General features: G+C 67.8%; 50 protein-coding genes and 1 pseudogene (1 of these 51 only partly in view). 21 read left to right on the top strand and 30 right to left on the bottom strand.

Annotated features, from left to right (window positions below; translation table 11 throughout):
• Positions 1-995 carry the 3' portion of a HAMP domain-containing sensor histidine kinase gene (locus NO978_RS06345; RefSeq protein ID WP_257298705.1) on the top strand. It extends 136 nt beyond the left edge of the window, so the window shows 995 of its 1,131 coding nt (coding positions 137-1,131); the start codon falls outside the window, past its left edge; the stop codon is at positions 993-995.
• 75 nt (positions 996-1,070) lie between these two features.
• Positions 1,071-2,519, top strand: coding sequence for an RtcB family protein (locus NO978_RS06340; protein ID WP_257298704.1), 1,449 nt, complete (start codon positions 1,071-1,073; stop codon positions 2,517-2,519).
• Between the two features lie 24 nt (positions 2,520-2,543).
• On the opposite strand, the gene gatB is transcribed toward NO978_RS06340, so the two are convergent.
• A complete protein-coding gene (gatB, locus tag NO978_RS06335; protein WP_257298703.1) occupies positions 2,544-4,028 on the bottom strand; it encodes an Asp-tRNA(Asn)/Glu-tRNA(Gln) amidotransferase subunit GatB in 1,485 nt (494 codons plus the stop codon).
• Positions 4,029-4,777: 749 nt separating this feature from the next.
• On the opposite strand from gatB, the gene NO978_RS06330 reads away from it, so the two are divergent.
• The 3 genes from NO978_RS06330 to NO978_RS06320 are packed head-to-tail and all read left to right on the top strand — an operon-like array spanning position 4,778 to position 8,380.
• Positions 4,778-5,785, top strand: coding sequence for a 1,4-dihydroxy-2-naphthoate polyprenyltransferase (locus NO978_RS06330; protein ID WP_257298702.1), 1,008 nt, complete (start codon positions 4,778-4,780; stop codon positions 5,783-5,785).
• Entirely contained in the window at positions 5,785-6,825 is a 1,041-nt protein-coding gene (locus NO978_RS06325; RefSeq protein ID WP_257298701.1) for a mandelate racemase/muconate lactonizing enzyme family protein, read from the top strand. Before NO978_RS06330 ends, NO978_RS06325 begins: the two co-directional genes overlap by 1 nt.
• A gap of 31 nt (positions 6,826-6,856) precedes the next feature.
• Positions 6,857-8,380 (top strand): class I adenylate-forming enzyme family protein, encoded by a 1,524-nt coding sequence (locus NO978_RS06320; RefSeq protein ID WP_257298700.1) that lies wholly within the window; start codon positions 6,857-6,859, stop codon positions 8,378-8,380.
• Positions 8,381-8,395: 15 nt separating this feature from the next.
• On the opposite strand, the gene NO978_RS06315 is transcribed toward NO978_RS06320, so the two are convergent.
• Both NO978_RS06315 and NO978_RS06310 read right to left on the bottom strand, forming a co-directional pair.
• Positions 8,396-8,605: a hypothetical protein gene (locus NO978_RS06315; protein ID WP_257298699.1), complete on the bottom strand. Its 210-nt coding sequence runs from the start codon at positions 8,603-8,605 to the stop codon at positions 8,396-8,398.
• Between the two features lie 77 nt (positions 8,606-8,682).
• Positions 8,683-9,147 carry a pantetheine-phosphate adenylyltransferase gene (locus NO978_RS06310; protein WP_257298698.1) on the bottom strand — a complete coding sequence of 155 codons (465 nt, stop codon included), beginning with the start codon at positions 9,145-9,147 and terminating at the stop codon, positions 8,683-8,685.
• 72 nt (positions 9,148-9,219) lie between these two features.
• Between NO978_RS06310 and NO978_RS06305 the strand changes: the two genes are divergently transcribed.
• Positions 9,220-9,966 carry an NRDE family protein gene (locus NO978_RS06305; RefSeq protein ID WP_257298697.1) on the top strand — a complete coding sequence of 249 codons (747 nt, stop codon included), beginning with the start codon at positions 9,220-9,222 and terminating at the stop codon, positions 9,964-9,966.
• A 60-nt stretch (positions 9,967-10,026) separates the two neighbouring features.
• Positions 10,027-10,380, top strand: a complete 354-nt coding sequence (locus tag NO978_RS06300) for a MarR family transcriptional regulator (protein WP_089731249.1) — start codon at positions 10,027-10,029, stop codon at positions 10,378-10,380.
• A gap of 43 nt (positions 10,381-10,423) precedes the next feature.
• Here the strand turns inward: NO978_RS06300 and NO978_RS06295 are convergent, their stop codons facing one another.
• The 3 genes from NO978_RS06295 to gatC all read right to left on the bottom strand — a co-directional run bounded on the left by NO978_RS06295 (position 10,424) and on the right by gatC (position 12,546).
• Positions 10,424-10,837: a hypothetical protein gene (locus tag NO978_RS06295; RefSeq protein WP_257298696.1), complete on the bottom strand. Its 414-nt coding sequence runs from the start codon at positions 10,835-10,837 to the stop codon at positions 10,424-10,426.
• A 171-nt stretch (positions 10,838-11,008) separates the two neighbouring features.
• The gene (gene gatA / locus NO978_RS06290; protein ID WP_257298695.1) at positions 11,009-12,271 is read right to left on the bottom strand and encodes an Asp-tRNA(Asn)/Glu-tRNA(Gln) amidotransferase subunit GatA; all 1,263 of its coding nucleotides are present in this window, start codon (positions 12,269-12,271) and stop codon (positions 11,009-11,011) included.
• Positions 12,268-12,546: an Asp-tRNA(Asn)/Glu-tRNA(Gln) amidotransferase subunit GatC gene (gene gatC, locus NO978_RS06285; RefSeq protein WP_257298694.1), complete on the bottom strand. Its 279-nt coding sequence runs from the start codon at positions 12,544-12,546 to the stop codon at positions 12,268-12,270. Before gatC ends, gatA begins: the two co-directional genes overlap by 4 nt.
• Before the next feature lie 244 nt (positions 12,547-12,790).
• On the opposite strand from gatC, the gene NO978_RS06280 reads away from it, so the two are divergent.
• A complete protein-coding gene (locus NO978_RS06280; RefSeq protein WP_257298693.1) occupies positions 12,791-13,762 on the top strand; it encodes a transcription initiation factor IIB family protein in 972 nt (323 codons plus the stop codon).
• A gap of 4 nt (positions 13,763-13,766) precedes the next feature.
• On the opposite strand, the gene NO978_RS06275 is transcribed toward NO978_RS06280, so the two are convergent.
• The 5 genes and pseudogenes from NO978_RS06275 to NO978_RS06255 form a co-directional block, all read right to left on the bottom strand.
• A complete protein-coding gene (locus NO978_RS06275; protein ID WP_257298692.1) occupies positions 13,767-14,273 on the bottom strand; it encodes a hypothetical protein in 507 nt (168 codons plus the stop codon).
• A 714-nt stretch (positions 14,274-14,987) separates the two neighbouring features.
• On the bottom strand, positions 14,988-15,341 hold the full coding sequence (locus NO978_RS06270; RefSeq protein ID WP_257298691.1) for a hypothetical protein: 354 nt from the start codon (positions 15,339-15,341) through the stop codon (positions 14,988-14,990).
• A gap of 253 nt (positions 15,342-15,594) precedes the next feature.
• Positions 15,595-15,744: pseudogene (locus NO978_RS06265) on the bottom strand (IS5/IS1182 family transposase); the annotation flags it as partial.
• Between the two features lie 361 nt (positions 15,745-16,105).
• Positions 16,106-17,221 (bottom strand): asparagine synthase-related protein, encoded by a 1,116-nt coding sequence (locus NO978_RS06260; RefSeq protein ID WP_257298690.1) that lies wholly within the window; start codon positions 17,219-17,221, stop codon positions 16,106-16,108.
• Positions 17,218-17,904 carry a PHP domain-containing protein gene (locus NO978_RS06255; protein WP_257298689.1) on the bottom strand — a complete coding sequence of 229 codons (687 nt, stop codon included), beginning with the start codon at positions 17,902-17,904 and terminating at the stop codon, positions 17,218-17,220. Before NO978_RS06255 ends, NO978_RS06260 begins: the two co-directional genes overlap by 4 nt.
• Before the next feature lie 178 nt (positions 17,905-18,082).
• Between NO978_RS06255 and purL the strand changes: the two genes are divergently transcribed.
• Both purL and NO978_RS19930 read left to right on the top strand, forming a co-directional pair.
• Complete coding sequence (purL, locus tag NO978_RS06250) at positions 18,083-20,296, top strand: phosphoribosylformylglycinamidine synthase subunit PurL (RefSeq protein WP_257298688.1); 2,214 nt, start codon at positions 18,083-18,085, stop codon at positions 20,294-20,296.
• A gap of 146 nt (positions 20,297-20,442) precedes the next feature.
• Positions 20,443-21,015 carry a HalX domain-containing protein gene (locus tag NO978_RS19930; RefSeq protein WP_257298687.1) on the top strand — a complete coding sequence of 191 codons (573 nt, stop codon included), beginning with the start codon at positions 20,443-20,445 and terminating at the stop codon, positions 21,013-21,015.
• 20 nt (positions 21,016-21,035) lie between these two features.
• Here the strand turns inward: NO978_RS19930 and NO978_RS19925 are convergent, their stop codons facing one another.
• Positions 21,036-22,895 (bottom strand): PAS domain-containing protein, encoded by a 1,860-nt coding sequence (locus NO978_RS19925; RefSeq protein ID WP_257298686.1) that lies wholly within the window; start codon positions 22,893-22,895, stop codon positions 21,036-21,038.
• Between the two features lie 419 nt (positions 22,896-23,314).
• On the opposite strand from NO978_RS19925, the gene NO978_RS06235 reads away from it, so the two are divergent.
• A complete protein-coding gene (locus NO978_RS06235; RefSeq protein ID WP_257298685.1) occupies positions 23,315-24,466 on the top strand; it encodes an FAD-binding oxidoreductase in 1,152 nt (383 codons plus the stop codon).
• Here the strand turns inward: NO978_RS06235 and eis are convergent.
• The 5 genes from eis to NO978_RS06210 all read right to left on the bottom strand — a co-directional run bounded on the left by eis (position 24,463) and on the right by NO978_RS06210 (position 28,900).
• Positions 24,463-25,689: an enhanced intracellular survival protein Eis gene (eis, locus tag NO978_RS06230; RefSeq protein ID WP_257298684.1), complete on the bottom strand. Its 1,227-nt coding sequence runs from the start codon at positions 25,687-25,689 to the stop codon at positions 24,463-24,465. The two genes, NO978_RS06235 and eis, sit on opposite strands and share 4 nt — an antisense overlap.
• A 74-nt stretch (positions 25,690-25,763) precedes the next feature.
• Positions 25,764-26,915, bottom strand: coding sequence for a pyridoxal phosphate-dependent aminotransferase (locus NO978_RS06225; protein ID WP_257298683.1), 1,152 nt, complete (start codon positions 26,913-26,915; stop codon positions 25,764-25,766).
• Positions 26,916-26,917: 2 nt separating this feature from the next.
• The gene (locus tag NO978_RS06220; protein WP_257298682.1) at positions 26,918-27,406 is read right to left on the bottom strand and encodes an Lrp/AsnC family transcriptional regulator; all 489 of its coding nucleotides are present in this window, start codon (positions 27,404-27,406) and stop codon (positions 26,918-26,920) included.
• A gap of 75 nt (positions 27,407-27,481) precedes the next feature.
• Positions 27,482-28,306 (bottom strand): DUF6159 family protein, encoded by an 825-nt coding sequence (locus NO978_RS06215; RefSeq protein ID WP_257298681.1) that lies wholly within the window; start codon positions 28,304-28,306, stop codon positions 27,482-27,484.
• A 51-nt stretch (positions 28,307-28,357) separates the two neighbouring features.
• Positions 28,358-28,900 (bottom strand): hypothetical protein, encoded by a 543-nt coding sequence (locus NO978_RS06210; protein WP_257298680.1) that lies wholly within the window; start codon positions 28,898-28,900, stop codon positions 28,358-28,360.
• Between the two features lie 133 nt (positions 28,901-29,033).
• Between NO978_RS06210 and NO978_RS06205 the strand changes: the two genes are divergently transcribed.
• On the top strand, positions 29,034-29,597 hold the full coding sequence (locus NO978_RS06205; protein WP_257298679.1) for a thioredoxin family protein: 564 nt from the start codon (positions 29,034-29,036) through the stop codon (positions 29,595-29,597).
• Here the strand turns inward: NO978_RS06205 and NO978_RS06200 are convergent, their stop codons facing one another.
• On the bottom strand, positions 29,598-30,680 hold the full coding sequence (locus NO978_RS06200) for an NADH:flavin oxidoreductase/NADH oxidase (protein ID WP_257298678.1): 1,083 nt from the start codon (positions 30,678-30,680) through the stop codon (positions 29,598-29,600).
• 136 nt (positions 30,681-30,816) lie between these two features.
• On the opposite strand from NO978_RS06200, the gene NO978_RS06195 reads away from it, so the two are divergent.
• Positions 30,817-31,626 (top strand): BtpA/SgcQ family protein, encoded by an 810-nt coding sequence (locus NO978_RS06195; protein WP_257298677.1) that lies wholly within the window; start codon positions 30,817-30,819, stop codon positions 31,624-31,626.
• Between the two features lie 42 nt (positions 31,627-31,668).
• Here the strand turns inward: NO978_RS06195 and NO978_RS06190 are convergent, their stop codons facing one another.
• A complete protein-coding gene (locus NO978_RS06190; RefSeq protein ID WP_257298676.1) occupies positions 31,669-32,157 on the bottom strand; it encodes a dCTP deaminase in 489 nt (162 codons plus the stop codon).
• Between the two features lie 117 nt (positions 32,158-32,274).
• Here NO978_RS06190 and NO978_RS06185 point away from each other — a divergent pair, with 117 nt between their 5' ends.
• Complete coding sequence (locus NO978_RS06185; RefSeq protein WP_257298675.1) at positions 32,275-33,222, top strand: mechanosensitive ion channel family protein; 948 nt, start codon at positions 32,275-32,277, stop codon at positions 33,220-33,222.
• A 38-nt stretch (positions 33,223-33,260) separates the two neighbouring features.
• A complete protein-coding gene (solA, locus tag NO978_RS06180; RefSeq protein ID WP_257298674.1) occupies positions 33,261-34,406 on the top strand; it encodes an N-methyl-L-tryptophan oxidase in 1,146 nt (381 codons plus the stop codon).
• A 9-nt stretch (positions 34,407-34,415) separates the two neighbouring features.
• On the opposite strand, the gene NO978_RS06175 is transcribed toward solA, so the two are convergent.
• Positions 34,416-36,716 carry a methyl-accepting chemotaxis protein gene (locus NO978_RS06175; RefSeq protein ID WP_257298673.1) on the bottom strand — a complete coding sequence of 767 codons (2,301 nt, stop codon included), beginning with the start codon at positions 36,714-36,716 and terminating at the stop codon, positions 34,416-34,418.
• Between the two features lie 257 nt (positions 36,717-36,973).
• Between NO978_RS06175 and NO978_RS06170 the strand changes: the two genes are divergently transcribed.
• Positions 36,974-37,639, top strand: a complete 666-nt coding sequence (locus NO978_RS06170) for an O-methyltransferase (RefSeq protein WP_257298671.1) — start codon at positions 36,974-36,976, stop codon at positions 37,637-37,639.
• A gap of 1 nt (position 37,640) precedes the next feature.
• On the opposite strand, the gene NO978_RS06165 is transcribed toward NO978_RS06170, so the two are convergent.
• The 5 genes from NO978_RS06165 to NO978_RS06145 all read right to left on the bottom strand — a co-directional run bounded on the left by NO978_RS06165 (position 37,641) and on the right by NO978_RS06145 (position 43,736).
• The gene (locus NO978_RS06165; protein WP_257298669.1) at positions 37,641-39,293 is read right to left on the bottom strand and encodes a DUF1508 domain-containing protein; all 1,653 of its coding nucleotides are present in this window, start codon (positions 39,291-39,293) and stop codon (positions 37,641-37,643) included.
• A 281-nt stretch (positions 39,294-39,574) separates the two neighbouring features.
• Complete coding sequence (locus NO978_RS06160; protein ID WP_257298667.1) at positions 39,575-40,666, bottom strand: aminopeptidase; 1,092 nt, start codon at positions 40,664-40,666, stop codon at positions 39,575-39,577.
• Between the two features lie 114 nt (positions 40,667-40,780).
• On the bottom strand, positions 40,781-41,575 hold the full coding sequence (locus tag NO978_RS06155) for a creatininase family protein (protein WP_257298666.1): 795 nt from the start codon (positions 41,573-41,575) through the stop codon (positions 40,781-40,783).
• A gap of 76 nt (positions 41,576-41,651) precedes the next feature.
• Positions 41,652-42,311, bottom strand: coding sequence for a hypothetical protein (locus tag NO978_RS06150; RefSeq protein WP_257298665.1), 660 nt, complete (start codon positions 42,309-42,311; stop codon positions 41,652-41,654).
• Between the two features lie 165 nt (positions 42,312-42,476).
• Complete coding sequence (locus NO978_RS06145) at positions 42,477-43,736, bottom strand: zinc-ribbon domain-containing protein (protein ID WP_257298664.1); 1,260 nt, start codon at positions 43,734-43,736, stop codon at positions 42,477-42,479.
• Between the two features lie 96 nt (positions 43,737-43,832).
• On the opposite strand from NO978_RS06145, the gene NO978_RS06140 reads away from it, so the two are divergent.
• From NO978_RS06140 to NO978_RS06130, 3 genes are all read left to right on the top strand, one after another.
• Complete coding sequence (locus tag NO978_RS06140; protein ID WP_257298663.1) at positions 43,833-45,329, top strand: hypothetical protein; 1,497 nt, start codon at positions 43,833-43,835, stop codon at positions 45,327-45,329.
• Between the two features lie 93 nt (positions 45,330-45,422).
• The gene (locus NO978_RS06135) at positions 45,423-46,571 is read left to right on the top strand and encodes an acyl-CoA dehydrogenase family protein (protein WP_257298662.1); all 1,149 of its coding nucleotides are present in this window, start codon (positions 45,423-45,425) and stop codon (positions 46,569-46,571) included.
• A gap of 141 nt (positions 46,572-46,712) precedes the next feature.
• Positions 46,713-48,746 carry a PAS domain S-box protein gene (locus tag NO978_RS06130; protein ID WP_257298661.1) on the top strand — a complete coding sequence of 678 codons (2,034 nt, stop codon included), beginning with the start codon at positions 46,713-46,715 and terminating at the stop codon, positions 48,744-48,746.
• A 5-nt stretch (positions 48,747-48,751) separates the two neighbouring features.
• On the opposite strand, the gene NO978_RS06125 is transcribed toward NO978_RS06130, so the two are convergent.
• From NO978_RS06125 to NO978_RS06110, 4 genes are all read right to left on the bottom strand, one after another.
• Positions 48,752-49,357 (bottom strand): HalX domain-containing protein, encoded by a 606-nt coding sequence (locus NO978_RS06125; RefSeq protein ID WP_257298660.1) that lies wholly within the window; start codon positions 49,355-49,357, stop codon positions 48,752-48,754.
• 133 nt (positions 49,358-49,490) lie between these two features.
• A complete protein-coding gene (locus tag NO978_RS06120) occupies positions 49,491-50,219 on the bottom strand; it encodes a DICT sensory domain-containing protein (protein WP_257298659.1) in 729 nt (242 codons plus the stop codon).
• Positions 50,220-50,297: 78 nt separating this feature from the next.
• Positions 50,298-50,714: a hypothetical protein gene (locus tag NO978_RS06115; protein WP_257298657.1), complete on the bottom strand. Its 417-nt coding sequence runs from the start codon at positions 50,712-50,714 to the stop codon at positions 50,298-50,300.
• 68 nt (positions 50,715-50,782) lie between these two features.
• Positions 50,783-52,768 carry a 3-hydroxyacyl-CoA dehydrogenase/enoyl-CoA hydratase family protein gene (locus NO978_RS06110; protein WP_257298656.1) on the bottom strand — a complete coding sequence of 662 codons (1,986 nt, stop codon included), beginning with the start codon at positions 52,766-52,768 and terminating at the stop codon, positions 50,783-50,785.
• Positions 52,769-52,884: 116 nt separating this feature from the next.
• Between NO978_RS06110 and NO978_RS06105 the strand changes: the two genes are divergently transcribed.
• Positions 52,885-54,036, top strand: a complete 1,152-nt coding sequence (locus NO978_RS06105) for an acyl-CoA dehydrogenase family protein (protein ID WP_257298655.1) — start codon at positions 52,885-52,887, stop codon at positions 54,034-54,036.
• A 216-nt stretch (positions 54,037-54,252) separates the two neighbouring features.
• On the opposite strand, the gene NO978_RS06100 is transcribed toward NO978_RS06105, so the two are convergent.
• The gene (locus tag NO978_RS06100) at positions 54,253-54,957 is read right to left on the bottom strand and encodes a trans-aconitate 2-methyltransferase (protein WP_257298654.1); all 705 of its coding nucleotides are present in this window, start codon (positions 54,955-54,957) and stop codon (positions 54,253-54,255) included.
• Between the two features lie 239 nt (positions 54,958-55,196).
• On the opposite strand from NO978_RS06100, the gene NO978_RS06095 reads away from it, so the two are divergent.
• Positions 55,197-55,604, top strand: coding sequence for a DNA-3-methyladenine glycosylase (locus NO978_RS06095; RefSeq protein WP_257298653.1), 408 nt, complete (start codon positions 55,197-55,199; stop codon positions 55,602-55,604).
• Positions 55,605-57,210: the final 1,606 nt, after the last annotated feature.

Below are 57,210 nucleotides of genomic sequence, written 5' to 3'. Positions count from 1 at the left end.
TCACCAGCATCGACGCGAGCGACGACTACTGGCGCGCGGCCGTGAGCACGGACCCCGCGGACGGACCGTTCGCCGCCGGGACGGTGATCGACCTCGCCCAGACCTACTGCCGGCTGGCAGTGGACACCGACGAGCAGCTCGTGCTCTCGGCGGCGAGCGAACAGGGAATGGCCGACGACCCCGCGTACCGGGAGCACGAGCTCGAGTGCTACCTCGGGACGCCGGTCAGGGTAGACGGGTCGACGGTCGGCACCGTCTGTTTCGTGTCACACGAGCGGCACGAGGCGTTCGACGCCGTCGAGACGATGTTCGCCGAACTGCTCGCACGGACGATAGAGCGAGAGCTGGAGCATCAGCACGCGGAGGACCGGATGGCACGGCTCGACGAGTTCGCCGGCGTGCTGAGCCACGATCTCCGGAACCCGCTGAACGTCGCTCAGGGGTGTCTCGAGTCGGTGAAGGAGACCGGTGACCCGGACGACTTCGAGGGCGTCGCGGCGGCGCTCGACCGGATGGAGGCGCTCATCACCGACGCCCTGACAGTCGCCAGAGAGGGTCGCCCGGTCACCGACTACGAGGCCGTGCCCCTCGACACCGTCGTCCGTGACTGCTGGCGGATGGTCGACACCGCCGACGCGACGCTGGTCATGGAGTCGCGACGGACCGTCCGTGCGGACGCGAGTCGACTCCAGCGGCTGCTGGAGAACCTCGTCCGGAACGCGCTCCAGCACGGCGGGAGCGAGGTGACTGTGGTCGTCGGCGACCTCCCCGAGGGGTTCTACGTCGCCGACGACGGTCCGGGTATCCCACCGGACAGACGGGCCGAGGTGCGCGAGTCGGGGTTCACGACAGCCGAGGACGGTACCGGCTTCGGGCTGAGCATCGTCCAGTCCATCGCGGAGGCTCACGGCTGGTCGGTCGAGATAACGGAGAGCGAGGAGGGCGGTGCCCGGTTCGAGTTCCACGGCGTGGACACGGTCGAGGCGGCGGAGTGAGTCGGGGGCCGGCGGGCCGGGACAGGGAGACACACGTCCGAGTCCTTAAATGCGGGCGAGGGAGTAGGGTGGGGTGTGACGATCGAACTGGACGGCGCGCACACCACCGCCCGCGTCATGGTCGAGGACGAGTCGCTGGTCGAGGCGAACTGTCTGGACCAGATCCGGACGCTGGTCGACCACCCCGCGTTCACCGAGCCGGTTCGGGTCATGCCCGACACCCACTGGGGCGCGGGCGCACCCATCGGCTTCACGATGCCACTCGGTGAGCGCGTGGTCCCGAACATCGTCGGCGTCGACGTCGGCTGCGGGATGGCGGCGACGAACCTCGGACGCGAGCTGCCCTGCGACGACGAAGAGCGCGAGCGCCGCGTCCGCGAGGCGATTCCCATGGGCCGCGACGTCCACGACTACGACGACGCGGTCCACCTCGTCGACGAGTTCCCGTTCGACCGCGCGAACGACGTGTTCGAGCGGTTCGACGCGGCCTACCGCGAGCGCTTCGGCGAGTCGGTCGACCCCCTCGAGTTCGAGTTCGACGGCTACGACGGCGAGTACTTCGAGGGGCTCTGCGACCGCGTGCTCTCCCGGAAACGCCAGGGGATGGGCTACGTCATCCGCGGGGCCGGCACTCTCGGCGGCGGGAACCACTTCGTCGAGTTCGCCCGCGGCCGCGAGTCGGGCGACTACTGGCTCGTCGTCCACTCCGGGTCGCGCTACCTGGGGCTCTCCGTCGCGGAGTACTGGCAGGAGCGCGCCTCCGACCTCCGCGACGCGGCCCACATGCGCGGCCAGATCGACGAGGGTGACCGGCAGTACCTGAAGTTCGACCCCGACGAGGTCACGCCCTCCGAGCTGTTCGCCTGGGTCACCGGCGGGATGGGCGAGTCCCACGTCGACGCCGACGCGGTCCGCGCGGAGTTCGACGGGAAGGAGATAGAGCGCACGTTCGACCGCCTGAACGCGATGGACCCCACCGGCACCGACCGCAACGAGGAGCTCGACTGGCTCGAAGGTCGCGAGGCCCACGGCTACCTCGTCGACATGCTGTTCGCCCAGCAGTACGCCCGCTGGAACCGCGAGCTGATGAGCGACGCGATCTGTGACTCGCTCGGCGTCGACCCAGTCGACCGCTTCCAGTCCATCCACAACTACATCGACTTCCACGACCTGACCATCCGGAAGGGAGCGACCCCCGCCCGCGACGGCCAGCGCCTCGTCGTCCCGTTCAACATGGCCGACGGCTCCGTTATCGCCCGCGGGAAGGGCAACGAGGAGTGGCACCGGACCGCCCCCCACGGCGCGGGCCGAGTGATGGGCCGCCGCGAGGCCCACGAGACGTTCTCGGTGGAGGAGTTCGCCGACGCGATGGACGGCGTCTATTCGGAGTCGATCGAGGAGAGCGTCATCGACGAGGCCCCGATGGCGTACAAGTCCTCGGAGGCGATTACCGAAGCGCTGGAGCCGACCGCTGAGGTCGTCGAGCGGCTGGACGTGCTGCACAACCTGAAGGCGAAGGAGTGACCCCGACGAAGAGAAGCAGTCCTCTTACTCGTCCAGCTCCTCGCGCAGCAGCCCGTTCACCGTCCCGGGGTCGGCGCTCCCGCCGGTCTTCCCCATCACCTGTCCGACGAGGAAGTTGATCGCCCCGTCGTCGCCGTCCTCGTAGTCGGAGACGGCGTCGGGGTTCTCCGCGATGGCCTCGCCGACCGCCTGGGCGACCTCGTCCTCGCCGGTCTTGCCGAGCCCCTCGCTCTCGACGATGGCGTCGGGTCCTTCGCCCTCGTCGAGCATCCGCCGGAGGACGATCTCCTCGGCGTTCTTCGTGGTGATCTCGTCCTCGGCGACGAGTTCGACGAGGCGGGTGAACTCGTCGAGACGAGCCTCGATATCGGTGATCTGCATGTCGCGGTAGTTCAGCTCGCCGAGGAGGTTGTCCGCGACCCAGGTCGCCGCGAGGTCCGGGTCGAACGACTCCGCCACGTCCTCGTAGAAGTCCGCGACCTGCTTCGTGTTGGTGAGCTTCGACGCGGACTCGTCGTCGAGGCCGTACTCCGCTTCGAACCGCTCACGCCGGGCGTCCGGCAGCTCGGGAATGGCGATGCGCTCCTTCCAGTCCGACACCTGCAGCGGCGGGAGGTCGGCCTCCTCGAAGTACCGGTAGTCCTTCTCCTCCTCCTTCGAGCGCATCGAGACGGTGGAGCCGTGCGTCTCGTTGAAGTGACGGGTCTCCTGCTGGACGCCCTTCCCACGCCGGATGAGGTTCTTCTGTCGAGTCTCCTCGTAGGCGAGTGCGGTCTCCGCACCCTTGTGGCTGGAGATGTTCTTCACCTCCGTGCGGTTCGCGTCCTCGAGCGTCTCCTCGGAGATGGCTCCCTCGTCGTCGATCTCGTCCTCGGGGATGATGGAGAGGTTCGCGTCGACGCGCAGGCTGCCGTCGCGCTGGCTGTCGAACACGCCCAGGTACTCCAGCACCTCCTCCAGCTTCGCGAGGAACGCCCGGGCCTCGGCGGGCCGCCGGAAGTCGGGCTTCGTGACGATCTCCATCAGCGGCGTGCCGGCGCGGTTGTAGTTCACCCGCGTGTGCGTCGCCGTGTCGATGCCGCCCCCGACGTGCTGCAGGCTCCCCGGGTCCTCCTCCAGATGTGCCCGGCGGATGCGGACCGTGCGGCGCTCGCCCTCCACCGACACCTCCAGTTCCCCGTCACGACAGATGGGCTCGTCGTACTGGGTGATCTGGAAGTTCTTCGGCAGGTCGGGGTAGTAGTAGTTCTTCCGGTGGAACCGCGTCTCCTCGGGTATCTCCGCGTCGATGGCCTTGCCCACCTTCACCGCGGCCTCGACCGCGCCCTCGTTCAGCACCGGCAGCGCGCCGGGCAGTCCGAGACAGACCGGACAGACGTTCGTGTTCGGTTCCTCCGTCGGCTCCGTCGAGCAGCCACAGAAGATCTTCGTCTCCGTCTCCAGTTGGACGTGGACCTCGAGCCCGATGACCGCCGCGAGGTCGCCCTCCTGGGCAGCCTGCGTACTCATTGGAACTGGATTCGGTGTGTGATGGTTAAAGCGTGACGGGTTTCGCGTCTGAATGCTGTTTTCTGTGTCGTTCTTGCTACCGTCACGGAAGTCTGGAGCAGTTCATACGACGACATTCCGGGTCACGAGAACAGCCAGAAAGCCCCGAGCGTTTCGACTCGGGGGACTCGCTTCGCTCCTCGCTCCGCTCCGGTGCCTGAGCGCGACGCGCTCAGACTCGCGAGAGCTCCGCTCTCGCGTCGCTTGCTTCGTCCGCCGTCGCCGAAACGCTCGCCCCTTTCAGTCCCACCCCGCAACCACACCGCACCTCACGCCTCCCCAGCCTCCTGCGCTTCTCGCTTTGCTGCGATGCTCGTCCCTCGCACGTGCATGGCGAGCGGCCTCCGGCACGCTCGCCAGCGCGCGCCGTGCCGGTTGGTTCGACGATTCCGTCACCAGCCACACGGCCAAGACACCCCGCGCCGGCAGGCGCGTGGGTGTCGAGGGGGAGGGCTGGCGCGGTGCGGTCGCGGGGTGGGACTGAAAGGGGCGGCGGGCTACGCGACCCCCGGCGAAGTAAGGACCGCAGCGGAGCGGGGACCGCAGCGAGTCGCGGGAGCGTAGCCCGCCGGGGCTTTCTGGCTGTTCGAGGACCGCACGGTTCCGGCGACAGATGATGAAAGTGGTCCGCTCTCGTTGGACCGAAACAGGTTGTACGAGACTAATCGCAGACAGAACGTTCACACGGGAGGGGGCCCAAGACGGGAGAGATGACCGAAACGGCGGACGTCTCGAAGACGCGGGCGTGGGTGATGGCGGCGCGGCCACAGACGCTGCCGGCGGCGGCGTCGCCGGTCCTGGTGGGGACCGCGGTCGCGTACTACGGTGGGGTGTTCGAGCCGGTTGCGGCGCTCTTTGCGTTCATCGGCGCGGCGCTCATCCAGGTCGGGACGAACTTCGCGAACGACTACTACGACGCGGTGCAGGGCGCGGACACCGAGAATCGGGAGGGGTTCACCCGCGTGACGGCGGGCGGCCTCATCGAGCCGGCCGCGGTCAAGCGTGCGATGGTACTGACGTTCGGGCTGGCCATCGTCTCCGGGGCCTATCTCGTCTACGTCGCGGGCGTCCCCATCCTCGTCGTCGGCCTCGTGAGCGTCGCCTGCGGCGTGGCGTACACGGGCGGGCCGTACCCGCTGGGGTACCACGGCCTGGGCGACGTGTTCGTGTTCATCTTCTTCGGGCTGGTCGCCGTGACCGGCACCTACTACGTGCAGGCGGCGGCGCTGCTCGGCGAGCCGCTTTCGACCGGGCTCGTCGACGCGCCGGAGCTCGCCCTCGCGTTCGTCGCGAGCCTCCCGATGGCGGCCATCTCGACGAACATCCTCGTGGTGAACAACGTCCGCGACCGCGGGGAGGACAGAGAGACGGGTAAGGAGACGCTGGTCGTGAAGTTCGGCTACGGCTTCGGCCGCGCGGAGTTCGTGTCGATGCTGGTGCTGGCGTACCTCACCCCCGTCGCGCTCGTCGTGGGCTACGGGGTGCCCGCGACGGTGCTCCTCTCGTGGCTCTCCCTGCCGCTCGCGTGGACCGTCACGACGACCGTGCTGAACCGGACCGACGGCGCGGCGCTGAACCCGGCGCTGGAACGGGTCGGCCAGCTGCTCGCGCTGTACGCGCTGCTGTTCTCGGTCGGCTTCGTCGCCCCGGAGACCGCCCTCGGGGGCGCGCTGGCCGTCGGAGCACCCGCCATGCCGACCCCGACGGAGGTGGCCTGATGCGGGTAGAGACGCGCGACTTCGCCGTCTCGCTCGCCACGCCGCTGGCGACGGCGCGTGGCGAGATCACCGAGCGCGAGGGCGTCCTCGTCAGGGTCGCTGACGGCGGCGAGAGCGGGGTCGGCGAGGCGACTCCGCTCTCCTCGTGGACCGAGTCGCTGGGCGACTGCCGGACGGCACTCGACGACGCTGCGGACCGACTGAACGCGGGCGAGGCGACACCCGGCGAGGTGCTGGGCGACCTCGTCGACACGCCGGCGGCCCGGCACGGCCTCTCGCTCGCACTGGCCGACCTCCGGGCGGGCCGCAGGGGGGAGCCACTCTACCGCTTCCTCGGCCGCGAGAGCGAGCGCGAGGCCGTGCCCGTCAACGCGACGGTCGGCGACGGCGACCGCGCGGAGACCGTCGACGCGGCCGAGGCGGCCGTCGACGCGGGCTACGGCGTGGTGAAGCTCAAGGCCGGTACCCGCCCGGTCGGCGACGACGTGGCCCGCGTGCAGGCCGTCCGGGACGCGGTCGGACCGGACGTGGAACTCCGCGTCGATGCCAACGGCGCGTGGGACCGCGAACAAGCGGCCGAGGCGTTCGACGCCTTCGCCGACGCCCGGGTGCGCTACGTCGAGCAACCCCTCCCTCCGGACGACCTCGCCGGTCACGCCGCGCTCCGCGGCGGTCGGGTCGGGGTCGCACTGGACGAGTCGCTGGCGAGTCACCCCGTCGAGGCGGTGCTGGAGGCCGGCGCGGCCGACCTGCTCGTCCTGAAACCGATGGCCGTCGGCGGCGTCCAGCGCGCCAAGCGTGCCATCTTGCAGGCCCGCGAGGAGCAGGTCGCGTCGGTCGTCACGACGACGGTCGACGCGGCGGTCGCACGCACCGCGGCGGTCCACCTCGCCGCCTCGGTGCCCGGTATCTCGGCCTGCGGGCTGGCGACGGCGGACTGGCTCTCGACCGACGTGGGGCCGGACCCCTGCCCGGTCGACGACGGCGTCATCGAGGTCCCCCAGGAGCCGGGGCTCGGTGTGGAGGGGGTCTGGGAGTGACCAGGGTGCAGGCTCCGCAGGTGGTGCGACGGTGAGACCGCCGACGGAGTGGCCGTCGGCCGACCTGCTCGCCGAACGGGCGAGCCGGACGCCGGAGCGCGAGGCGCTCGTCGCCGCCGACACAGGGGCGGCGTGGACCTACCGCGAACTCCACGCTGCCGTCGCCGACCTCGCGGACCGCCTCGACCCCCCCCTCGGGGATGGTCGCCTCGGCGTGCTCTCGCCGACCCGACCCGCCGTCGCGCAGCTGCTGTTCGCCGCGCTCCGCCTCCGCGCGCCGCTCGTCCCGCTGAACGTCCGGAACGCGACCGAGGACCTCGCGGACCAGGCTGCCCGCGCCGACCTCGACGCGCTGGTCTGTACGACAGGCACGCGAGCCATGGCCGAGGGGATCGCCCCAGACGGCTGCACGGCCGTCAGTGTCGACGACGAGGACGGCCCGGCGTGGGTCGACGAGTCCGGCGGGAGCGACGAGAGTGACGCGCTGCCGGCCTCACCCACGCTCGGTGACGCCCCAGACCCCGACGCCGAGGCGCTCCTCGTCTTCACCTCCGGGACGACGGGCCGGCCGAAGGGCGTGCGGCTGACGACACGGAACCTCGTCGCCAGCGCCACCGCCTCCGCGTTCCGTCTCGGCGTCGACCGCGACGACCGCTGGCTCGTCCCGCTCCCGACCTACCACGTCGGTGGGCTGGCACCCCTCGTCCGGTCGACGCTGTACGGCACGATCACGGTCCTCGGTCCCGGTGGCGGCTTCGACGCCGAGACGACGGCGGAGCACCTCGGCGACCATCGGTGCACCTGCGTCTCGCTCGTCCCCACGATGCTCGACCGACTGCTCGGGTTCGGGTGGCGTCCGGACGACCGGCTCCGGGTCGTCCTGCTCGGCGGCGCACCGGCGAGCCAGGACCTCCTCGACCGATGCGCCGAGCGTGGGGTGCCCGCGTGGCCCACCTACGGCATGAGCGAGGCGTCCTCACAGGTGACGACCGCGCCACCCGAGACGGCCCGCGAGCACCCCGGCACGGTCGGCCAGCCGCTCGTGAACGTCACCCTCCGGGTCCTCGACGCCGACGGCGAGCCCTGCGACCCCGGCGAGCGCGGCGAACTCGTCGCCGACGGACCCCAGGTGACACACGGGTACCTCGACGAGGAACACACCGACGCCGCCTTCTCCGAGCTCGGGCTGCACACCGGCGACGTGGGCTATCGCGACGCGGACGGCCGGCTCTGGGTGACCGGGCGAGTCGACGACCTGCTCGTCTCGGGCGGGGAGAACGTCGACCCGAACCGGGTCGCGCGGGTGCTCCGGGAGTGCCCTGGCGTGACGGACGTCGCCGTCGTCGGCCTCGACGACCCCGAGTGGGGCGACCGGGTCGCCGCGCTCGTCGTCGGTGAGTGCTCGCCGGCCACGTTCGACGACTACGCCCGCGAGCACCTCGCTGACCACGAGCGCCCGCGGACGGTCGCGTTCGCCGACGCGCTGCCACGGACTGCCTCGGGGACCGTCGACCGTGACGCGGTCCGCGCTCGACTCCGGGGCCCCCGCGAGTGAGTTCGGCGGTTCGGCTCAGATAGTCCGAATCTCGTAGCCCTCGTCCGCGAGCCGGGCGACCGCAGGGGCGTGCTCGTCGCTGTCGCTGAGAAGCGTCACCCCCCGACGCCCTGCAGGCCCCGCTGCTCGACGAGCGTCCAGTTCCGACTGAACGGCCGGTCCGTCGTCTGTCGTGGTGTCGTCGGTCGTCCTCTCACCGCCGAACAGCGAGTCGAGTAGTCCCATTTCGGGTTTCGCTTGGGAACCGGCTACGAAACCGCTTCCTGGGTCGGGCGTGACAGCTGGACAATCGTTTGCCCCGGTCAGTCGGAGCCGTGTCGTCCGTGCTCGTCCACCTCGCCGGCGACCACGCGGGTCGAGGAGATGCGCTCTCCGTCCTCGGCACGCACGAGCGGGACGACGACGGCGACCAGCGGTTCGAGTCCGTTCGCCCGTCGCTCGTCGTTCAGGCCCGGCACCTCGTCGGCGGTCTCGCGGGAGACGACGACCGCTTCGAGGCTCCCGTCGCTCGCGGCGAAGTCGTGCTCGCTGGCTATCTCACGGAGCTCGATGTCGCGGTTCCAGCGGTCGAGCGCGTCGAGCTCCCGCCGGAGCGCCTCGGCGCGGTCGGTGAACGCGGGCACCTCGCGCTCGCGGCTGCTGCCCGCGAACCGGTCGCTCGTCAGTCCGACGACGACGCCGTCGGCACCGACCTCCAGAGCGGTCTCGAGCAGGGACCGGTGGCCGTCGTGTACCGGCCCGAACGTCCCGGCGACGGCGACTCGCATGGCACGGTCTTGGCGTCCCGGGGGCTTAGTCCACGGGGGCGATTTATGCCTGTCCGCGCCGTACGGCAGGGCGTGTGCACGCTCACCCTCGCCTGGCGTGTCTTCGACGAGCCCGTCGTGGTCGCCGCGAACCGCGACGAACTGCTGCAGCGGCCCTCGGTCGACCCCGCCGTCGTCGAGACGGACCCGGTCGTCGTCGCACCCCGTGACGAGGAGGCCGGCGGGACCTGGATCGGCTACAACGAACACGGTGTGTTCGTGGGACTGACGAACCGCTGGCTCGAATCGACCCTGGCCGGCGAACGCTCGCGCGGCCTGCTCGTCCGCGATGCCCTCCGCCAGCCGTCCGCGGCCGCGGCCGCCGAACTGGTCGCGGGGGCGGTAGCCGACCACGAGTACCAGGGGTTCAACCTCGTGGTCGCCGACGCCGACGACGCCACCCTGCTCTCCTGGGACGGCGAGCTGACCGTCACCGAGTTCGACCCCGGGGTCCACGTCGTCGTCAACGTCGGCGCGGACGACACGTTCGACGTGCCCGACGGCCGGCGCGGGCCCGGCGAGCGACAGGTCGAGGCCGTCGGCCGGATTCGCACGGCTCTCGACCCGCGTGACGACGAGACCGCCCGCGAGTGGCGCGACCGAGCGGCAGCCGTCCTCGGCGACCACGAGTTCGGCGTCTGTGTGCACGACCCCGAGGGCCGGTTCGGCACGCGCTCGTCCTCGCTGGTCGTGCTCGGCGACGAGCCCGAGTACCACTTCGCCGACGGCCCACCCTGTGAGACGACGCACGAGCCGGTGGTCCTCGAAGGGCAGGTTTAAGCGGGACGACCGACGTACTACGGACGTGATAGCCATGCCTGTCGCACCGACGACACGGGGGTGGTCGGCGTGAGCGTCGCTGAAGAGGACCTGTCGGCGGACGAGCTCGCCGGTCTGGAACTCGTCAGAGAGACCGGTGGCATCCACCAGAGCGACTTCTGGAAGGAGCTCGACGTCTCCTCGCGCAAGGGCTCGCGCATCGCCGAGTCCCTCGTCGAGAAGGAACTCGTCGACCGGGAGGAGACGGTGTACGAGGGCCACAACACGTACCTCATCACGCCAATCGCCCGCGACCTGAACTTCTCGCTGCTGATGGCCGGCGACATGCTCTCGCCGTACATCGGCGAGGAGGAGGCGGACCCGCAGTCCGACGCCTTCACGCAGTGGATAATGAACCTCGCGTACGAGGAGTAACTACTCGCAGCGCCGTCGAGACGCAGTACAGTTCTTCGCCCGACTACGCCGTCGGGTACCGTCGTTCGATCAGCACGAACGGGTCGCGCTCCCTGTTGTAGTAGCCCACGTCACCGTCGATGGCTTCGATGATGCGGCGGTGGACCTCACGTGCGGCCCGTCCCTCGTCCGGCGAGAGGTTGTGCTGTCGCCGGAGCCGTGCCCAGAACGTGTCGTCCAGCCAGAACAACGTCTCGTCGTTGGACTGGTAGACCAGCTCGCCCTCCTCGCGCAGTTCTTCGGGACCGAGCCCACGCCCCGAGAGCTGGGCCCGCGCCAGCACGGCGACGAGCTGGCGTCGTGAGATCGGTGCGTGCAGTGCTACGTCGTCGATCAGGTCGTCGAAGTATCTCTCGACGAGGTCGCAGGCTCGCGAGAACTCGTCGAACTCGACGTCTGTCTCCTCTGTGATTCGCATCTTTGCTCACCCCCCGAACGCCGCCCCCGCGGCGGTCGGTTTCAACCACACGTACCACGAACCGGAATATAACTATTGTGGACGACTCACCTCTCGATACGCAGGACGGTGGCGGGGTCGAACCAGCGGGTGGCCGGAACGTTCAAGCGACGTCCCGGACCGGGGTGCGCGTCAGTCGAGCGCGCTGGCGGCGCGGATGATGGTCTCCTCGCCGAAGGCCGGGCCGACGAGCTGCAGGCCGACGGGGAGCCCGTCGGTCTCGCCTGCTGGCACCGAGATGGCGGGGAGGTCCGCGAGGTTCACCGGCACGGTGTTGGCGTCGGCGAGGTACATCTTGAGCGGGTCCGAGAGGCTCTCGCCGAGCTCCATCGGTGGGACCGGCATCGTCGGCGACGCGAGCACGTCCGCCTCCGAGAGCGCCTCGTCGAAGTCCTGCTTGACCCAGGCACGGGCGTCCTGTGCCTGCTTGTAGTACTTGTCGTGGTAGCCGGCCGAGAGGGCGTACGTCCCGAGCAGGACGCGGCGCTTGACCTCGGCACCGAAGCCCTCCTCGCGGGCCGTGCCGAACACCTCGTTCCAGTTCCCGTCGTAGCCGCCCGACTGGCCGTACCGCACGCCGTCGAACCGCGCGAGGTTCGAAGACGCCTCGGACATCGCGATGACGTAGTACGCTTGCACCGCGTACTCGACCGATTCGAGGCTGACCTCGTGGGTGGTCGCGCCCTGCGATTCGAGCTCGTCGAGCGCGTCGTAGAACGTCTCCACGACGCCCTCGTCGGCACCCTCGACCAGTTCGGTCGGGACGCCGATGGAGAGACCGTCGACATCGCCGTCGGCGGCGGCGGCGTAGTTCGAGTCCGCACCTTCCTCGCGGGTCGTCGCGTCGTGCTCGTCCGGACCGGCGATGACGTCGAGCAGCGCCGCGGTCTCCTCGACGGTCGCGCCGAAGGGCCCGATCTGCTCCAGGGAGTTCGCGTACGCGACGAGCCCGTAGCGCGAGACCAGCCCGTACGTCGGCTTGATGCCGACGACGCCGCAGAACGCGGCGGGACAGCGCACCGAGCCACCGGTGTCGCTGCCGAGCGCGAGGTCCGCCTCCTCCGCGGCGACTGCCGCCGCGGACCCGCCGGAGGAGCCGCCCGGAACGCGTCCTTCGGCGACCGGGTTCTCCGTCGGGCCGAACGCGCTGGTCTCGGTCGTCGTACCCATCCCGAACTCGTCCATGTTCGTCTTCCCGACGATGTCCGCGCCGGCCTCCTTCAGCCGTTCGACGACCGTCGCGTCGTACGGCGGCACGTAGTCGTCCAGCATCGCCGACCCGCAGGTCGTCCGCATGCCGGCAGTGGAGATGTTGTCCTTGACGGCGACGGTGGTCCCGGCGAGCGGGCCGTCGTCTGCACCCTCGACCGTCTCCTCGGTGATGAAGATGCTCATGAGACGTTCGGCCCCTTGAAGTAGCCGTCCTCTGTCTCGTCGGCGTTCGACAGCGCCTCCGCCTGACTCAGCCCCTCGCGCACCTCGTCGGGCCGCATCACGTTGACGAGGTCGGACTCGCGCTCGACCGTCGGCACCTCGTCGAGGGCGTCGAAGTAGTCGAGGATGTCGGCGAACTGGTCCGCGAACTCGTCGACCTCGTCCTCGTCGAGGTCGACCCGCGCCAGCTCCGCGACGTGGCGCACGTCGTCGGGCGTCGCCTCGGTGTCGCTCATGCGCCAACGAAGTCGGTTCCGCCGAGTAAGCGTTTCGATACGGGGTTGGTCGGGGCGGGAGTCGGTGACGGCTGGCCGGTGGGGTGGTTACCCCGGAGTTACCTAATCGACAAAAAATCCTGTTCGAACAGTGACTTGATGACACGAAATACCAACGAGAGTTAGCCCAAGCGTTTAAGTCCTGCTCGCTGCAACAGTTTGTGTACGACCCTCCGTTTCTGAACACGCGTTCAGACACCCCACAATGACTGACACGAGTATCCGACGCCAGCAGACTGACGAGAGTCGGGAGGCGCGAACGACCGAGACCGAAACGACCGAGAACCTGCGGACCTGCCCGGAGTGCAGCGGGCAGCTGATCGACGACGAAGAACACGGCGAGACCGTCTGTGCGGACTGCGGCCTCGTCGTCGACGAGGACTCCGTGGACCGCGGCCCGGAGTGGCGCGCGTTCGACGCCGGCGAGAAGGATTCGAAGTCCCGCGTCGGCGCACCGACGACGAAGATGATGCACGACGACGGCCTGTCGACGAACATCGGCTGGCAGAACAAGGACGCCTACGGCCGGCAGCTCAGCTCGAACCAGCGCAAGAAGATGCAGCGGCTACGCACCTGGAACGAGCGCTTCCGCACCCGCGACAGCAAGGAGCGCAACCTCAAGCAGGCCCTCGGCGAGGTCGACCGCATGGCAAGCGCCCTCGGCCTCCCGAAGAACGTCCGCGAGACGGCGTCGGTCATCTACCGCCGCGCGCTCGGTGAGGACCTCCTGCCCGGCCGCTCCATCGAGGGCGTCGCGACGGCGTCACTGTACGCCGCGGCACGCCAGGCCGGCACGCCCCGCAGCCTCGACGAGGTGACCAACGTCAGCCGCGTCGAACGCGACGAGATCGCCCGCACGTACCGCTACGTCGTCCGCGAGCTGAACCTCGAGATACAGCCCGCCGACCCGGTGAGCTACGTCCCCCGCTTCGCGAGCGAGCTCGGCGTGAGCGACGAGGGCGAGCGCCGGGCGCGCCAGCTGCTTGAGACCGCCAAGCGCGAGGGGCTCCACTCGGGGAAGTCCCCGGTCGGCCTCGCCGCCGCCGCCGTCTACGCTGCCTCGCTGCTCACCAACGAGAAGGTGACCCAGAGCGAGGTCAGCGAAGTCGCGAACATCTCCGAGGTCACCATCCGCAACCGCTACCACGAGCTGCTCGAGGCCGAACACCCGGCCTGAGTGCTCAGTTCCGGCGTCGGTACTCCTCGTCGGACGGGAACCACTTCGAGCCGTACTGCAACACCGCGAGTAGCGCCGCCGCCGTCAGGCCGAGCACCGCCAGCCAGAAGCCGCCGAACTGCAACACGTCGTCGGTGCCGCCCCCGCAGTCCTCGAACTCCCGCGGGTCGTCGACCTCGTACAGCGTGCCCTCGAACTGAATCGTCCGGTTCGCTAGCTCGCTGCGGTGCTGCTCGGGCGTCACGAACATCGTCCGGTTCTCCCGGACCGCGATGCCGACCGGCTCCTGCACGTCCTCCGAGAGGTTCCCCGCCTCGACGACCGGACGGTCCGTCTCGTTTACCTTCGTCAGCGAGACCCCGGCCTGGGACTCGCAGTTGTCCGAGACGAGGAACGTACCCGCCGCCACGACGCCGATGCCGAGCAGGAACGCGACCAGCGCGACACCGATGGCGACCTCGCCCAGTCCGATGGTTCGTCCGGGGTCACGGTCGGCTCTCTCTGGTGCCATTCGTCGTTCGAACTGGCGGCCCACGCGAGTAAAGACGTTCGGTCCGCGGAAGCGACCGTGACCGTTCGACGAGTCCACGACCACCGACTCGGCCGGTGAACACGCGAGGACTAAATCGGGGTCCCTGTCGTTTCACTAGACGCGACTCGGTAGTCCCCAATTGGTCCGAGTGGTAGCCCGTTGATCTCCCCGACCCCCGATGAGGGTTTCCGTGGGTGCAGCGAGAATGCCAGTACCAATGGCGAACCGACTCTCCCCGGCTGGGTCGAGCCCGTCTTCGGTACGAGTGTGACGGCGATGACCGCGCTGAGTTCCAGCAATCCTTGGACCGGAATTGTCGCCGGGGCAGTCCTCTCCCCGACAATATCGCGAATTCCCTGAAGAAAGGCACAGGGAAGACGCAATTGGACCGCGGATTCAAGTATCGACGCGTCCACGAGGATTCATTCGGGGGCTACTTACCCCACCGGGAATCGACGGACCAGCTCTCGCACTACCAGCGGGCGACACTGAAGATGGGCGAGACACCGTGGGAGGGCCACGTCAACGTCGATGGGAGCTTCGGCGGCGGCGCTTTCGGCGAGCCCGTATCCGAGATCGGCTTCGGGACGACGCGGCCAGCACGAGTCCTACGACGACTGAAGCGAACTGACTCGAAGACGGCGTTGCGGTCCCACCGCGGGTCCTTCAATTCTGACGGGGATCGAGACGGGGTCACTCCGGCAGGTCACACGCCGGGTACAGCTCGTGGGAGTACGCGACAGTATCGGCAGGCTCGTTGATAAAGTAGTGGAGCACCAGACAGCTGTCGCCATCGTACTCTCTCGTGATACTCTCGACGATATTCGTCCCGCTGATATCGTGTCCCAGTTCGCCGTCGATCGCGAGTGCGTAATCGTAATCGGAGACTCTCGGTCTGGAATCTGGCCGATAGACCAACTGGTCTGCCGCACCCTCACCGCTACTCCCTTTCTCAGCGAGTGTGTCTTGCCGCTGCAGCTCTGTCTCGTCACCTCTCGGCGTGAGGCTGAGTTGCACGTCCAGCGACGCGCCCGTCAGGTTCACCACTCGAATCAGTCCTAATGAGAGTCGAGCGGAGCGAGATCGACTGCATCCAGCTGTGGCTACCGCGGCGACTCCACAGACCGTCCTGAGCACCGCCCGACGGTTGATCAAGGCTCTCTCTTCGACTGTCAGACTGCGCGCAATTATACGTTTGGCTCTGTAGTTTCGGTACACAGCGGTCGATTTTACGCAAATCGGACGCTCCGGCCAAGGTTGTAGACAGTCGCTTTGAGCAGCATTTCGCGGAATTCGAGCCAATGCGAAGTGGGTGCAAGGTGAGCATCGCCCATTCGGCGAACCCGCCTCTCCCGCTGAGGTCGGCGGGTTCGTCTGGGTTAGCGACAGCTGATTTAGCCTTATCGAACGTAACACGTGTGAAGAGACCGAATTCGGATGTGACACTAATCTACCTCTCCGCTTTCTACCGAGATAGCGTAGCCGTCGCCGTCGCGTCTAGCGAAACTACAGAGCCAAATCGGGCTACCGCTTCCTCCTCGGGCTGAAGTTTACACTTATTGTAAACTCTCGGCCTACATCGACGACCGACCAGCCGGGTGGCGTGCGGCCAGGCGAACGGTGCGCGGTTCGGAGCGAGCGTCGCAGGCGGCTGGGGAGGAGTGAGGTGCGGTGCGGTCGGGTGGGACTGAAAGGGCCGAGAGACTCGGGGCTTTCTAGCAGTTCTCGGTTCCAGTTGTTCTCGCCGACGAACGAGTCTCCTAGCTGTTCAGAGTATGATCTCACAGGGCACTCGGCCCACAGAATCCGTTCTACTCGTTCGAAACCAGCGACTCCACGTATTTCGTTACGTGGTCGTCCATCCGGCGCTTGTAGCCGTCCTGCCGAGCCAGCCGGTCGAGCTCGCGGGACGCCAGACTGCCGTACTGCACGGCCTTCTTGTCCCGGTCGGCGACGTGTTCCGGAATCCACTCACGCGCGGCGAGTCGGAGCGCGCGCTTCCGGGTGCCGGTGTCGTCCACGAGCAACTCGGCGGGCAGCGGCAGCGCGGCCTCGACGACGGCATCGTGGAGCAGGGGCGCGACCGGCTCCACGCCGGCCCCTCGCAGGGAAAGCACGTCGCGTTCGAGCTGGTCGGGCAGGCCCTGGACCATCTCGCGGACCGCGCCACGGACCGTCTCGGCCTCGACGCGGGGGTCCTCCGGGGCCTTCGCGACCTTGGCGTAGCCGCCGAACAGCTCGTCCGCGCCCTGGCCGACCGCGAGGTGGTCGTAGCCGTCGGCGGCGACGCGCTCGGCGACGAGGTAGAGGGGGAGCGATATCTGCACGTCCATCGCGTTCGTGCGGCCCGTCGCCGCGACGATTTCGGGCACCGCCCGCTCGATGGCGTCGTGGGTGAGTTCGACGACGGTGAGGTCGACGTCCATCGCGTCGGCGGCCGAACGTGCGGCCTCGACGTCGTGGCTGTCGGGGAAACCCGCGACGTAGCAGGGACCGTCGACGAGCGCGGCGACGAGCGCGGAGTCCACGCCGCCGGAGAAGGCGACCGCGAGCGGCGCGTCCGGGAGCGCCGCCGCGCTCTCCCGGATGGCGTCGCGGAGGTCGGCGACGGCCGCGTCGGTCTCGGTCGTCGGTCCGGGGTCGGGGAGTGACCACGCCTGCGTCTCCCGTCCGTCGACGGTCCGTCGGACGCCGGCGGGCAGGCTCCGCGGCGAATCGAGGTCAGTCGGATCGAACGACCAGCGCGGTGCGTCGTCGCTGGCGTCGCTCCCGTCGTCGGACTCGTCGACGAAGACCGGTCGCCGGCCGAGAACGTCACGCACGAGCGCACCGTCGAGCTCGCCGGCGAAGCCCGCCGTCCCGGGGAGCGGGTCACCGGTCTCGACGGCGTGGCGGACCGTCGCGGCGTCGGTACCGTCGAGTGTCACGGCAGGAACTCGTGCATCCGGTTCTTCACGCGCCGCTTGGCCCCGCCGGCGGCCTGCCGGAAGCTGATCCGCCACGGCGTCCGGCGGCCCTCGACGGTCGTCCGACCCTCGCGGATGGCGTCGAGCACCTCCTCGACCGTGGGTTCGTCCGTGTCGACGCGGGTGACAGCCTGTCCGACCATCTCGCTGATGTGGGCGTCGCTCCCGGCGGTCATCGGCAGTCGGTACTCCCGGGCGAAGCGCTCGGCCTGACGGTTCGAGCGCCCCGTGAGGAGCCGCGAGTTGTACACCTCGATGGCGTCGGCGGTCGCCAGCTCGGCGCGGGTGATGTTCTCCATGACGCCGCTTCTGGACTCCTGGAACGGGTGGGGGACGACGGCGATACCGCCGAGGTCCCTGATGATGTCGAGGGTCTCGGCGAAGGGCCGACCCTCGGGAACGAGTTCCTCGACGCCCAGCGCGAGGATGTGGCCGTCCGCGCTCGTCACCTCCATGCCGGGGATGCCCAGCAGCCCGTACTCCGCGGCCTTCTCGGCGGCGTCGAGGCTGGCGTCGATCTCGTCGTGGTCGGTCACCGCCAGCGCGTCGAGCCCGACGGCCTCGGCCTGTCCGAGGAGTAACTCGACAGGGTCACGGCCGTCGTACGAGAGCGACGAGTGGCAGTGCAACTCGACCGATAGCACGCGCTGAGTTACCGGTGGCAGGGCTAAAAGCGCCTCGGTACGTCGCCCGGGTACCCTGGCACGGGCCAGACCGGTTCTGTGGTGCCCCGCCCGGCAGGAGGGCAACACGGCACGGTAGAGTGTTCACGAACGTGCGCATAGAAACGCATAAACCGCCCGGGTATCGACATGAGGATGAATGAGCCTCGCCGACTCCGACCGCGAACTCGTTGTGGACGAACTCGGGCGCGACCCCACACCGGCGGAGGCCGCGCTCTTCGAGAACCTCTGGAGCGAACACTGCGCGTACCGCTCCTCCCGACCCCTGCTCGGTGCGTTCGACGCCGAGGGTGACCAGGTCGTCGTCGGCCCCGGCGACGACGCCGCCGTCGTCGCCCTGCCCGAGCCCTCGGGCGACGGCTACTCGGACACGTACATCACGCTGGGCGTCGAGAGCCACAACCACCCCTCCTACGTCGACCCGTTCGACGGCGCGGCGACCGGCGTCGGCGGCATCGTTCGCGACACGATGTCGATGGGCGCGTACCCCATCGCGCTCGCCGACTCCCTCTACTTCGGTGAGTTCGACCGCGAGCACTCCCGGTACCTGTTCGAGGGCGTCGTCGAGGGCATCAGCCACTACGGCAACTGCATCGGCGTCCCCACGGTCGCCGGCAGCGTCGACTTCCACCCCGACTACGAGGGCAACCCCCTCGTCAACGTCGCCTGCGTCGGCCTCACCGACGCGGACCGGATGGTCACCGCGGAGGCACAGGAACCGGGCAACAAGCTCCTCCTCGTCGGGAACGCGACCGGGCGCGACGGGCTCGGCGGTGCGTCCTTCGCCAGCGAGGACCTGAGCGAGGACGCCGAGACCGAGGACCGCCCCGCCGTGCAGGTGGGTGACCCGTACTCCGAGAAGCTGCTCATCGAGGCCAACGAGGTGCTCGTCGAGGAGAACCTCGTCCAGTCCGCGCGCGACCTCGGCGCGGCGGGCCTCGGGGGTGCGTCGTCCGAACTCGTCGCGAAGGGCGGTCTCGGTGCCGAGATCGAACTCGACCGGGTCCACCAGCGCGAACCCAACATGAACGCACTGGAGATCCTGCTCGCCGAGTCCCAGGAGCGGATGTGTTACGAGGTCCGCCCCGAGGACGTGGACAGAGTTCAGGCGGTCGCCGACCGCTTCGACCTCGGCTGCTCGGTCATCGGCGAGGTCACCGACGGCAACTACGTCTGCACGTTCGAGGGCGAGGACGGCGAGCGCGAGACGGTCGTCGACGCACCCGCCGAGTTCCTGGGCGACGGCGCGCCGATGAACGACCTGCCGGCCGAGGAGCCGGCCGAACCCGCGGTCGACCGGCCCGACGTGCCGCTCGCGGAAGCGTTCGAATCGGTCGTCGGAAGCCCGACGACCGCCTCCAAGCGCTGGGTCTCCCGCCAGTACGACCACGAGGTCGGCGTCCGGACGAGCGTCCGCCCCGGCGACGACGCGGCGCTCGTCGCGGTCCGCGAGACCGAGGGCGACGACGGCGTCGGCACCGGACTCGCTATCTCGGCCGGCGCGGACCCGCTCTGGACGGAGTGTGCGCCCTACGACGGGGCTCGTGCCGTCGCGCTGGAAAACGCGACCAATCTCGCCGCGAAAGGTGCGACGCCGCTCGCCGCGGTGGACTGCCTGAACGGCGGCAACCCGGAGAAGCCCGACGTCTACGGCGGGTTCAAGGGAATCGTCGACGGGCTCGCGGACATGTGTGACGACCTCTCGGTCCCGGTCGTCGGCGGCAACGTCTCGCTGTACAACGACTCGCCCTCGGGTCCCATCCCGCCGACGCCGACCGTCGCGATGGTCGGCACGAAGGCCGGCTACGACGCACCGCCGCTGGCCGCGTCGGCGGAGGGCGAGCTCCTGCTCGTCGGCGACCGGTCGCTGCGCGGCGACGACGGCGCGCAGCCACTCGGCGGTTCGGAGTACCTCGCTCGCAACGGTGGTTCCGACACGTTCCCGGAACTCCCCACGGACTCCCCGGGCTTCGTCGCGGCACTCGCCGACGTCGCCGACGCCGAGCACGTCCAGGCGACCCACGACGTGAGCCACGGCGGCCTCGCCGTCGCGCTCGCCGAGATGGTCCACGAGGACGCCGGCCTGCGCGTCGACCTGCCCGAGCAGGGTGGTCTCGGCTCCCAGCGGGAGCAGACCGGCCTCCTGTTCAACGAACAGCCCGGCCGCGTCCTCGTCCAGACGACCGACCCCGACGCCGTGCGCGAGGCCTTCGTCGGTGTCGCACCCGTGGCCAGCATCGGCGAGGGCACCCGCGACGGGCGGCTCGAACTGACGACGTTCTGGACCGAGCTGACGTACGACGCCGCCGAAATCGCGGACCTGCGGTCGGTTATCGCCGACACCATGGGGTGACCGGGAGGCTCACGACTCCGACATCGGCGACACCCGTCTCGCTCGGCCCGAGCGACGCCTGCTGCAGCCCGTCTCCCCCGTCATCTTCATATACTCCAAGTGGCAACACGGGGACGATGTCTTCGGACACCGGGGGTCGGTGAGCCGTGGCGGGCTCACCCGCGGTCCTCATCGTCGAGGACGAACCCGACCTGGCGAACCTGTACGCCGCGTGGCTCAGAGATGCCTGCAGCGTGAAGACGGCGTACAACGGCAGCCAGGCGCTCGATGCGATGGACGACTCGCGTGACATCGTCCTGCTCGACCGCCGGATGCCGGGACTCTCCGGCGACCAGGTGCTCTCGACCATCCGCGAGCGCGAGCTCGACACCCGCGTCGCGATGGTGACCGCGGTCGAGCCCGACTTCGACATCATCCAGATGGGGTTCGACGACTACCTCGTCAAGCCCGTGTCGAAGGAGGCCCTGCTCTCGACCATCGACCAGCTCCTGCTCCGCTCGACGTACGACGAGCAGATACAGCAGTTCTTCGCGCTCGCCTCGAAGAAGGCGCTGCTCGACTCCCAGAAGACCGAGGCGGAGCTCCGGGCTTCCGAGAAGTACGCCCGGCTGGAGGACCGGCTGAACGTGATGCGCGCCCAAATCGACGAGACCATCACCGAGCTGTCGAACCACGACGCGTACCGTCGAGTCTGTCAGGACCTCTCCAGAACCGGCTGAGTGCGAGCGCTCGGCCCGACTTACTGCCGTGAGACCTCGAACGTGACCATCCCGGTCACGGAGAACTGCGTCCCGCCAGCCTGGCCCGTCGACACGTCGACCTCCCAGCCGTGGGCCTCGGCGATCTCGCGGGCGACCGCGAGCCCGAGCCCGGAGCGCTCGCTGCCGGTCGTCGTCTCGGGCTCGAACACACGGTCGAACTCGGTCTCGGGGATGGCCGCGGCGTCGTCGAGGATGTAGAACCCCGTCGGCTTGCCCGTAGCGTCGTCCTCGACGGGGCCGATACGGACCGTCGCGTCGCCCTTCGCACGGGTGTTCACGTCGTTGAACACCGTCTCGAGCATGTGGACGAAGCGGGCACGCTCGGCGCGGACGCTGCCCTCGAACTCGAGGTAGACGGTCATGTCCTCGGCGACAGACGCGTCGAGCGCGTCGGAGAGAGCGCTCTCGAAATCGACCGAGGAGCGCGACCCCATCGCGCTCTGGTCGCGAGCGAACTCCAGCACGTCGTCGACGAGCTCCTCGGCACGGGTGAGCGTCTCCGCCACCGCGGGGTCGTGGCTCTCCTCGTCGAACTCGCTGGCGACGTCGTCGAGGTGCTGCTGCAGGTCCTCCGAGAGGATGTCTGCGACGGCACGCAGCCGTTCGGACTGACGGGCGAGGGACTGCTTGCGGTCCTGGAGCAGCTTCTCGCGGTCGGACCGGTCGAGGGCCGCCTCCGTGTTCGACGCGAGCAGCGACACCAGCTCGAGGTCCGTGTCGTCGAACCCCTCGACGCGGGTCGACCCGGTCATGATGACGCCGTGGGCCCCGATGGGGACGATGATCTCCGAGCGAAGCGGCGTGTCCTCGTTGTAGAGCCCCGGCTCCTGGGTGAGGTCGTCGAACATCTTCGGTTCGCCCTCGCGGTAGACGTCCCAGATGAGGCCCTCGCCCTCGTAGAACTGCGGGAGGCCACCGAGCTCGGTGTGTGCGCCCATCGTCGCCGCCATCGGGTCGAGACAGCCACGCTCGTCGTCGATGAGCCAGACACCCGAGATTGGCAGGTCGAGCAGTTCGTCGGCGGCGTGGACCGCGACGGAACAGATCTCTGCGGCGTCCTCCGCGCCGAACAGCCAGCGAGTGACCTCGTGCAGGGAGTCGACGGTCTCCTCGTACTCGCGTTGCTCGGTCACGTCGCGGATGACGCCCGCGACGCTCGCGAGGCCCTCGCCGAGTGGGACCATCCGCATCTCGCCGATGCGCTCCTCGCCGCCGGCGTCGGTAAAGGAGAGCTCGAAGCGCTGGTAGCTGGTCTCGCCGGACTGGAGCGTGCCGATGGCCTCGCCGATAGCCATCGCGCCCTCGGAGTCGATGCTCGCGAGCTGGGGGAGCCGCCGGATCGGCTGGCCGACGAGCTCGTCCCGCGTGGCGCCGAGGGTCTCCTCGATGGCCTCGTTCACGCTGGCGATGCGGTCGTCGTCGTCGACGGTGAGCACGCCGTCGTGGACCGCCTCGACGACCCGGGCGTGCTGTGCGAGTTCGTTCTCGCGCTCCTTCCGGTCGGTGATGTCGCGAAGGTACACCGAGAGCCCCGACTCGGAGGGGTAGGCGTTGGCCTCGAACCAGGTGTCGAGCGGGTTGTGGTACACCTCGAAGGAGACCGGCTCCTGGGTCTCCATCGCCTGATGGAACCCCTCGGGGAACTGCGTCTCGACCGTCTCCGGGAACTCGTCCCACATCACCCGGCCGATGAGCTGACGGCGCGACCGCTTGAGCATCGATTCGGCGCGGTCGTTGATGTACGTGAAACGCCAGTCGCCGTCGAGGGCGAAGAACGCGTCACCGACCCGGTCGAGTATCGGGACCGAGCGGTCCGTCGCGTGTGGCCCGTTGCTCACCCTCCGTCCACCTCGTCGGTTGGGGGCTGTCGTAGAGGCCGCGAGATGGTGAGACGAGAATGCATGGCTGCGGGGTCGTACGGGGCTACGTGATTCCCCTACTTACGTTTCGTGGCCAGCCCCGCCGCCGCTATCGGGGCTGAGTCCCCCACTCCGCTCCGCCGACAGCGACACTCCTCACGGCGTGCAGACAGCTCTACACGGCTCGGCTCTTTCGACGGGAACGACGAGTACGAACTGACTGTCGTCCAGTGGTGCACTGGTTGCTGCGGAAGCTGTCCGTCTGTCGCCAGATTCGCTGGCCGCTGACGCTGCGTCGAGACGGTACGACCGACCCTGGGGACGCCGTGAACGGCCGGCGGACTCACCGAAGCTGGGCGGCAGACAAGAGTTAACTCGGCTCTTGCCCTGACTCCGGTATGACAGTCGTCGTCGTAGGCGGTGGCATCGTCGGTGCGGCGGCCGCGTACAGCCTCGCCGAGCGGGGCTGCGATGTCGTCTGCTGTGAGAAGGGTTCCATCGGGTCGGGAAGCACCGAACGGTCGGCTGGCGGCATCCGAACGCAGTTCTCCACGCGGGTGAACGTCAGGCTCTCACTGGCGAGCATCGCGGTCTGGGAGTCCTTCGAGGCGGAGTTCGGGGTCGACATCGAGTACCGACGCTCCGGCTACCTCTTCCTGGCCCGCGAGGAGGAGACTGCCGAGGACTTCGCGGCCAACGTCGCCATGCAGCAGGAGGAGGGCGCCGACAGCGAGCTGCTCACTCCCGCAGAGGCACGTGAACACTGTCCCGGGCTCGACGCGACGGCGTTCCGCACGGCGACGTACTGCCCGACGGACGGCTTCGCCGACCCCCACCTCGCACTGCAGGGGTACTCGCAGGCGGCCGCCGAGGCGGGCGTCGACGTGCGTACGAAGACGCCTGTCACCGATGTCAACCGAGACGCCGACGGGCGGGTGACCGGCGTCGAGACCCCCGACGGGACTATCGACGCCGACTACGTCGTCAACGCCGCCGGCCCGTGGGCGGGCCAGCTGAACGGACTGGCCGGCGTGGACCTGCCCGTCGCGCCGAAGCGCCGGCAGGTCGCCATCGTCGACCCGGAGACGCCGGTGCCGGAGTCCAACCCGCTGACTATCGACCTCGACACCGGCTCGTACTTCCGGCCCGAGCGGGAGGGCGCGGCGCTCGTCGGGGGCCACTTCGGCGGCGACGACCCGGACGCCGACCCGGACCGGTTCTCGGCCACGGCGGACACCGACTGGACCATCGAAGCCGTCGAACACGCCGCCGACTACGCGGACTACTTCGGCCCCGAGACCCGCATCAAGAACGGCTGGGCGGGGCTGTACGCGGTCACGCCCGACCACCATCCCATCGTCGATGAGGTCGCACCGGGCTACCTCGCCGCCATCGGGTTCTCGGGCCACGGCTTCCAGCACGCCCCGGCCACGGGCCGCATCGTCGCGGACCTCGTCGTCGACGGCGAGACCGACCTGGTCGACCTCGACGCACTCTCGGCCGACCGGTTCGAGCGTGGCGAGACCCACGACGAGCGGAACGTCGCCTAGAAGCCGTCGTAGATGGCGACGTCCGTCGGCGGGAACAGCCTGGTGAGCGTGCGCAGTGTCTCGCCGTCCGCCAGGAGGTCAGTCGTTCGCGTGAGTCGCTCGGCGGGTGCGTAGCCGACGAGCAGCTGTGAGAGGGCACCGACGTCGAGCTCGACGTCCGGGTCGGCGTCGGTCCGATGGACGGTCACGGAACCGTCGGTCACGTCCAGCCGGAACCGTCCGTCGTTCCACTCGGCGAGGGGGTCGTCGACCGACAGGACCACCGAGCCGTCGGCCGGGTACGTCACCGTCTCCAGCGCGTCGACGACGTCCACGACTCTGACCATCGGGCCGGTCCGCAGGGTGGCGTCGACCTCCTCCGGCGAGCCGGTTCGGTCGAACAGGAGCGGCTCCGGCTCGTCGCGGAACGTCATCGTCTCGACCTGCGAGTCGTGGTCCCGGCAGAACGCCAGACATCGGAGGAACGCCTCGTGGTCGCGCGCCCCGTACTCCTGGACACGTAGTTCGCGCCCCTCGTCGCCCTCGTCGAACTCGTAGAACACGTACGCCCGGAGTTCCTCGTCGCTCCCCCAGCCGTAGACGAACGGGTCGTCGTCCCAGCCGGTGAACCGACGGTGTCGCCACCAGTCCTCGTCACGGTGTAGTGCGAGGTCGACACCCTCGGTATGAGCGCGGTACACCGAATCGACGGCGGCCCAGTCGTCCGCGTCGAGACGCCGCCAGTGGTACTCGTCCCCGCCACGTTCGGCCCGTTCGGCGGTCTCCGCGGCGGCCTCGCTCGCGAACGACAGCGCATCGGGTGGACAGGAGAGCTCGGTCCACTTGTTCGCCGTCTCCCAGCCGTACTGCCGGTAGAAGCCGTAGTCGAACGGCCAGAGCGCACAGATCGGTGCCTCGCGGTCCCGGTACTCCTCGACGGAGGCTTCGAGCATCCGCCGGACGTTGCCACTGCGCCGGTGCTCGGGTGGGGACGCCACCGCGGAGAGCCCGGGCATCTCCACGGTCGCGCCCCGGAGTGTCGTCTCGAACCAGTAGTGCTGACAGACGGCGAGCGGCTCGCCGTCGTCGAACACACCGCGCTTCTCGCCGAGGCGGCCGCGCTCGTCCACCTCCTCGGGGTCGTACTCCATGCCCTCGGGGCCTGCCTGCGGACGGAAGGCGTAGGTGACGAACTCGTGGAAGGTTGCTTCCTCGTCGTCCGTGAGCGGACGGTACTCTGTCATGGTCGAGTCGCCGGCGTCGCGGGGCAAGAAGGTTGCTGTCCCGTGCGATTTTCTCCCACGCTGCGGGGGCCGGCTCAGTCCGAGATGTACGCTTCGAACCGGGCCATCGCCTCGCGCAGGTCGTCGAGCCCGGTGGCGTAGGAGACGCGGAGGTGCCCCTCGCCGCCGTCACCGAACGCGTCGCCCGGAACCATCGCCACGCCCTCCTCGCGCAGCAGCCCCTCGGCGAACGCCTCCGCCGACTCGTCGGTCGGCACCTCCGGGAAGACGTAGAACGCGCCCCTCGCCCGGAAGCAGTCGATGCCCATCTCGTCGAACCGGGAGAGGACGAACCGCCGCCGACGGTCGTACTCGTCGACCATGGCCTCGACCTCGTCGTCACAGGAGCGCAGCGCCTCGAGTGCCGCGTACTGCGCCGTCGTCGGGGCCGAGAGCATCCCGTACTGGTGGACGCGGTTGATGGCCGTCGTCACCTCGGGCGGGGCCATCGCGTAGCCGAGCCGGAGTCCCGTCATCGCGTAGGCCTTCGAGAAGCCGTTGAAGACGACGGTCCGCTCGCGCATCCCCGGCAGTGTCGCGATGGACGTGTGCTCGTTCTCGTACTGGAGCTCGGCGTAGATCTCGTCCGAGAGGACACCGATGTCGTGCTCCCGGCAGAACTCCGCGACCGGCTCCAGCTCCTCGCCGGTCATCACCGCTCCGGTCGGGTTGTTCGGGTAGCAGAGCATCAGCAGGTCGGCGTCGGCCGCGCCGGCCGACTCGAGCGCCTCGTACGTGAGCTTGAACTCGTCGGCCTCGCGGGTCGGCACGCGTAACGGCTCGCCGCCGGCGAAGATGACGCCGGGCACGTACGAGATGTACGCCGGCTCGACGACGGCAACGGTGTCGCCCGGGTCGACGAGCGCCCGCAGCGTCGCGTCGACGGCCTCGCTCACGCCCGTCGTCACCAGTATCTCCTCGTCGGCGTCGTAGCCGAGGTCGTAGCGGTCCTCGACGTGTCCCGAGATGGCCTGTCGCAGCTCCAGTAGCCCGCGGTTCGACGTGTAGCTCGTCCGGCCGCGCTCCAGCGAGTCGATGGCCGCGTCGCGGGCCGCCCACGGCGCGGAGAAATCGGGCTCGCCGACACCCAGCGAGATGACGTCGTCGCGCTCCTCCGCCAGCTCGAAGAACCTGCGGATGCCCGACGGCGGCACCGACCGCACGCGTTCTGAGATGTCCAGCCCCATGGTCAGGGTGACACCGAGAGCCTGTCGTCGTCGTCGTCGTCGTTCAGCGCGACCCCGCGGTCCTTGTACGTCGTCATGACGTAGTGCGTGACCGTCTGGGTCACCTCCGGGACGGGCGCGACCTTCTCGCTGATGAAGATGGAGACGTCGTGCATCGACGACCCCTCGACCTCCATGAGGAAGTCGTAGTCGCCGCTGACGAGCCGCAGCGTCTTCACCTGCGGGAACCGGGCGAGCCGCTCGGCGATGTCGCCGTAGCCCGTCTCGCGGTCGAGCGTGACGTTGAGCTCGACGGTTGCACGGACCACCTCGCGGTCGGTCTTCTCCCAGTCGACGATGGCCTGATAGCCAGCGACGACGCCCTCGGACTCGAGGTCCGCGAGTGCTGCCTCGACCTCGTCCTCGGTCAGGTCGGTCATGCGTGCGAGGTCCGCCGTCGTGTGACGTGCGTCCTCGACCAGCAGGTCGAGCAGGTCGTCCCGTGCCGTCATACCCCTAGGAGTCGGCGAGGGGGCCAAAAGCGTTTCTTCCGCGTCGGGGTTCGCCGCGAACGAAGCGTCGCGGCCTCAGTCGGGGACGTGACCGAGGTCGACATCCTCGAACGCGCCCGGACGCCGGCCCTCGGTCGCGTAGACGTACAGGCCGGTCTTGGCGATGCTCGACAGCGTCGTGCTGAACAGGTACGCGCCGACGAGCAGGACTGCGGCGACGGCCACCGACGCACCGAACCCGAAGCCGCTCCCGGAGCCGACGCCGAGGAACAGGACTGCGCCCGCGACGAGGACGACCGGCAGCATGAACAGGAACGTGACGATGCCCACGCCGAAGTGCGCGCCGGCCGTCTCGCCCCACGTCCCCTTGAACGTCTCGCCGCTCCGGTGGATCGCTTCGCGGACCGAGACGTCCTCGAACGTGATGACGGGGACGACGAAGTAGGTGAGGATGGACCACGCGACGCTGACGATGCCCGCCAGTATCTCGGCGAGGAGGTTGTCCTGGCTGTCGATGAGCTGGATGACGACCCCGACGGTCGCCGAGACCACCGACCAGACCAGCAGCGTGCCCTTGTTCCGCCACGCGGCGGCCATCCCGCTCCGGAACGACGGCTCGCCGCCCTCGAACGCCGTCCGCGTCTCGTGCATCAGCGCGGCCGTCGCGAACGAGGCGACGAACGTCGTCCCGAGGTAGAGCAGGAACAGCAGGGCAATCTGGAGGGCCTGCGAGTCGAGGCCGCCGACGAGGGTGGCGCCGCCGAACAGCAACGCGACGTAGCAGAGCCCGGCGACGCCGCCGACGAGCGGGAACACCGCCAGCTCCGGGTCGCCGCGGAGCACCCGGAGACTGTCCTTCGTGAGCGCCCAGCCGGTCCGGAGTCGTGTGAGGAAACCCATACGGGCACAGATGACCGGGCATCGTATAAAAGAGGGCGGACGGTTTCTCGCTCAGTAGTTCTTGAACAGGTGCGCCCGCACGTCGTCTTTCGTCTGGACGTACTGCGTCGTCCCGTCGGGCATGTCGACCTCGTACCGTGCGTCCTCTTTCGAGGCCTCGCGCCACTTGTCCTCGTGGGTGTCGAGCAGGTTCATCATCGCGTTCAGCCGGTCGTCGCCCTCCTCGCCCCCGTCGCTCGGGTCGGGCATCGACGACGGCGAACCCGCGGTTGTCGTCCCACCGTCCGCCGCCTCGGCCTGGGTACTCCCGTCCACGCCAGCGCCGCCGTCCGCGGTCGCCTCCTCCTCGTCGTCTTGGTGTTCGACGGCCTCCGCAGCCTGCTCTTCCGTCGACTCGTCGCCAACCTCGTCGTCGGTCTCGGATGGCGGTGCGACATCCGCCTCGACGTCGACCTCGTCGAGTTCGGCGTTGTCGATGAGGTACTGGAGCGCGTCCCGCTTTCGCACGTATCCGTACCGGGTCTCGGCCTGCATCTCCGCCCGCAGCGATTCGAGGAACTCCGCCTGCGCGTCGGAGACAGTCATCTCTGGCATGGTTCCACTCTCGAAGGCGTCCGTAATAAGCGTGGACGCTCTCGCCCGCCGAGGCGAACCGACAGCCAGCCGTGGACCATCCGGCTCCCGGAACGCCAGTTCTTAAGCCCGCGAACGCCAACATCTGGACGATATGGTCCAGATGGAGTCAGACTCGAACCTGTCTGCCGGTGACGCCGCACCCGATTTCGAGCTACCCGGCGTCGACGGGGAGACGTACACCCTCGACAGCTTCGCCGACAACGAGGCGTTGCTGCTGGTGTTCACCTGCAACCACTGCCCCTACGCGCAGGCGAAGTTCGACCTGCTGAACGAGCTCGCGGCGGAGTACGACGACGTGGCGGTCGTCGGCATCAACCCGAACGACGCGGAAGAGTACCCGGACGACTCCTTCGAGGCGATGCGGGAGTGGACAGCGGACGGACGCATCCAGTACGACGCCTACCTCCGCGACGAGTCCCAGGCGGTGAGCCGAGAGTACGGCGCGGTCTGCACGCCGGACCCGTTCCTGTTCGCCAGGGAGGACGGCGAGTTCAGACTCGTCTATCAGGGCCGCCTCGACGACGCCCTGAACCCCGAGGACGAGCCGACGCGGTTCCACATCCGCGAGGCAATCGACGCCGTCCTCGCCGGCGAGGCGGTCGACATCGAGTGGGAGCCCTCGCGGGGCTGCTCCATCAAGTGGAAAGAGGACTGACTACACCGCGCGCCGGTACTGAATCGGCCACTCGACTTCGTCTTCTCGGCCCAGTTCCTCGGCGGCGTGCAGCGTGAAGTACGGGTCCCGCAGGTGCTCACGGCCGACGATAGCGAGGTCGGCGCGCTCGTTCCGGATCAGCTCGTCCGCCTGCTCGGGCGTCGTTATCCCGCCGACTGCGCCGACGAGCGCCTCCGTCGCCTCGTTCACGCGCTCGGCGTAGGGGACCTGGTAGCCCGGGCCGCTGTTCGGAACCTGCTGGTCGGGATGGAGTCCGCCCGCCGACACGTCGACGAGGTCCGCTCCCTCGTCGGCGAGGTCACCAGCCAGCCGCGCGGTGTCGTCGACGGTCCACGACTCTCGGTCGGGGAGCCAGTCCGTCGCGGAGACGCGGACGAACACGGGGTTCTCGTCGGGCCAGACCTCGCGGACGGCCGCCGTGACCTCGCGGACGACGCGCGTCCGCGCCTCGAAGTCGCCCCCGTAGCGGTCGTCGCGACGGTTGGTGACCGGCGACAGGAACTCGTGGAGCAGGTAGCCGTGGGCAGCGTGGACCTCCGCGATCTCGAAACCGGCGTCCAGTGCGCGCTCGGCCGCGGCACGGAAGTCCTCGACCAGTCCCTCGACTTCCTCGGTCGTCATCGTCGCGACGGCCTTGTCGTCGTCGTAGGGGTAGGCTTCGGCCGACGGCGAGGGCGCGACCCAGCCGTCGCCGTCGGGCTGGACGGGTGTCGAGCCGTCCCACGGCGGCGTCTTCGAGCCCTTGTGGCCGGCGTGGGCGAGCTGGATGGCCGGCACCGACCCCTGTCCCGCGATGAACGCGGCGACGGGGGCGAGGGCGTCGACGTGGGCGTCGCTCCAGATGCCGAGGTCGTCGGTGGAGATGCGCCCCGCGGGCGAGACTGCGGTCGCCTCTGTCATGACGATGCCCGCGCCGCCGACGGCCCGGCTGCCGAGGTGCTGCTGGTGCCAGTCCGTCGCCAGGCCGTCGCCCGCACAGGAGTACTGGCACATCGGGGAGACCATCACGCGGTTCGGGACGGTCGTCTCGCGTATCGTCAGGTCTGCGAAGAGGTCGCTCATCGAGGGGCGTAGCGCGTCGGCGAGGGTCAAGCCCACGATGGGCGTACAGCTTGCCGCTACGAGTGACGCCGGCGACGAGGCGACCCGACGCCAGCGAAGGGCCGGGCTTATCGCGCTCGCCGGTCAATCCGGTCGCATGAACCTACAGGAGACGTTCGGGACCGACGCGCCGGTCGTCGGCATGGTGCACCTGCCGCCGCTGCCGGGCGCGCCCCGGTTCGACGGCGACCGCGAGGGCCTGCGCGAGCAGATGCTGGCCGACGCTCGTGCACTCGAAGCCGGTGGCGTGGACGGTATCATGGTCGAGAACTTCGGTGACGCGCCGTTCTACCCCGAGGACGTGCCGAAGCACGTCGTCGCCGAGATGGCGTCGCTCGGCACCGAACTCGTCGACGAGGCCTCGGTGCCGGTCGGCATCAACGTCCTGCGGAACGACGCCGAGGCGGCGCTCTCCGTCGCGGCCGCCGTCGGAGCCGACTACGTCCGGGTGAACGCCCACGTCGGCGCGACGGTCACCGATCAGGGGCTCATCCAGGGCAAGGCCCACGAGACGATGCGCCTCCGCGACCGGTTGGACGCCGACGTGGCCGTCCTGGCCGACGTGGCAGTCAAGCACGCCGCGCCGCTGGCCGACCGGCCGATGCGCGAGGAGCTGGTCGACGCCGTCGAGCGCGGGCTCGCCGACGGCATCGTCGTCTCCGGCTCCGGCACCGGCGACCCGACCGACCGGAGCGTCCTCCAGACCGCCGGGGAGACAATCGACGACGCGGTGCCGGGGACGCCGCTGTTCGTCGGGAGCGGCGTGACCGCCGAAACCGTGAGCGAGACGCTCGAACTGGCTGATGGCGTCGTCGTCGGCACGGCGTTGAAAGACGGCGGCAAGACGACGAATCTCGTCGACGAGGAGCGAGTCCGTTCGGTCGTCGACGCGGCACGGGACGAGTAGCGACGGGGGCAGGGCGGTCGGCACGCCCTCGGTGCTGCCGGCCTACTCCACGATGTCGGCGTCGACGGCGTCGTCCGCCTCGTCGTCGCCCACTGACGGGCCAGCTTCGACAGGCACCACCGTCGAGACGCGTGCGTTCTCCTTGATCTCGATACCGGCACCGCCGACGGTGAGGGGGACCAGTGGCAGGTGTGCGCCCACGGTCACGGTCGGGTGCGAGGCACCGCGGGCCATCAGCTTGTTCCGTGGCTGGAGCAGCAGTCGGGCGTGCTCGTCGCCGGTCACCAGCTCGTTGTACTGGAGCACGTACGTCCCCCCGTCGAGGTGCCACCACTGGTACTCGTCGTCGGGGTTTCGACGGGTCAGGTCGTGGGGCTCGAGGTCCGCCTCCTCGAGTTCGTCGCCGCCGAAGTCGATGCGTCCCTGGCCGGCCACCTCGTGGATGGCGCCGACTGTCAGGTCGATGCCGTGCTCTCGAACCTGGGTCTCCGGGTGGACGAGGTTCTCCACGCGGTCGAGTACCTCCTGCATGCTCGGGGGTTGGAGTGCCACCCTCAAAAAGGCCGGCTGGTTCGGTACGCGAGGAGGGCTGCGAGCCGACCACCGACAACACAACCGTTTTGACGACAGCTTTCGACCAACGATGGTGTGAAGCGACGTCTCGGCTACCTCGCGTTCCTCGTCGCGCTAGCGGCAATCCTCGCGGTGAGCGTCCTCGAGACGGCGTGGGTCCCCCCCGAATCGCAGCAGTCCGCGAAGCCGTGGGTGCTGAAGGGGCTGCTCGCACTCGCCATCGCGAGCGGGACGTACGGTGTCTACCTCCTGCTCTCGGCAGGGATGGGACGGCTGATCCACGACAAGCGCCGCCGGCACGACATGCGTAACGTCGTCCGCTTCGTCATGGTCGTCGCGGCAATCGTCGCCGTCGCCGGCGTGCTGACCGACCAGTGGCTGGGTGTGCTGTTCTCGCTCGGTATCGTCGGCTTCGGGGTGACAGTGGCGCTGCAGCAGCCGCTCACGTCGCTGCTCGGCTGGGTGTACATCCTCTCGATGCGACCGTACCAGGTGGGCGACCGGGTCCGCATCGAGGACGCGAAGGGCGACGTCATCGACGTGGACTTCCTCGTGACGACGCTGTGGGAGGTCGAGGGCGACCTGGTCTCCTCGCACCAGCCGTCGGGCCGGACCGTGACGGTGCCGAACAGCCTCATCCTCTCCTCGGAGGTGTTCAACTACTCCCGGGACGACTTCCCGTTCGTCTGGAGCGAGGTGTCGATGCAGGTGTCCTACGACACCGACCTCGACTTCGCGACGCAGGTGATGCGGGAGGTCGCCGACGAGCAGCTCGGCGACGAGATGGAGCGTCGCGTCGGGACCTACCGCGAACAGCTGGCCGAGACGCCGGTCGACCTCCAGGTGCAGGACAGGCCGTCGGTCAACATCGTCCAGCGGGAGACGTGGGTCGAGCTCCGGCTGCGCTTCCTGACCCGACCGCGGCAGATACAGCGGACGAAGAACGCGCTGTACGATGGGATACTCGACCGGTTCCAGGCGAACCCGGACAGGGTGTCGTTCCCCGCCGGGCGGTTCCGGTAGCCCGGCGTCTTTTTCTGCCGGAGTGCGTGCGGGCAACCATGACGAACGAGTACGACGTGGTCGTCGTCGGCGTGGGCGGCATGGGCAGCGCGGCGTGTGCCCACCTCGCCAGCCGCGGCGTCGACGTGCTGGGCATCGAGCGGTTCGACGTCCCACACGGCAACGGCTCCTCGCACGGCTCGACGCGCATCATCCGGAAGGCGTACCACGAACACCCCGACTACGTGCCGCTGGTCGAGCGTGCCTACGAGAACTGGCGGGCACTGGAGGCCGAGACGGGCCGAGACCTGCTCCACGTCACGGGTTCGGTCTGTGCCGCGCCACCCGACGGCGACCTCGTCGACGGCGCACGGCTGGCCTGTGAGGACCACGGGCTCGATCACGAGACGATGACGGGCGCGGCGCTGAACGAGCGGTTCCCCGGCTACGGCGTCCCCGAGGGCTATGACGCGCTCTACCAGCCGGACGGCGGCTTCCTCGACTGCGAGCGCGCCGTCAGCGCCCACGTCGAACGGGCGATGGCCGAGGGCGGGACCGTCCACGCCCGGGAGACGGTCGCGGACTGGGACGCCGACGCGGACGGCGTCACCGTCGAGACGGACCGCGGTACCTACAGGGCCGACTCGCTCGTCCTCGCGGCCGGCGCGTGGACCGCCGACCTGCTGCCCGACCTCAACGGCGCGGTCGTCCCGGAGCGGCAGGTGCTCGGCTGGTTCCAGCCGCCCGAGCGCCCCGAGGATTTCACGACCGACAGGTTCCCGGTGTTCGTCACGGAGAGCGACGACGGAGCCGAGTACTACGGCTTCCCGCGCTACGACCGGCCCGGCGTGAAGGTCGGCCTGTACCACCACCTGCACGAGGCGGTCGAGCCCGACGACGTCGCCGAGCCGAACCGGGACGACGAGCGCGCCCTCCGGCAGCTCCTCCGGGACCACTTTCCCGCCGCCGACGGCCCGACGATGGGGCTGTCGACGTGCATGTTCACCAACTCGCCGGACATGGACTTCGTCGTCGACACCCTGCCGAATCGCGAGAACGTCGTCGTCGCGGCGGGCTTCTCGGGCCACGGCTTCAAGTTCGCCAGCGCGGTCGGGGAGGCGCTCGCGGACCTCGCTGTCGACGGCGAGACCGACCTGCCAGTCGACGGGTTCGCGGTCGACCGGCCGGCGATACGGACCGCGTAGCCGGCGGCGTCAGTCGTCGTCGGCGAACTCGAAGTCCCCGGTGCCACCTGCGGACCGGGACGTTGCCATCGTCTCGGTCGCGGCGACCTCGAACGTCGCGAGGTTTCCGGAGAGCTTCCGGGCCCGACTCGCGAGGCGTTCGATCTGTCCGCTCACGTCGGTGAGATTGGCGGTCTGTTCCTCCGCGGCGGCGGCCACAGTCTCGGCCTCCGCCGAGGTCTGCTCGGCGATGCCCGTCGCCTCCTCGACGACGGCGACGACCTCCTCCGTGGAGGCGGCCTGCTCCTCGGTCGCCGCCGATATCTCTTGTACCCCAGTGTTCGTCTCCTGGGCGTACTCGGCGATCTCGTCGAGCGCGGTGGCTGCCTCGCGGACGCTCTGGGCGTTCGTGGCGACGCGCTCTTTCGTCTCACGAACCTCCTCGGCGGTTCGGTCGGTCTCGTCGCGGATGCGTTCGAGACGGTCCTCGACGTCCTCGGCGGCGTCTTTCGTGTCGGTCGCGAGCTCCTTGACCTGCGTTGCGACGACCGCGAAGCCCTCGCCGTCGCCGTCGCCGCCACCGCCGCGGGAGGCCTCGATGTTCGCGTTCAGGGCGAGCATGTTCGTCTGGTTCGCCACGTCGGAGATGAACTCGACCAGCTCGTCTATCTCCGCCATCTCGTCCTCGAGGTCCTCGATGGCGTCGACCGCTTCCTCGGACTCCGCCTCGATCTGTGCCATCCCCTCGACGGCCGCGTTGGCGGCGGCGCGACCCGAGCGACTCGCGAGCGCGGTCTCCTCGGCCACGTCGGCGACCTGGTTCGTCGTCGCCGCGATCTCCTCGGTCGAGGTGGAGAGGCTCTCCATCTCCTGGCTCACTGACTGCAGGCTGTCGTGCTGCCGGTCGGCGCCGACCGAGATTTCCTGTACGGACTCGGTCACCTGCTCGCTGGCGTTCTGCACCTCGGTCGCGGACTCCGCGGCCGCCTCGCTCGCGTCGTCGACCGCCGCGGCAAACGCCTTCGTCTCCGCGACGGTCGCCTCTATCTCGTCGAGCATCTCGTTGCAGGACTCGGCGACGGCAGCCATTGCCTCGCTGTTGCTTTCCGGGTCGAGCCGCCGGGTCAGGTCGCCGTCGGCGACCGTCGCCATCGTCGTCTGGTACTGGTCCGCCTTCCGTTCGAGGTGGTCCGAGAGGCCCTGTGCCCGCTCCCGTGCCGTCTGTGCTTCCTGGCGAGCCGACTCGACCTCGTCGATGCGGGCCTGTAGCGACGACCGCATCTCGTCGAACGCCCGGCCGAGATCGCCGATCTCGTCGGCGCGGTCGGTCGGCATGTCGGCGTCGAGGTTGCCGGCCTCCAGTTCCGCGGCGGAGGCGGAGAGGTCGCGCACCGAACGGACGGTGTTCCGGCCCAGCGTAAGCCCGAGCAGGGCCAGACTCGCGAACACCAGTCCGACCATCGCGAGCATCTGGTTCGAGATGGAGTGCTGGAGCGCGTACGCCTCGCTCGTCGGTACCCGGGTCGAGACTGTCCACCCGTGGGAGGGTGCAGCGACGGACGCGACGGCGACCGAGCCGTTCTCGCTCTCGGTGTTGGGGACGAACCCCTCACCGTCGCCCGAGGCGAGCGAGTCGGTCGCCATGAGCCCTGCACCGTCGCTCGCCATCACGACCCGGCCCGCGTCGTCCGTCACGACGGTCCGGCCGCCGTCCGGACTCCGGAGCACGTCGCCCGAGAGGGACTGGAGGCTCGCGAGAACGACGACGGCACCGGTGTCGGAGCTCTGCGTCTCGGTCACGAACATGACCATTGGCGAGCCAGACTCGCCCGCCGGGAAGGTGTCAGACAGCGTCACGGTCCCGGTCTCACCGTCGGTCAGGTCGGCCACGCGGTCGGTCACGTCGGGTCGGAGGCGGTCCGACTCCTCGACGACCGAGCGGTCGCCGTACTGGAGCCGTAGCTCGCCGGTCTCCTCGTCGACGTAGTAGGCACCGACGACGTGTTCGTTCCGGTCGACGGTCCCGGCCAGCAGCGACTGGATGCGTCCGTACGAGTCGTCACGGCCACTGATGGTCGAGACCGTCGTCCCGAGCGAACGGGTCTTCGCGCTCGTCGAACCGGTCCAGTCGTCGAGCTGTGACGCCTGCAGCGACGCCGTGGTCGTCAGCTCCTCCTCCGTCTCCTCGGTCAGTTCTTCGCCGGCGTTGAGGTAGACGTAGGCCCCCAGAGACCCGGCGACGACGGTCACCAGAATCAGTGCCGTCAGGAACTTCGCGCCGTAGCTGGCGCGGAGCCGCTTCGGGAGTAACGCGCGTGTGAGTGAGCCCATCGACTACTGACAGAGTAGTCATTCACGTATAACTTTCTGAAATTTTATATTTATTGGTATCGTTCCCACACCCGTTGTATGTTGGTGGCGTGCGTGAACCGATTTCACAGGAGAGCTACGTACTGCGGCCAGCAACTTTTTGTCTCGTCTCGAATCTACGGATAGATCGGGTTAGCAATTTTCACCGGTGGCAGTACAACTCTGACATTTTGGACCTCCAGAGGAACGTTTAGGGAGCGACGCCCGTATCTCGCAGCATGGACCTCCTGTTAGACGAGACCGCACGCTTCGTCCGCGCGACAGCCCCTGAGGGGGACGACCTCGCCGCCGAGATGGATGCCTACGCCGAAGAAGAGGATTTCCCGCACGTCGGTCCCGAGGTCGGGGGGCTGCTACGGACCTTCGCGCGGATGGTCGACGCCGACCGTGTCTTCGAGTTCGGCTCCGGCTTCGGCTACTCCGCCTACTGGTGGGGGCAGGCCCTCCCGGCCGACGGCGACCTCGTCCTCACCGAGTTCGACGAAGACGAGCTGGACATGGCCCGCGAGTTCATGGCCAGCGCCGGACTCGACGCCATCGCTCACTACGAGCACGGTGACGCGCTCGACGCCATCGAACGCTACGACGGCCCGTTCGACTGCGTGCTGATCGACCACCAGAAACACCGATACGCGGAGGCGTTCGACGCGGTCCGCGACAAGGTCGCCCCCGGCGGCGTCGTCGTCGCCGACAACGCCATGACTGCCGGCATCATCGAGTTCGAGAAGCTGCTCGCGCTGGTCGAGGGCGACGACCCCGGTGAGGTGAACGAGCACACGCGAGGCATCGCCGACTACCTGGAGACGGTGCGGTCGGACCCCGAGTTCGAGACGAACGTGCTGCCCGTAGGAGAGGGAATCGCGGTCAGCTACCGGCTCGGCTGATTCACTCCTCGGCGTCGTCGTCGGTCGCCTCGTGGGCCTCCGCGCTGGGCGCGTTGCGCTTGACGCTCTCGATGGCGTCGTAGACGGCGGTCCGCTCGCTGTAGCCCTGCCCGCAGTCGGCGATGATGTTCGCGTTCCGGTGACGAAGCCGCCAGCGCCACTTGCCGCCCCTGTCCTCGTACACCTCGAAGGCCGCCCGGCCGACGTCCAGCGCGTCGGCTTCCGGTGCGTACTTCTCGATGCGCTCGACGGCCTCCTCGACGCTCGACTTGGAGGAGTACCCCTCCCCGGAGTCGGCGACGAGCTCGTCGTTGCCGGCCCGAAGCCGCCAGCGCCAGTCACCGCCTTTGTCCTCGTAGGTCTCGAAGGCGAGGCTGCCGTCCGCGACGCCGTTCCGGACGGTGTCGACCGCCCGCTTGGCATCGCGCCGCCGGGTGTAACCCTCGCCGGAGTCGCCCAGGATGTTGCCGTTCTTGTGGACGAGCCGCCAGCGCCACTGCCCGGCGTTGTCGCGGAACACCTCGAACGACACCGGGTCGAACCGCAGGTAGTCGGCCGGTCCGACGTTCCCCCGGACGCTCTGCAGGGCACGGCTCACACCGCTCCGGTTCGAGTACCCTTCGCCGGAGTCAGCGATGACGTTACCGTTGTCGTGTCTGAGCCGCCAGCGCCACTCGCCGCCCCTGTCCTCGAACAGCTCGAAGGTCGCCTGGCTCGGATCGGTCTCGGCCACCGCCGGGAGCAACGGCACGTCGTCGAGTGACTCCTCACCGGTCTCCTCTGGCTCCTCCGTCGCGGCCGCCGGCGGCTGTACGACGGTCGCCCCGAGCGCGTTCCGGCGGACGCTCTGGAGCCCCTTCTGGGCGTTGTGCTTCCGGGTGTACCCCTCGCCACTGGTGGCGATGATGTTGCCGTTCCGGTGTCGCAGCCGCCAGCGGTACTCGCCCCCTCTGTCGGGGTACAGCTCGAACTGTGCGCTGCTCGTCCGTACCGAGTCGAGCTCGGTCGAGAGCGCCTCGACCTCGGCCTCCAGTTCGGTCTGCTTCGTCTCGGCGTCCGCGCTCGCCTGCTCGCTCGCTGCGGCGCCCGTCTCGACTTCTCGGGCGAGTGCCTCCCGTTCCTCGTCGATCTCGTCCCGCTCCTGCCTGACGGAGTCCAGCTCCGATTCGAGCTCGGAGACGCGCTGGCTCGACGCGGCCGCTGCCGCCCCTCTCCGTGTTTCGGTTGGACTCAACAGCGGGACGAACACCCCGCCGATACCGATGATGGCCAGCCCCGCCGCGTACAGCAGTGCGACCGGTCGGTTGCCGGTCGTCGTGCTCCAGTCGACCGGGAAGACCACGGTGAACCAGACGATGGCGGCCGCACACATCGCCAGCCCGAGGTACGTCGTGTACGTCGCGGTCCGCTGGAGCGGGAGCCTGATGACCGGCCCCGCGACCAGCAGCGCGATGCCCGCCGACGCGAGGACGATACTCGCCTCCCGCATCGTCGTCGCGCTCTCGCTTCCCAGGAACAGCGCGATGCCGACGACCCCCACGACGAACCCCACCGCGAACACCCAGTATCCATACGCCTCGTCGCCGGTGTCGGCAGCACCGATTCGGTCTTCGTACGTTGACAGGAGCGTCCCCCTTTCGTCGTCTGTTGCCATACACCATACCGCAACCGCTATCGGTAAAAGTGCTTGCACGACTTGAGGGAAAATTGTGTGCGGGACGACGGCCGGACGGCCCTAAAGTCACACTGCCTGCCGTTGGGGGGATTTCGCTCGCTGGCGCGCTCCGGACCGCGCTACCGCTCGCGGGTCGCTGTGCTCCCCGTTCGCGTTTCGGAGATTCTCGCTCGCTAGCGCTCGCTCCGAATCTCCCTATCCTCCACGGCTCGCTGCACTCGCCGTTCCGGCGGAGGGCCCTCACTTCGTTCGGCCCCTCGCTATCCTTCGAACCCGTCCTCGAACCGGAACGTGCCGTCGCGCTGGACGACCTCGCCGTCGACCTCGATGCGCGAGTCCTCGCTCATGTCGACGATCATGTCTTGGTGGACGACAGAGTCGTTGCCCTCGTTGTCCTCGCCGATGTTCCTCTCGTAGGCCCGGCCGAGCGCGAGGTGGATGGTGTCGCCCATCTTCTCGTCGAACAGCATGTTGTAGGTGAACCGGTCGATGTCGCGGTTCATGCCGATGCCCAGTTCGCCGAGCCGGCGCGCGCCCTCGTCCGTATCGAGCACCGCCGAGAGGACCTCCTCGTTCTTCTCAGCGCTGTGCTCGACGACCTCGCCGTCCTCGAACCGGAGGTAGACGTTCGTCACCTCCCGTCCCTGGGCCATCAGCGGCTTGTCGAACAGTACCTCGCCCTCGACCGAATCGGGGACGGGTGCGGTGAACACCTCGCCGCCGGGCATGTTGTTCTCGGTGGTGTCGTTGATGGTGTAGTTGCCCGCGACGGACATCCTCACGTCGGTCGTCTCCCCGCTGACGATACGGACCTCCTCGGCGGGGTCGAGTATCTCGACCATGTGCTCCTGGAACTCGCGCTGTTCGTCCCAGTCCTTGTTGATGGCGCCCCAGACGAACTCCTCGTACGCCTCCGTACTCATCTCGGCCTTCTGGGCGTCGCCCGCCGCGGGGTACTGCGTGACGACCCAGTTGGACTCCATCACCGTCTCCTGGATTGGCTTCATGTGCTGGCTCCGTGCCTGGTTCTTCTCGGGCGGCACGTCGCTCGTCTCGAACATGTTGTCGGAGCCGCGGATGGAGATGAAGGCGTCCGTCTCCTCGGCCGCGGCGAGCGTGTGCGAGGGCGTGTCGAAATCCTCGGGGTCGGCGGCGAGCATGTACGCGCGGTCGACGCGGCTCGACTGGAGGCGCGTCTGCGGGTGCGCACCCTTCTCGCCGAGCAGCTCGGCGACGGCGACCGCGAGGTCCTCCGCCTCTGGCGGTCCCGTGACGGTGACGTTGTCACCGGCTTCGATCTCGGCACAGTCTTCGACGAGCACTTCGGCCTGTTCCCTGACGCGTTCGTCCATACCACGGGTTACGACAAGCGACTGATATTCGTTTCGAAACATGGTCTGCACACCCAGGGCCCACGCTGTCGAGCCGTCGGTGGCAGGCGAAGAAGACGGGGTGGAGCCGCCGTGCTACCGCCGGCTACCGGGCTGCGGGTCGACGTGCGGCGCGGCCATGAGGTCGTCGAACGGTTTCTCGTCGAGCCACTCGAGCAGGGCGACGAGCTGCTCGGTCGCGGCCTCGAACAGCTGCTCGCCCTTCTCGGCGGTCGCGTCCGTCTGGTCGCCGAAGACGCCGTTGGGCGAGTTGTCGATGGCATCGTAGTAGTTCCGCGCGCCGTGGATGGTCGGGTTCCCGTCCTCCAGATTCACGCGGCCACCGTCGCGGGCCTCCTCCAGGCGGTCGTCGTGGACGTTCTCCGGGTCGAGGTACTGCAGCATGGCCGTCTCCTTCGGGCCGCCGTGGGGACCGTTGTGCTCGAACAGCTCGTCGACGAGGTCCGGGATGGACTCGTCCCACATCCACTCGACGGCGAACGCGACGCGGTCCTCGCGGAGGCGTCGGCCGACCTCGCGGAGGTGCTGCATGTTGCCGCCGTGGGCGTTGACGTAGACGACACGGTCGATGCCGTGGTGGGTGAGGCTCCGCGTCATGCTCTCGACGTAGTCGCGGAACGCCGGCGGATCGACCGACATCGTCCCGTGGAACTGCCGATGGTGCATGCTCACGCCCACGTTGACCGTCGGCGTACAGAGGTAGCCGGCGCGGTCGGCCGCCTCGCGGGCGAGGTGCTCCGCGATCACGTGGTCAGTGCTCTCCGGGAGGTGTGGTCCGTGCTGTTCCGTCGACCCGAGCGGGACGACCGCGAGCGACTCCTCGGCGAAGTACGAACCGAGGTCCGGCCAGGACTGGTCGGCGAGGTACATGCACGTGGACGGGCGGCCGGCGAGCAAAAAGGTGGCCCTCCCGGCCAGCCGCGGGGTTGGGCTCTCTCCGTCCCTACTACTCGTCGTCCCGGCGTCGGGTCGTGTCACCACGCGAGGATCGCTTGCCGTCACCGCTCGACCCGTCCCGTGACCCCCTGGAGCTTCGACTGTCGGAACGGTTTCCGGACGATTTCGACCGACTGCCCGACGACCTGGACCGCCCCCCGGACGAGTCGCGTCGTTCCGTTTCGGTGGACGACCCCGACTTCGAGCCACTCCTCGACTCCGGACGGCTTCCGGAGTTCGACGGGGACCGGCTACCGGCCTTCGAGTCACCGCTCGGGCGGGACGACGACCCTCTCGTCTGCCCACCACTCCGCCCCGTCCGGGCTTCTCTCCCGGAAGCCTGCTGTGGAGCAGCCGACGTGGCCGCCCGGCCGGACCCGGTGGACGCGCTCAGTGTTCCGGCTTCGACTGCGTCGGCGACGACCTTGTACGTCGTCCCGGCCATCCCCGCGAGCCAGACGGCGGCACCGGCGAGGAGGAACACCCCACCGATGAGGAGCGCGAACAGACCACCCTCGGTCGACCCGTTGTCGACCGCTGCGATGCCGAAGGCACTCGTGAGGAAGAAACCGACGAACGCGATTCCACCGCCGATGAGCGTCACCAGCATCTGGTACCCTATCAGCTTGAAGCCGTACTTGATTCCGTCCGTTGTCGTGACAGCTGTCATCGTTCCACCACGTTAACTGACGCGATGGTCAGGTCCTTAGGTCTTCTCGCCGCCCGGAGCACCGGGCCTGACCTGCAGGAGGACTCTCTCGTCGCGACACCGGATGGAGCGGTCGCCCCCAACTTCCGCGCGACGGCCGAAAGGGACGACGGACTGGCGTGGACGTCACCCCGCAGTCAGCCACTGCTGTCGCCACCAGAGGTAGACCCCGGTGACGATGATGTTCAGGTACGGCACCGCGACGAGGTAGTAGGCTGCCGAGGGCTTGCGGCCGGCTTCGTGGGCGACGTACCGTCGGTCGAAGTAGAGCGCGAACGGGGCGAGCGTCGGCGTCAACACCACGGCGAGTTCGAGCAACCCCCCACCGTCGCCGACCCACGGAACCGTCCCGGCGGCGACCGCAGTCGGGTCCGCCGCGACCGCGAGGGCGGCCCCGAAGAACGTCAACACGGCGGGAACCAGCACGCCGGCCCACCAGCGACTGCTCGGCACCGCCGGCTCGTACGGCGTGTCGGCGTCGGCTCGGCGGGCTGTCTGTCGTTCCGCCAGCCGTTCGCGTCGGTCGCGGTCCGCTGCCGGTCCGTGCGGTGGCTCTCGCCGTGGCCGCTGGCGTCCCGGTCGTTCACGATAGCCGCCGCGAGCGTCGCCCCGCGGCTCCTGCTGCGAAGCCACCCTTTCCGTCCGGCGGTCTCGTTCGTACTGTACCTCGCCGCCGCCGGCGTCGGTCGTCCGGCCGCGGCTCTCCCGCCCCGGGTCACGACGGCGACTGGGCTGTCGCGGCTCGTTCCGGCGGTCGGGTCCCCGTCGTTCCCGGGACCGGCTCCCGGCCGCGTCACGCCGGCGCGGGCGCGACTCGCCGTGCGAACTGGCGTCGGGCGCACCGCGCTGCTCGCCGTTCTGTTCCCGGTCGCCTCCGTCGTCCGGAGTGGCAACGTCCGGTTGCGTCGTGCCACAGCCCGTACACCGTACCGCCTGTGCGACGAGCACCGAACCGCACTCCGGACAGCGCTTCTGCCAGGGCTCCAGCGACGCCGACTCGGCGTCCGCGTCGTCGGTCAAGTCCCTGTCAGCGTCGCCCTGGGCACCGGCCGATTCGTTGCGACCGCCGGCCGCGTCCGACCTGTCATTCCCGCCCCCGTCCGGGGGTTCGGTTCCGGTCGGTGCCGCCTCGGGTGCTGCCGGGTCGGTCGCCCAGACGGTCTCCCCGGACTCGTCGTGCTGGTCGTCGCTGGTCTCACCGCCGGAGCTGCTGTCAGCGTCGGACGAGCCGTTGCCCGGAGCAGCCGCAGCAGTCGGGCCTGACGGCTCGTCACGCTTCTCGGCGGCGAGCGCCGTGCCACAGGCCGAGCAGAACCGGTCCCCGGCGTCCGCACGCGTCCCGCAGGATGGACACACCGTCGCGTCGGCACCACCGTCACGACTCATTGGATGTTGACAAGTTCGGCAGCGGGAGGCAAATAAGTTCCTGCACCGACCGCTGCACTCAACGCCTTTGGGCCTCCGTCCCCAACAGTGGGGACGATGCGCCGCCGCGCCTTGCTCTCCACGCTCGCGACTGCCTCCATCGCTGGCTGTAGCGGCCTCGCAGACGACGGCGGGCGGACGACCCGACCACCGCTGGATGTCGAGACGACGCGACCGACGGCGACGGAATCCCCGTTCGCGGAGCCACGCGTCGAGCCGTCGCCGGCGACCGTCAGCGAGGTCGGCCCCGATCGCCGGCTGGTCTCGCTCCGCGCTGCCGACGTGCCGGACGGGCTCGCCCTCGATGCCGGGTTCGTCCGGACGGCGACCGAGTCCCGTCCCGCGCTGCTGTGGGTCGGTCTCCGTAACGTCTCCGAGTCCGACCGGACCGTCGAGTTCGGGGCGACGCCACCGGTCTCCACGTACCGGCTCCGTGGCGACGGCCCGCCGCTGTACGTCGTCCCCGTCTCGGCGGACGACCCGACCGATGGCCTCCGGCTCTGGAACGCCTGCTGGAAGACTCGCTCACGGGACGTGGTCGAGACAGAGGACGCGACCCGGTCGGTGACGATACCGCCCGGCGCGACGGTCGGTGGCCGCTACGGCGTGGTCGTGATGCGCGGTGCGGACGCCTGTCTCCCGACCGGCCAGTACGAGGTCGCCGGCGACGGCGGCTGGACCCTCGGTCTCTCCGTGTTCCCACGGCGGGGGAGCGAGTGGAGTGGTTCGCAGTTCACGGACCCGCCGACGCCCGGAGTGGTCGCGCTCGACGGGACCGTGCACTGGTTCCACGAGGCCGACGCGGGCACGCAGCGCTACCTCGAACCGAACGACGAGCAGATCGGTCTCACGAACGGTCGACTCCGAACGACGCTGCACAACTACGGGCCGGGCTCGGTCGTCCACGACGGCGCGTGGGCGCTCATCTACCAGTACGGGGACGACTGGAAGGTGGTCGCACCCCTCGCCAGAGAGTCGACGGCCGACGAGAACACCGTCGTCAGGCCGGGCGAGCGGGACCGGACGACGTTCGACATCGACGCCCGGCCGCGGCTGGCCTACGGCGACCCCGCGAGCATCGGCGGACTGTCTCCCGGCCGGTACGCGGTCGTCTTCCCCCGCGTGCAGGTGTGGCGCGGGAACCAGCGCCGCTCGCTGGACCTGTTCGCCGCGCTCGTCGAGCTCGTCGGAGACGGCCCGGAGCTCGCACCGTCGAGTATGGTCCAGTCGACGAGCCGGTCCGGCGAGACGCTCCGGACGCACGCCGCTGGGGACTCCGGCCCGTCGAACGCGGTCGTGACCGTCGAACGAACCGGGTCGCGGTCGGCCCCGGCGCTCATCCAGCCGCAGGTGCTCCAGTTCGAGGCGCTCCGCGACACGCTCTCCTATCTGGACGACGGCACCGTATCGCGCGTCGAGCTTCGAACCCCCGACGTCCGGCGGGAGCGCCTGGCCATCGGGGTGGAAACCCTCGGGCTGCCGACGGTGCCCGGCGGCGGCTACAGGTTCTCCTTCGGCGGCGACGGCTACCGTGTCGAGGGGCTGTCGGGATAACTCACCGACCACGGTAGCTCCACAGCCGGTGGTCGAGGGGTCCCGAGTTCCCTCGCCCCACCGTATTTGAGCGTCCGGGCCGAACCGCAGAGCATGGAACTCTTAGAGGACAGTCTCGTTCCGGAGGAGGCCCACGAAATCAAGGCCGAAGCGCGGGCGTTCGCCGCCGAACACATCGAGCCGAACGCACAGGAGTACTACCAGTCCGGCGAGTACCCCTGGGAGATACTCGAGGCTGGGCAGGAGGCCGGACTCGTCGCCCAGGACATCCCCGAGGAGTACGGCGGCCGGGGCCTCTCGCTTCCCGAGATTCTGGCGATGACGGAGGAGTTCTACAAGGCCGACGCGGGTATCGCGCTCACGCTCCAGCTCGCCAGCTTCGGCTGCGAGATGACCTACGAGTACGGCAACGAGGAGCAGAAGGAGAAGTTCCTCCGGCCCGTCGCCGAGGGCGAGCAGATATCGGGACTCGCGGTCTCCGAGCCCGAGACGGGGAGCGACCTCGCCGGCATCGAGACCACCGCCGAGAAGGACGGCGACGAATACGTGCTCAACGGCGAGAAGTACTGGATCGGCAACGGCGTCGAGGCCGACTGGATAACGGTGTACGCCCGGACCGGCCACGACGAGGACAACCGCTACGGCAACCACTCCATCTTCATCGTCCCCACCGACATCGACGGCTACGAGCCCGAGCACATCCCCGAGAAGATGGGGTTCCGTGCCTCGAAGCAGGCCCACATCACGTTCGACGACGCACGCATCCCAGAGGAGAACCTCGTCGGCCACGAGGGGAACGGCTTCATGATGCTCGCGGACTTCTTCAACCACGGCCGCGTCGCCGTCGCCGGCCACGGGCTCGGTCTCGCCGCCGCCGCCATCGAGGAGGCGTGGGACTTCGTCCACGACCGCGAGCAGTTCGGCCGCTCTATCTCCGACTTCCAGGCCGTCCAGCACGACCTCGCCGACATGCTGCTCGGGTTCGAGTCGGCCCGCTCGCTCGTCTGGCGCGCCTGCGAGAAGGTCGAGAGCGGTGAGAACCCCGGCTACTGGGCCGCGATGGCGAAGACGAAGGCGACCGAGACCGCCACGGGGAACGCCGAGCTGGGGATGCAGCTCCACGGTGGCCGCTCCGTGCTCGACGAACGACGCATCGCTCGCGTGTACCGCGACGTCCGCATCCCGGTCATCTACGAGGGCGCGAACGCCATCCAGCGCAACCTCATCTACCGGCAGGCCTGAGACTACAGCACGCGGCTCCCCGGAACGGCCGGGGTAAACAACCACAAGCGTCATTATCGCGACACCGAAACAGACGGGTGACTGAACCGCGCCCGGCGAGCGATGGCGAGCGCCGACCGGTCGCGAACAGGACTTGACACAATGACGGCCACGAAACGGGTTCTAATCATCAGCAACGACGCGCAGTTGCGCGCCAGTCTCGCCGCCCCCCTGCAGTGGTCCTACCCGAACGTCGAGGTGCTCACAGCCGCTGGCTTCACCGGCGTCATCGAACACCTCGCCGACGGCGACCTCGACTGCATCGTCAGCGACATGGCGACCATCGATGCCTCCCCGGCGGTGCTCCAGGCGACCCGCGAGCGCCACCCCGACATCCCGCTCCTCGTGCTCACCGAGTACGACGCCGAACGGGGCAGCGGCGCGGCGGTGATGGAGGTCGTCGACTTCCTCGACGACGTCGGCGACGCCGGCTCCGACGACGCCTTCGCCGCCTGGGTCGCCAACTCGGTCGTCCGGGACCCGACCGACACCGCGCCGCCCGGCGGGAGCCGACCCGAGGACCTCGTCCGCGACGTGAAACGGGCGCTCGTCGACGCCTCATCGCCGATGGACATCGAACAGGCCGTCTGCGAGCAGCTCACACTCGGCGGCCGCTACACCTTCGCGTGGATCGGCGAGTACGACAAGCGGGAGGGACAGGTCGTCCCGTGGGTGTCCGCGAGCGCGACCGACGACTGGCCGGTGAGCGTCACCTTCCCGGTCGGGCGGGGCGGCAGCGAACAGACGGTCATCGAGCGCGCGCTGCGGACCCGTGAACCCCAGGTCGTCAACGACATCGAGGCCCACCGCGCGGCCGTCCCGTGGCGGTCGGCGGCGACCGAACGTGACTGCAACGCCGTCGTCGTCGCGCCGCTGTACTCCGACGACGAACTGTACGGCGTCCTCGGCGTCTACTCCGACGACGCCGACGGCTTCTCCGAGATGGAGGTCAGCGCGCTCTGGGAGATCGCCAGCAGTGCCTCGCACGTCCTCGACACGATCGCCATCCGCGGCCGCATCGACCAGCAGGAGCGCGTCCTCAAACGCTACGAGCGCCTCGTCGAGACCGTCGGTGACGGCATGTACGCGCTCGACAGCGACGGTCACTTCATGACGGTCAACGACGCGATGCTCTCGATGACCGGGTACAGCCGAGAGGGGCTGCTCGGCGAACACGTCTCCATCATCCTCGACGACGAGGCCGTCGAACGGGGGGAGCGTGTCATCCAGGAAATGATCGCCGACGGCCGGATGGAGGGCGAGACACAGGAGGTCACCGTCGACACGAAAGATGGCCGTCGCTACCCCTGCGAGGTCCAGCTGGCGCTGCTCCCCTACGACGACGAGTTCCGGGGAACGGTCGGTGTCATGCGCGACATCACCGAACGGAAGCAACGCGAACACGAGCTCCAGCGCCAGAACGAGCGCCTGGACGCCTTCGCGAGCATCGTCAGCCACGACCTCCGGAACCCGCTCGGCGTCTCCCAGGGCTACCTCGAGATGGCGATGGAGACCGCCCCGGAGGACGTTCGTGGCTCGCTCGAACACGTCGCCGACGGCCTCGAACGGATGGAGGACATCGTCGGCGACGTGCTCGCGATCGCCAGGCAGGGCCAGACCGTCACCGAGACCGAGCCGATGGAGCTCGAACCGCTGGTCCGCGAGGCGTGGACGAACGTCGAGACGCCCGCAGCGACGCTCACCGTCGAGGGATCGGGTCGGTTCGAGGCCGACCGCTCACGGCTCCTGCGGGCGTTCGAGAACCTGTTCCGGAACGCCATCGAGCACGGGGGCGAGGACGTCACCGTCGAGGTCGGTGTGTTGTACGAAGAGCCGGAGCACGCCGTCGACACCGGCGGATTCCAGTTCCCGGAGGAGGCCGGGACCGGCGTCGAACACGTCGAGACGGAGACACAGACCATGGTCGGGTTCTACGTCGCGGACGACGGCGAAGGGATGCCGGCAAAGGTGCGAGAGAACGCGTTCGACTCGGACTTCTCGACCTCGGACGAGGGGCTCGGCATCGGGCTATGGGTCGTCAGAGAAGTCGCGAGTGCACACGGCTGGACGACGCAGGTCGTCGAGAGCGAGTCTGGTGGGGCCAGATTCGAGTTCTCCGACGTGGAGGCGCCGTAACGTAATCAGCTGCCGCCGGGGAGATCCTGGAACGCGCCGACGAAGTCGTCGTGGTCCTGCATACCGGAGACGGTCTGGTCCACGCGCTCGCGGAGTTCGTCCACGCGGTCGCAGAGCTCCGCGTACTCCTCGTGGTCCTCGAGCTCCCGCTCGGACTTCTCGGACTCGAGCAGGGACTTCTTCGAGACGAGTGCGTAGTACTCCTGAATATCCGTCTCGTAATCGGAGCGCCCCGTAACGCTCTCGACGACCTGGAGGAGTTCGTCCTTCGAGACCGGCTTGACGAGGTAGTCGTCGAAGCCCATCTCGATGATGTCGAAGTCGGGGTCGACGGCGGTAACCATCACGACGCGACAGTCGTAGTTCTCCTCGCGGATGCGGTCCAGCACCTCGTCGCCGGAGAGGCCGGGCATACGCCTGTCGAGCAGCACTATCTCGACAGTGTCTTCCATCAGCTCCAGCGCCGACTCGCCATCGTAGGCCGCCTCGACGTTGTAGTCCGTCTGGAGCCACGCGGCGAAGAGATCCGCCAGTCGTGACTCGTCGTCGACGACGAGCACCTCGAGGCCACCGGATGTGTCGCCGGCCCCTTGACCGTCGTTTTCTGCCACGTTCGGGCTATGGTGTCTATGGTTCATAAATGCCGCGCCCACAGTTCTTCTTTCTGATACAAGGGGAGCCGGATAACAACCCGTGGTGGGTTTTCTCTGTCACATCGTGCCGAGACGAACGTGGCTGATCGGGTCAGGGCGCGACGCGGTCGTACCGTCCCGACAGGTACTCTACGACTTTGTCGACGACGTCCGGGTCGTACGTCCAGCAGCCGTAGAACCCCTCGACCTCGCCCTCGCGGGCCAGGAGAGCACACTTCTCCTCGGGCGTGTCACCGCCGTCGAACGCGACGAACCAGGTGAGCCGGAGCTCCTCGTTGTCGTTCGCGTGGACCTGCAGGCCGTCAACGTCGACGGCCGCGTCCGGCGCCCCGTAGATGTGGATGTCGAGGTCGGTCGTGGCGAGCCGGCGGTACACGTCGGTCTGGTCCGAGAAGCGCGAGAGCTCCTGAAAGCCGACGTGTAGCTCGCCTGTCCCGTAGCGGAACGCGCGGTCCTCTATCTCGCGGGTCACGTCCATCATCCGGCCGCTGTCGTACGACGTGAAGGTCGTCTCTTTCAGCGGCAACAGCAGCGGCGCGTGGTCGGTGTCGTCGATTCCGAGGCCGTCGGGGCCAGCATTCGGGCCGTCCAGCAGCGCCCGCAGCTCGTCGCCGGCGACGGCGGCGTAGAACTCGTCGGGCGCGGTCAGCGTGCCGAACGTCGGCGCGTCGGCGGCCGTCTCGTCCACGTCGACACGGACGTTCATGTCCTCGAAGAAGGACGCGAGTTCGGTGTCCAGCGACGACGCTGGCGGGAGATTGAACAGCGTCAGCGTCTTCTCGCTCGACCGAACCCGGTCGATGATGTCGAGGAGTGTCACACGCCTTACTCGCGCGTCAGGGGATTTGAGGTTTACCCCTCCGCGGCGGACCGCTGGGCAGCCACGGCCGGCTCGCCGTCAGCCCTCCGCCAGCGTCCACTGGACGAGTCTGGCCTGGACGCGGGCAGGGTCCTCCGCGTCGTCGGCCGACAGCGTCGCCTCGCTCTCCTCCAGCATCCGCCGCTCGACCGGCCCGTGGTCCGGCTCGTCGCGCACGTCGTTCAGTAACGCCTCGAAGTCCTCGCGGAGGTCGAAGGAGGCGCGAGCGACGTTGCAGCGCGACAGCGGGCTCATTCCCATGTCGAGGACGAGTTCGCGCACGAGCTCCCAGTCGTTCGCACAGAAGTGGATGGACACTTCGCCGACGATGTCCTGCCAGGCGATCGCCCCGGAGTGCTTCATCTCGGGGACCGCCCGCGGCGGCAGGTCGACCCGGACTGCCGTGTCGGGGTCGTCACAGAGGCAGCACGGCTGCTCGGTCTTTCCCGTGTACACGCCGCCGGCTTGGAACCGTATCGAAAAAACGCTGTCTCAGCCGGAAGGGGCCGCCGCGGTCGGTCCGGTTACTTGCCCTCGAACTCGGGCTCGTCGTCGCCGAAGAACGCGTTGATGCCCTCGTGGACGTCCTCGCTGCCGACGACGTGCCCGAAGCCCATCGACTCGACCTCGAGGCCGGCGTCGCTGTCGTCCCAGCCCTTCGCCATCGCGCGCTTGGTGAACCGCTGGGCGAGCGGCGGGCCGCCGGCGAGCTTCTCCGCGTACTCGACGGCTGCGTCCGCGAACTCGTCGGCCTCGTAGACCTCGTTCACGAACCCGAAGCGTTCCATCTCCTCGGCGGGGAAGCGCTCGGCGGTGAAGATTATCTCCTTCGCACGGCCCATGCCGACGATGCGCTGGAGGCGCTGCGTGCCGCCCCATCCCGGGAGGAGACCGAGGTTGAACTCGGGCTGGCCGAACTCGGAGCGCGAGGACGCGACGCGGATGTCCGCGCAGGTCGCCAGCTCCATGCCACCGCCGAGACAGTAGCCGTCGATTGCGGCGACGACGGGCATCTCGACCTCCTCCAGACGGCCGAAGGTCTCCTGGCCGTACTTCGAGAGCTCGACGGCGTTGAACGGGTCGGCACCGCCGCCGGCGATGCTCATGAAGTCGGCACCAGCGGAGAACGCCTTCGAGCCCGCACCGGTGAGCAGAATCGCGCGCACGTCGTCGTCCTCGTCCATGAGGTCGATAGCGGCGTCCAGCTCCTCGATTAGTTCGAGGCTGATAGAGTTCATCTGCTGGGGCCGCGAGAGCTCGATCTGACCGACCATCTCGCCGGGGTAGCTGACCTCCAGCGTGTCGAAGTCCGGCGCGCCCTCGGCGTCACCCTCGTCTTGGTCGTAGAAGCCGCCCTCCTCGGCGACCGTCGCGAGGTAGTCGAACGCCTCGTAGCGCGGGTGGCCGGAGGCTTCGTACGCCTCGTCCAGTGCGTCGGCGAGCTTCGCGACGCCGTACTCGTCGGCGAACTTCGCCGGCCCCTTCGGCCAGCGCCCGCCGAGCTTGACGGCGGTGTCGATCTCCTCGGGGGAGGCGACGTCGTCTCCGACGAGGTAGGCGACCTCGTTCGCGAGCGCGGCGAGCAGGCGCTCCTTGACGGTCTCGTTGAACAGGTCGTCGTCCATCGAGACGTCCGCGCCGTCACCGTCCTCGTAGTCGTAGAAGCCCTTCCCGGACTTCTGGCCGAACTCCTCGTTCTCGACCTTCTCGACCATCATCGGTGCGGGCTCGTAGCGCTCCCCTGCGACCTCGTGCATGTAGTCGAGCACGTGGTAGCCGACGTCGATGCCGACGTAGTCCGACAGCTCGAAGCTCCCCATCGGCAGGCCGATGTCGAACTTCGTCGTCGCGTCGACCTCCTCGACGGTGGCGACGCCCTCGTCGACGAGCCACGCGGCCTCGTTCATCAGCGGGACGAGGACGCGGTTCACGATGAAGCCGGGAACGTCCTTGCGGACGCGGACCGGCGTCTTGCCGAAGTCCTCGGCGAGGGCCTCGACGATGTCGAGCGTCGCGTCGTCGGTGTGCTCGCCGGAGATGACCTCCACGAGGTCCATCCGGATCGGCGGGTTGAAGAAGTGCATCCCGCAGAAGCGTTCCGGCCGGTCCGTGAACTCGGAGAGGTCCGTGATGGAGAGCGAGGACGTGTTCGTCGTGAACACGGTGTGGTCGGGGGCGTACTCCTCGACGTCCGTCCAGGTGTCCTCCTTGATGTCCATCTTCTCGGGGACGGCCTCGATGACGACGTCGGCGTCGGCGACGGTCTCCTCGAGGTCCACGAGCGGTGTGACGCGGTCGAGCGCGGCGTCGGCCTCGTCCTCGCCGATCTGCTCGCTGTCTGCGAGCTTGCCGAGCGACCACTCGATCTTCTCGTAGCCTCCCTGGACGAACTCGTCTTTGATGTCTCGCATGTTCACGTCGTAGCCCGCGAGTGCTGCGACTTCGGCGATGCCGTGTCCCATGTTACCCGCACCGAGAACTGCGACGGTGTTGATTTCTTCCAGGTCCATGCGCAACAACTCAACTGGAACCCGTTTCAAGGTTTCCCTTAGCGAATGGGGAAACTCCTTGTAAGTTTAGAATCGGGTACATACCTTTTTAACGAACAATGTGTTAATGGTTTACTATGGATTTCGCGCTGTCCGACGAGCAGAAACAGATCAAGGAAGAAGTGGCACGCTTCGCGGAGAACGAGATCGAGCCGATCGCACAGGAGTACGACGTCGAGGAGAAGTACCCCTGGGAGATCATCGATAAGGCCGCCGACGCGGGACTGCTCGGCGCGCACATCCCCTTCGAGTACGGCGGCGCGGACTACGGGAACCTCGAGTCCGCACTCATCACCGAGGAACTGTTCGCGGTCGACCCCGGCATCGGCCTCTCGCTGACGTCTACGAGCTTCGGCGCGGACGCCGTCATGGAGTTCGGGAGCGAGGACCAGAAGGAGCGGTTCCTCGAACCCATCCCGACCGGTGACGCCATCATGGGCGCCGCCATCAGCGAACCCGACACCGGCTCCGACGTCTCCTCGGTCTCCACACAGGCCGAGAAGGACGGCGACGAGTGGGTCATCAACGGGAACAAGATGTGGATCACGAACGGCTCCATCGGGGACTACTACGTCGTCCTCTGCGAGACCGACCCCGACGCCGACGGTCGCTACAACGGCTTCAGCCAGATCGTCGTCGAGTCCGACCGCGACGGCTTCGAGGCGGAGAAGATAACCGGCAAGCTCGGCATCCGCGCGAGCGACACCGCGGAGCTCATCCTCAATGACGTTCGCGTCCCCGAGGAGAACCTCATCGGCACTCGCGGCATGGGCTTCCTCCAGCAGATGCAGTTCTTCGACGAGACCCGTACCGCCGTCGCCGCACAGGGCGTCGGTATCGCCAAGGGCGCGAACGAGGCCGCGCTCTCCTACGCGGAGGAACGCGAGCAGTTCGACCGCCCCATCTCGGAGTTCCAGGCCATCCAGCACAAGCTCTCGGACATGCACACCCGCACCGAGGCCGCTCGCATGCTGACGTACAAGGCCGCCTGGAACGTCGACCAGGGCGAGGACGTCACGAAGCTGGCCTCCATGGCGAAGGAGTACGCCTCCCGCGTCGCCGTCGACGTCGCCGACGAGGCCGTCCAGATCCACGGCGGCGCCGGCTTCGTGAACGACTTCCCCGTCGAGCGCTTCTACCGCGACGCGAAGATCACCCAGATCTACGAGGGCACCACGGAGATCCAGAAGAACATCATCGCACGCGAGCTGCTCGGCAAGGGCTACTGACCATCTTTTTGCCGCTCGGGGTCTCGCTGCGTTCGAACCCCTCGCGGCAAAACCATGGCTGAAAAAGGCCGGGCACTCACTGCGTTCGTGCCCGGTGAACCGCGCTCGCTTCGCTCGCGCGGACGTTCACCTGATTTCTGCGTCTGCTCGCGTTCGCTGGTATCCCCTTAAGGGGTGCGTCGGCGGGGGTGTCGCTCGGCCGTCACCGCACAGTAGCTACTCGGGCTTCGGAACGTAGACCAGCGGGACGTGGCTCCATGCCCATCGCTTCTCGGGCTTCTCGGCGACCTCCCAGATGCTGCGGGGCCAGGTTCCGAGCGCGTTCCGGATGGCGTCGAACGAGAGCGTGGTCTCCTCGTCCATCACCAGCCGGAAGCGTCGCCCGTACTCGTCGGGGTCGCGGCGCGGGTCGTCGCTCTCCCTGAGTTCGGCGTGCTGGGCGCGGAACTGGGCCGCACCGAACTCGTTGACGTAGCCGAGGACGAGGTGCCCGCCGGGGGCGACCGCGTCGTAGAGGTTCTGGAGTGCCTGCTCGGACTCGGTGACGTACGCGAGGGTGCCGTAGCACAGGACGAGGTCGAACTGGCGGCCGGGGTCGAACGCCGGGAGGACAGCGCGCTCGAAACTGACGTTGTCGACCTCGTCGGCGGCTGCGCGCTCGCGGTTCTCCTCGAGGATGGCCTCGGCCGCGTCGTAGCCGACGACGTCGGCGTCGGGATACCGTTCGGCGACGTCGAACGTGACGACGCCCGGGCCGCAGCCGACGTCCGCGACGGAGTCGATACCGCCCGTCTCCGCCACGAAGTCGGCGAGTGCCGCACGGACGTGGTGTGCACTCGGTGTCGCGCTTTGCTGGTCGTCCTCGTCGGCGGTGCGCCAGAACTCGTCCCAGTCGATGGTCTGCTGGTGTGTCTCGGTCATGGATACTGTTTGATTTCGCATATTTGCCGTGGTTGTTACTCGTCGACACTGTTCCCTGGCTTTGCGTATCGGCCGATAGTGTACGCTTCCTACCGGAATATGGGATAGCTGCTGCTACCGGATAAGAGTTATCAAAATAGTTTAGATTACTTCTTACTTACATTTTCTCACGCTGGCCACTTAGTCGTTTCGGGAGCCTAGTGAGCCGCTTATCTGCGTCGGGGTCCTGCATCCCCACGATGAGCCAGGACGCGTACGACCATCTCCGAACTGACCCGGAGATGGGCCCTGTCGTCGAGGAGCATGGCCCCGTCGAACTGGAGCCGGCCGAGGACCTGTTCGAGCGGCTGGTCCGGTCCATCGTCAGCCAGCAGGTATCGACTTCGGCGGCGACGGCCATCCGGGAGCGACTGTACGACGCGGTCGAGATCGAACCTGCCGCAGTCCTCGCCGCCGACGAGGCCACGCTCCGGAACGCCGGGCTGTCCGGCCAGAAGGTCGGGTACGTCCGGAACGTCGCCGAAGCGTTCGAGGAGCATGGCTACACGCGGGAGTACTTCGACGGGATGAGCGACGAGGAGGTCGTCGCCGAACTCACCGATATCAAGGGTGTCGGCGTCTGGACCGCCAAGATGCAGCTCTTCTAATTTTGGTCCACTTGGTTTTTTCTTGGTTAGTAGGGAACACCGGAGGGATATAATTTCACACCAATAAGAACGTAATTTTCAGATGTGTCTGACGAATTGATAGGTTGGCACCATTATTCCAAGTTTAGTAAGAGTGAATAGAAAAGGGAATCACAAGCAGGGACCCGATTCCCGATATTACAAGCTGCTCCTGATTATTACAGTAATCACGACCAACCGATATTGACCCTCAGGAAAAACGAAGGCCCAAACGAAGAGGGGTTAGGCCCGGTTATATCCCACCGGGAGGGGTGTTATGAAGCGGAAGCAGAGCAGAGGAGCTTCCATGGAATCATTCTCCCGTGAATCGGGAGTCTTCCTATCTTTATTTTAGTTACCTAAATTGATAAAATTTTCGCTTTTATCGAATCGGGAATAAACGGGAATACATCGGGATTTTCTAAGCTCTATTTTGAGAGACGGACAATCCCCTTCGGTTCTCGAAGGAATCGAATCTGAGAGGCATATATCAAAGTAATCCAGATTTCTCGGATTCTGAGCAGGGGAGCGAACCCCCGATATTGGGATTACAGGCAACGTCGGACGGATTTTCTTCGAGGTTGGGAGCAGGTTTGGCTCAGATAACTGTAAGTAATTATCTAAACTGCTGTATTACTGCCTGAAATCGCAGAATCAGGTGAGTAAACCTTCTGAGAACCCCCTAGAGATTCGGGCCATTTACGTCGCTAAAGAAAATACGACTTTCGAGAATGCCCAATTGTCCCGAATTCAAGCCGTTAAATCCACTCAGACGGCGAATTTGGAAAATGGCCCGGGAATTGGTGAAATCAAGCGTATCTCCTAAACCGACGATTCAGGGCCTATACTGCCCAAATCTCATTAATAGAAAGTGGAAAAAGCAAATATGGGGAAATGGACCGATTAGCCGTTACAGATAGCCTTCATCTTTCAACTTTTCGAGGATTAAGACCTTAGCAACATCGTCATGAGACGTTTCGACTTCATGTTTATCTATCAAATATGCCTGTAAAGCCTCTGCATGAATCCCCGAGAATGTACTTCTGACCGTTATAAGGCTGTCAAAATCACTCATATTTGATAATCTCTTGGTGGGTATTCAGCATTTCTTCAACAAGAATAAGGAATTCCCTCGGATGAAACCAATCTTGCATAGTGGTAAAATCGACTGACGTAATATGGATAATCTGAGTTCCTGCCCTACGAGTATAGACGGTTATAGGTAGATGAGATTTGCTTAATGCACTACAGATTTCCTTTGAGTTCTCTCCGGGAGGCAAACGAAGGCAAAAGTCCGTAACCCGGCCATTTTTGATATATACCGAAGAAGTCAGAGTCCCATCGGCGCGGTTTGAAATGTGGAAAGTCATTCTGTCATCCGGGTTTAATCGGATGTCTCCATCGAGAAGAGCGAAGTCATAGACTGTCCCTTGCCCTACCTCAGTTTCCTTTACCTCGGAAGTATGTGTTTAGCCCGAGCTGATTTCGCCACCATCTCATAGGAGGCGCACAAATCGGGCTGTATGAGCTGGCAGCGGAGGTTCGTGATGATCCACAGGGATGGGCTCCGTCGCGGAGCCCATCCCGT

Source organism: Haloarchaeobius sp. FL176 (genome assembly GCF_024609245.1).
Classification (GTDB): Archaea; Halobacteriota; Halobacteria; order Halobacteriales; family Natrialbaceae; genus Haloarchaeobius.
This window is presented reverse-complemented; position numbering and strand designations above follow the sequence as displayed.

What these genes read in the sequence shown, in the direction of transcription:
- NO978_RS06100 (WP_257298654.1), bottom strand. Translation starts at nt 54,957, where the DNA reads ATGACCGAGACACACCAGCAGACCATCGACTGGGACGAGTTCTGGCGC.
- NO978_RS06135 (WP_257298662.1), top strand. Translation starts at nt 45,423, where the DNA reads ATGGAACTCTTAGAGGACAGTCTCGTTCCGGAGGAGGCCCACGAAATC.
- NO978_RS06140 (WP_257298663.1), top strand. Translation starts at nt 43,833, where the DNA reads ATGCGCCGCCGCGCCTTGCTCTCCACGCTCGCGACTGCCTCCATCGCT.
- NO978_RS06155 (WP_257298666.1), bottom strand. Translation starts at nt 41,575, where the DNA reads ATGTACCTCGCCGACCAGTCCTGGCCGGACCTCGGTTCGTACTTCGCC.
- NO978_RS06130 (WP_257298661.1), top strand. Translation starts at nt 46,713, where the DNA reads ATGACGGCCACGAAACGGGTTCTAATCATCAGCAACGACGCGCAGTTG.
- NO978_RS06225 (WP_257298683.1), bottom strand. Translation starts at nt 26,915, where the DNA reads ATGGGGCTGGACATCTCAGAACGCGTGCGGTCGGTGCCGCCGTCGGGC.
- NO978_RS06220 (WP_257298682.1), bottom strand. Translation starts at nt 27,406, where the DNA reads ATGACGGCACGGGACGACCTGCTCGACCTGCTGGTCGAGGACGCACGT.
- NO978_RS06310 (WP_257298698.1), bottom strand. Translation starts at nt 9,147, where the DNA reads ATGCGAGTCGCCGTCGCCGGGACGTTCGGGCCGGTACACGACGGCCAC.
- NO978_RS06160 (WP_257298667.1), bottom strand. Translation starts at nt 40,666, where the DNA reads ATGGACGAACGCGTCAGGGAACAGGCCGAAGTGCTCGTCGAAGACTGT.
- NO978_RS06235 (WP_257298685.1), top strand. Translation starts at nt 23,315, where the DNA reads ATGACAGTCGTCGTCGTAGGCGGTGGCATCGTCGGTGCGGCGGCCGCG.
- eis (WP_257298684.1), bottom strand. Translation starts at nt 25,689, where the DNA reads ATGACAGAGTACCGTCCGCTCACGGACGACGAGGAAGCAACCTTCCAC.
- purL (WP_257298688.1), top strand. Translation starts at nt 18,083, where the DNA reads ATGAGCCTCGCCGACTCCGACCGCGAACTCGTTGTGGACGAACTCGGG.
- NO978_RS06170 (WP_257298671.1), top strand. Translation starts at nt 36,974, where the DNA reads ATGGACCTCCTGTTAGACGAGACCGCACGCTTCGTCCGCGCGACAGCC.
- NO978_RS06295 (WP_257298696.1), bottom strand. Translation starts at nt 10,837, where the DNA reads ATGCGAATCACAGAGGAGACAGACGTCGAGTTCGACGAGTTCTCGCGA.
- NO978_RS06215 (WP_257298681.1), bottom strand. Translation starts at nt 28,306, where the DNA reads ATGGGTTTCCTCACACGACTCCGGACCGGCTGGGCGCTCACGAAGGAC.
- NO978_RS06195 (WP_257298677.1), top strand. Translation starts at nt 30,817, where the DNA reads ATGAACCTACAGGAGACGTTCGGGACCGACGCGCCGGTCGTCGGCATG.
- NO978_RS06150 (WP_257298665.1), bottom strand. Translation starts at nt 42,311, where the DNA reads ATGACAGCTGTCACGACAACGGACGGAATCAAGTACGGCTTCAAGCTG.
- gatB (WP_257298703.1), bottom strand. Translation starts at nt 4,028, where the DNA reads ATGAGTACGCAGGCTGCCCAGGAGGGCGACCTCGCGGCGGTCATCGGG.
- NO978_RS06210 (WP_257298680.1), bottom strand. Translation starts at nt 28,900, where the DNA reads ATGCCAGAGATGACTGTCTCCGACGCGCAGGCGGAGTTCCTCGAATCG.
- NO978_RS06190 (WP_257298676.1), bottom strand. Translation starts at nt 32,157, where the DNA reads ATGCAGGAGGTACTCGACCGCGTGGAGAACCTCGTCCACCCGGAGACC.
- NO978_RS06200 (WP_257298678.1), bottom strand. Translation starts at nt 30,680, where the DNA reads ATGAGCGACCTCTTCGCAGACCTGACGATACGCGAGACGACCGTCCCG.
- NO978_RS06325 (WP_257298701.1), top strand. Translation starts at nt 5,785, where the DNA reads ATGCGGGTAGAGACGCGCGACTTCGCCGTCTCGCTCGCCACGCCGCTG.
- NO978_RS06330 (WP_257298702.1), top strand. Translation starts at nt 4,778, where the DNA reads ATGACCGAAACGGCGGACGTCTCGAAGACGCGGGCGTGGGTGATGGCG.
- solA (WP_257298674.1), top strand. Translation starts at nt 33,261, where the DNA reads ATGACGAACGAGTACGACGTGGTCGTCGTCGGCGTGGGCGGCATGGGC.
- gatA (WP_257298695.1), bottom strand. Translation starts at nt 12,271, where the DNA reads ATGAGCATCTTCATCACCGAGGAGACGGTCGAGGGTGCAGACGACGGC.
- gatC (WP_257298694.1), bottom strand. Translation starts at nt 12,546, where the DNA reads ATGAGCGACACCGAGGCGACGCCCGACGACGTGCGCCACGTCGCGGAG.
- NO978_RS06095 (WP_257298653.1), top strand. Translation starts at nt 55,197, where the DNA reads ATGAGCCAGGACGCGTACGACCATCTCCGAACTGACCCGGAGATGGGC.
- NO978_RS06315 (WP_257298699.1), bottom strand. Translation starts at nt 8,605, where the DNA reads ATGGGACTACTCGACTCGCTGTTCGGCGGTGAGAGGACGACCGACGAC.
- NO978_RS06145 (WP_257298664.1), bottom strand. Translation starts at nt 43,736, where the DNA reads ATGAGTCGTGACGGTGGTGCCGACGCGACGGTGTGTCCATCCTGCGGG.
- NO978_RS06275 (WP_257298692.1), bottom strand. Translation starts at nt 14,273, where the DNA reads ATGGCACCAGAGAGAGCCGACCGTGACCCCGGACGAACCATCGGACTG.
- NO978_RS06110 (WP_257298656.1), bottom strand. Translation starts at nt 52,768, where the DNA reads ATGGACCTGGAAGAAATCAACACCGTCGCAGTTCTCGGTGCGGGTAAC.
- NO978_RS06165 (WP_257298669.1), bottom strand. Translation starts at nt 39,293, where the DNA reads ATGGCAACAGACGACGAAAGGGGGACGCTCCTGTCAACGTACGAAGAC.
- NO978_RS06105 (WP_257298655.1), top strand. Translation starts at nt 52,885, where the DNA reads ATGGATTTCGCGCTGTCCGACGAGCAGAAACAGATCAAGGAAGAAGTG.
- NO978_RS06205 (WP_257298679.1), top strand. Translation starts at nt 29,034, where the DNA reads ATGGTCCAGATGGAGTCAGACTCGAACCTGTCTGCCGGTGACGCCGCA.
- NO978_RS06175 (WP_257298673.1), bottom strand. Translation starts at nt 36,716, where the DNA reads ATGGGCTCACTCACACGCGCGTTACTCCCGAAGCGGCTCCGCGCCAGC.
- NO978_RS06280 (WP_257298693.1), top strand. Translation starts at nt 12,791, where the DNA reads ATGACTGACACGAGTATCCGACGCCAGCAGACTGACGAGAGTCGGGAG.